Source organism: Halomonas campaniensis (assembly GCF_014193375.1).
Taxonomy (GTDB): domain Bacteria; phylum Pseudomonadota; class Gammaproteobacteria; order Pseudomonadales; family Halomonadaceae; genus Halomonas; species Halomonas campaniensis.
On record NZ_JACHZF010000001.1, the window covers coordinates 164230 to 221391 of the forward strand.

The window sequence follows — 57162 nt, forward strand, 5'->3', positions numbered from 1 at the left end:
CGACATCCTGCTGGCCGGCTCGCCCCAGGCCCAGCGCGCCACCAAGGCGCTGCTGGCCGAGGTGGCCCAGGAGCCCGACAGCAAGGCCACCCGCGAGCACACCTGCCGGGTGATCTCCGAGCTGCGCGTCAGCGCCGAGGGCCAGGAAGGCCTGGCCAGCTTCTTCGAGAAGCGCCGCCCCGCCTGGACAAACGACAGCGATAACCGTGTCGCCGACAACGGTGTCGCCGAAAACAATGCCGCGGAGCCCCGCTCATGACCTCTGAAGTGAAGAAATTCGATACCCTGCTGGTCGCCAACCGCGGCGAGATCGCCTGCCGGGTAATGCGCACCGCGCGCGCCATGGGCCTGCGCACCGTGGCCGTCTACTCCGACGCCGACGCCAATGCCCGCCACGTGCGCGAGGCCGACGAGGCCGTGCGCCTCGGCCCCGCCGCCGCCCGCGAGAGCTACCTCAAGGTCGAGGCGGTGATCGAGGCCGCACGCCGCACCGGCGCCGGCGCCATCCACCCCGGCTACGGCTTCCTCTCCGAGAACGGCCCCTTCGTGGAGGCCCTCGAGAAGGCCGGAATCACCTTCGTCGGCCCGCCCGCCTCGGCCATCGCCGCCATGGGCGACAAGTCCGCCGCCAAGGAGCGCATGTCCCACGCCGGCGTGCCCCTGGTGCCGGGCTACCACGGCGACGACCAGGATGACGCCCTGCTCAAGAGCGAGGCGGACAAGATCGGCTACCCTGTGCTGCTCAAGGCCAGCGCCGGTGGCGGCGGCAAGGGCATGCGCGTGGTGGAGTCCGCCGCGGGCTTCCAGGCCGCCCTGGACGGCTGCCGCCGCGAGTCCCAGGCCGCCTTCGGCGACCAGCGCATGCTGATCGAGAAGTACCTGACCCAGCCGCGCCACGTGGAGGTCCAGGTGTTCTGCGACAGCCACGGCAACGGCGTCTACCTCTTCGAGCGCGACTGCTCCGTGCAGCGCCGCCACCAGAAGGTACTCGAGGAGGCCCCGGCCCCGGGCATGAGCGCCGAACTGCGCCGCGAGATGGGCGAGGCCGCCGTGCGCGCCGCCCGCGAGATCGGCTACGTGGGCGCCGGCACCGTGGAGTTCCTGCTGGATGCGGACGGCTCCTTCTTCTTCATGGAGATGAACACCCGCCTGCAGGTGGAGCACCCGGTCACCGAGATGATCACCGGCCAGGACCTGGTCGAGTGGCAGCTGCGCGTGGCCATGGGCGAGCGGCTCCCGCTGGCCCAGGATGAGCTGACCATCACCGGCCACAGCTTCGAGGCGCGCCTCTACGCCGAGGACCCGGAGCAGGACTTCCTGCCCGCCACCGGCCGCCTGGACCGCTTCGCCCTGGACCTGGTGGGCGCCGGCCTGGACCCCAACAAGGTGCGCCTGGACAGCGGCGTGGAGAGCGGCGACGTCGTCTCCATGCACTACGACCCGATGCTCGCCAAGCTGATCGTCCACGGTGACGACCGCCACCAGGCACTGGCCACCCTCAACCGGGCCCTGGCCGCACTGGACGTGCAAGGGGTTGTCACCAACCGCGCCTTCCTGCAGCGCCTGGCCACCCACCCGGCCTTCAAGGGCTGCGAACTCGACACCCGCTTCATCGAGAAGAACGAAGCGACCCTGTTCGCTACCCAGGAGATCACCACCGAGGCCTACGCCGCCGCGGCGCTGATCGGCCTCAAGCAGCTGGCCCGCGAGTGCGAGAGCGACTCCCCCTGGGATCGCCACGACGGCTTCCGTCTCAATGCCCCGCACACCATCCGCCTGGCCCTGTGCGCCACCGGCCAGAACCTGACCAATGCCCAGGCGCCGGACGCCGAAGGCGTGGTGATCGTGGAAGGCACCCGGGAGACCGACGCCGACCCCTGGCACCTGACTATCGGCGACACCACCCTCACCGCCCGCCTGCAGCACCTGGAAGGCGACGCCGTGGCGGTGACCCTCGACGGCCACCGCCGCCGCCTGCAGGCCCGCCTGGGCGAGAACGGCGTGGTGGTGATGGCCGACCCGAGCGGCGAGACCCGCCTGTTCTGGCGCCGCATCGACGCCATCGACCATGGCCAGCACGAGGCGGAATCCACCCTCACCGCGCCCATGCACGGCACCGTGGTGGCGCTGCTGGTGGAGCCGGGCCAGAAGGTGGAGAAAGGCATGCCGCTGATGGTCATGGAAGCCATGAAGATGGAGCACACCATGTCCGCCCCCGCCGATGGCCACGTGGCGAACTTCCACTTCGCCGCCGGCGACACCGTGGGCCAGGGCGACGTGCTGCTCGAATTCGCCCCGGAGGAGTAAGCCAATGGCATTCCCGAAACAGGTTCGCCTGGTCGAGGTCGGCCCCCGCGACGGCCTGCAGAACGAGCCCGAGCCGATCAGCACCGCCACCAAGCTGGAGCTGATCGACCGCCTGGGCGCGGCCGGCCTCAGCTACATCGAGGCGGCCAGCTTCGTCTCGCCCAAGTGGGTGCCGCAGATGGCCGACCACCGCGAGGTGATGCAGAACCTCGCCCGGCTGGATGGCGTCACCTACGCGGCGCTGACCCCCAACCTCAAGGGGCTGGAAGCGGCCCTGGAGTGCGGCGTCGAGGAGGTGGCGGTGTTCGGCGCCGCCTCCGAGGCCTTCTCCCAGAAGAACATCAACTGCTCCGTGGCCGAGTCCCTGGCGCGCTTCGAACCGGTGCTGGAACGCGCCCAGGCCGCCGGCGTGCGGGTGCGCGGCTACGTCTCCACGGTGCTGGGCTGCCCCTACGAGGGCGAGATCGCCCCGGCCAAGGTGGCCGAAGTGTCCAAGGCGCTCTATGAGATGGGCTGCTACGAGGTGTCGCTGGGCGACACCATCGGCGTGGGCACCCCCCTCAAGGCCAAGCGCATGCTCGAGGCGGTGAGCCGCGAGGTGCCCATGGCCCAGCTCGCCGCCCACTTCCACGACACCTACGGCCAGGCGCTGGCCAACCTCTACGCGGTGCTGGAAGAAGGCATTGCGGTGGTAGACAGCTCCGTCGCCGGCCTCGGCGGCTGCCCCTACGCGAAAGGGGCATCGGGCAACGTGGCAAGCGAAGACGTGGTCTACCTGCTCAACGGCCTCGGCATCGAGACCGGCATCGACCTCGAGGCACTTGCCGCCACCGGCACCTGGATCACCCAGGCCATCGGCCGGCCGAACCGCTCCAAGGTGGGGGTGGCACTGGCCAGCCGCTAAAGACAGGCTCAGCGCCCTGCCATTGAAAACGACTTCTGTCCTTGCCTCTGGTATGTCGCTCATGCCGGGGGTTTTTTTATGGTGGATTCGCTAGCCACAACGAAAACCCCCGAGTCAGGTGAGTGACTCGGGGGGACTGCTGAAGGCGTCAGCGGAGGTCGATCCAGGCTGTGGCCTGATAGCTAGCCTGTTCGCTTTTATTGACTTGACCCAGCAATCTTCTTTTCTTTTTCACGAGACACGGAGTCAGATTGTTTTCCTACTCTCTTACCAGATTTTACCAATGCTTTCTGATGTCTTGAAGACAACATACTTCCAATTGCATTTGCTAGCAGAGGAGGCACTGCATTTCCTACCTGAGTATAGCGGGGACACTCTTGCTTCCTGAATTTTCCACCAGTAGTATATTTTCCGCGAAAAGAAAACCAGTCAGGGAAAGATTGCAGCCTTGCATTTTCTCTGACTGTAAGTATCCGTGGCTCACAATAATGCAGGATATCATCAGGAAGAGTTGTAACCGTTGGCGCCGGAAGACCAGGGTGCAAAACCGTAGTGCTGTGCTTCTTAGTCCCCAATCTCTCGCGCTCACTCTTTGACATTGGACGGCCAGGTCGACAAATCTCCTGAACTTTCCTAAAATACTCAACAGTTTCTTTCTTATGATTTGCCAGGCGACGACTATCCGGCGCTTCGCCATCCGACATTTTTCTCATGAGCTTTAAATACCCAACCTCAACCAAAGGAGCAGCATACTTAGCTTCTTTGAACCCTTTAGCATTAGAGTCGGTACTATCTAACAAGTCCCTCCCGGTAGTGCGCAAATCATTTATAGCCTCTTCGGAAGTAATTTTTCTACTACGAGGCAACTCATTTTTAGCCAAAAAACGCTCCTTCGTGCCAAGCAACTCCAACAGAAGATTATTATTACCACTCTCTCCTGTATCATTGCGCTCACAGAGAAATAAATATCGTATCCTATTTTGCGGAACGCCAAAGTCTGAACAGTTTATCAAGCCTCGAGAAACAGAATAACCTAAGCCCTCTAAACATTTCTCTACTGAATCCGCATGGGTAGGCGGCCTAGCCGCTTCAGTAAGAGATAACGGACCGTCTCCCGATGCGAAGCGCATGTTAAATCCAGCGACATTCTCGATAACAAGGTAGCGAGGCTGCAGTATTTCAATCAAACGCAAGTACTGTTCAGTCATCTGATTTCTTGGATCAGCTGGGTCACGTCGCCCAGCCGTAGAGAATCCTTGGCAAGGAGGACCGCCTACAAGCAGGTCAACGCTCCCTCTTAAACCAAACAACTTCTCATGATATTTATCTAATAAGTCTTCACAAGACATTGCATTTTTTGGCAACCATGCCGGCCATTCAAACTGATAGTTGACGCCGTCTACGAGGTTGTAACGGAAGGTTTCAAATGCCAAGGGGGTCTTTTCAATAGCAAAAATTCCTTGACAACCAGACTGTAGCAACCCGAGAGAAAGGCCGCCACATCCAGCGAAAACATCGACAAAACGAAGAGGTGAGGAAAGTTGTGCCATAATATAGAGATTATGCCCAAGCATCGTTCAGTAGGTCAAATTAGTTTGACATGAAAAATGGAAAAACTCCAGGTCACTTTATCTATTCACATCGACGTATTCGCCATAAAGGGAACCTTAGAAAATTGCAAGTACTTAAAAGCAGAAAAATCCCTGCACGAAGCACTATCAGGCGCCGACAAGGGTGACGTGTTCGACTATATCGAAACGCTCGGCAACTCGAAGCGTCGTCGCGGCATGAACGTTAGCTTGTCACCCGTAGAGTACGAACGGAATTAGACCCAGAGACTAACAGGAGCCTAGAAGATACGCAGCGAATTAAACAGCACCACCAAATTCTCGTGCAATTATCAACCAAATGCAGTGTAATAGTCCGCGACGTCCTTCCTTGAAGTAATTAGAGCCAATCTAGTTGTTGCACGAGTAGTAGCAACGTAAAGATCTTCTTTAGAAAAAGCAACATGCTCATCCGGAATTCCAACGTCAACAACGATTATCGCCCTCGCCTCGATACCCTTGAAGGATTTTATTGTCGAGAAGAAAACAGTTCCAGCCTTTCCTAGATCACTAATTTCAGTACTTAGACGAAGGCCATACCCTGATATCTGACCATTCATGGAAGAGTTTTCATACCTGTAAGGGCTAAGTATCACTACAGAGCCTTCGCCACTCCATTTCTGAGCGATTTCCCACGCGCGCATCGACTGGTTATTAACCAATTGAACCAAAGGAGCCACACCCAAAGGCATACCGGGCATAGACTCAATCCTCGAATTGAGATACAAGTTAGAAGCGTCATTTATTTTTACAGTATTTCGGCAATTGTGATGTAGGCTAAACACCACTTCGGCGCCTATCGGAGCAGTGTTGCCGGCATGAAAAATATCTTGTTTCCAATCTGAAAAAAAAGCCCACTCCCCCTCGCTTGAGCGAAGTTCGAGCAATGCGATAATCTGGCATTCAGACAGGTCCTGTCCTTCGTCAACGACTATGGAATCGTACTTTTCATACGTGTCCGCATAGTCCATAACCCTCCCAGGCAAAATCTCCCTATAAAACTCTTTTAAACCCGCTGCAGGAGGTGTTTCTGAACATATTGAAATAAAAAGCTTGTCTACATTCCAAATGAAATCAGCATAATCAGGGTTCAGCATGCGGAGTGAAGCCGCGAGCGCCCGGTTAAAGCAAATATAGACAGCCCTCTTACCTTGATCAATTAGCGATTTTAAACGCCAGATCGCCAAAACTGTCTTCCCTGAGCCAGCTGGTCCGACTACTGCCACACTTGGTAACTGAAATAACCCTTTTAAGCTCGCAAATTGCTGCCGAGTTAGCTGCTCGATTCTTTCTGAGTCATCAGCAACATCCTCTGCAAAATCTGCTTTATAGACACGAAATTTCCTATTCTTAAGATGATCTATAACTGACTCCACGACTTGCGTAACAAACTGTTCTCCTCGCCCATCTCCTCCACGTTTTTCAAGCGAATTTCGGAGACGAGACGCCAGTTGGTTCATATGCCGACGAGTGGCTATTGTTGACTCATCAAACATAGCAGGAAGTCTAGCTATCTCCCCCTGAGGATAAATAACAAGATATGAGTAACGACCAGGAAAGCGAGGCCATTGATAGGACTCATTTAGGACTTTAGTAAGGTCATGCATATTCCTGATAGCCTGCTCTGGCGGAGATTCTTTAAGCTCGACCCAAGTTCCATTGTTTTCCCTTCGGCTCCAAACTCCATTTTCACCCACTTTAAATTCTTTAGAGCCCTTGACTTCAACAACCACAAGGCCAGAACCAGAAACAAGAATAACGAAATCAGCTTCACCTTCTCTGACATAACCATTCTTGGAAAGAGTCCAATGCACACTAGGCATAACAACCCAATTATCAGGAAGCTGATTTTTGAATGCCTTCAGCACCTCGTTTTCCCAACGGTCTGCCGGCAAACTACCCACAACTTTAGGCATCTGAGTTATTCCTTTTCCTTAATTCTGACTGCAACAAAGGAGAAAAGCAAAGCTTCACTAGAAGAAACAAAGCCATCTCTAGTCCTCAGCCTTGGAGCCTTCATTCCATGTTTATATGAAACTCTGACTGAAATAAGCTTACCAGTTGGGCTGGCCGCCAACCACTCCTCGCCATCTCCAAGCTGATTAAGAGTGCAAGAGACTTTTCTTATCCAGATTTGATCGTCATGGGTTAAAATTTCACCTTCATTATATTTTTTAAGCTCATCTATTGTTACAACATCTTCTTTAGCTTTGTAAACTTCACTAGACACTCCAGAGGGCGCACTTTCATCAACTTCTTCAACAATAAATATATCGTCATTTAACAAATTAGCCCTTACCCAGACCATTCGTCTAGATAAGTTAAAAGAATCGACACGACGTATTTTTTTTAGACCTTTCTCAGCAGCCAGAACATGTGCATTTCCTAGAGCATTTCGCTCACTCGGGATTCCGCTCCATAAGGGATGAACAACTACATTCAAGACTCCGCTCTGAGTCCACCCATGGACAGTATCTTCGTGTACAACTGAATCAGCAGGAAAGCCATTGTGGACCCACGCATCAACAAGCTTACCAGCCCGTGAAAGCCAGTTACCATCCCTTCCGATCGGCAAAAGGCGACCATCGGCTACATTGTCCAAACCTGGCTTAAAGCCTTCGTCTAGCATCGAAGCCAATAGCTCAATGCCTAACTCCCAATCCAAAAGCCCATGGACCTGACGGTTTCGAAATCCTCGAAGCAGAAGATCCGGACTCCGCCATTCGTTCCCGGTTTCTAGGGATAGCTTGATTTCCTCACGTATCATCTTGCCCATCCGCGGAGTGGCGCCTTTTCCGAACAAGCAGCCTCTCAATAGCGAATCAAACTGTTCTCTTGCACTATCCACCAAGCCAGCGCCATTCGGATGAGCATCGGCTAAGTATAGCTCCCCACCACCTTTTACTTTATCCGTGACTGCATGGACAGACGCAATTTCAATGTCTAAAGAATCCACGTCAAGTTCTAGGGCAATGGCTCGCTGCAGGATAGTAGCTGCCGAATACCAAGCAGCCCGGCGTCGAGCAAGTCGTGCTTCATTTGTTCCTTCAAAATACGTTATTCCGTCGCCATCCAACATACGGATTGCAAGTATGTCTGTTGTTTTTGCCGATGTAAGTGCAACCCTAAACTCAGGATTATCTTCATCAGCGCACCAGATAGAATTAGCCTCAACATACATTTCATGAAGGCGTTTATTGTCGCGAAAGCCAAAATAATCACCGGAATTGGTATTGGTGCGAAAAACCGGGGCCTGCCTCTCTAACTTCACATGAGCATTGCAAGCCTTTTCATAACCCTCCGAACTGAGCATTGGGCTTGATATATCCGTAGAGCCAGACCGTCCTCTACTTTCACCTCCCCCCAATGCCGGTCGGGATATTTTCATATCCGTGGCGAACGCACGCGGCGCGACAGCCATGAATGGTCTTGCACCTAAAATGCCACAGTTCGGACACTCAACACCCTGTGGGGGTTCTAACAGCCAGTTAGGATTCCAAACACCTTTTTTACTCTTAAATCCGTGTAGTTCACCTATAGGAACAACTTCGATGTTTAACTGCCGGCAGGCTACACACCGAATATGTATATAGGCCGCTCCAATAGGTGCCCCTAACACTCTCCAGCCATAACCCCCGGGCTTGCTCAAAATGGGGGCTACTATATATTTGGGAATCAAGCGGCGCTTATCCCAAGTCCGCTCTGCTCCTGGAGCAAAGTCAGCGATCGCTTGGTCAGCCGGTCTATTTAGAGTCTTCGCTTCACTCGTTCTACCCTCAGGTAAATGGAAGTACAAATCCCGGACGCTTGTCGGCATACCGAACATAGGCAAAATCCCTGCCTCGGCTAAGCGATGAGCTAGGGTAGTTGCGACAAATCCAGTATCATCGACTGCCTTACGAATTTTCTCCGGCAGCGCATTCACAAACCCCACAAGGGCGTCCGTTGATACACCTGAACCGGCACTTACTAGGTGCGCGAGTTCACGAATTTTCTCTCGATGTTCGTCTATCCAGTACTCGACTGACGAGATAGTCTGTCCAGCTTCCGCTAAAGTTCCCATCTCTCCGTGTGTATCCGGATCTTGACTGGTAGCCGTCCAAGAAATACCAGCATCTCGACAGGCTCGACGCAAAATTTCCTTGGCAATGAGTCGCTCAGCCAATATGCGCTGGTCGTCGCCCATCGCAAGGCGTGGTTGTGGTGGAACACCACCAGTCATTTCTCTGGGATGCTCAAAATGGATACGATCATGTGTTTGACCGCGACAGAATGTAAAAGCTACAGAAAAAGCCTGACCTTTACGCCCCGCACGACCTACTCGCTGCTGATAGTTAAAACGCTCCGGAGGCATATTTGCTTGCATTATTGCTTGCAACGAACCTATATCAACACCAACCTCCATAGTGGTAGTAACAGACAAGAAATCAATAGAATCTACGTTTTCTAGTGCCCTGCGCCTCCCTATTTCTTCAACGGTCTCATCATCGAAGAAAATATCGCGGAAATGCCGTTGGCGCTGTGCCTGATCTTGGGTTTGACCGGTCAATTCCTCAGAATGGATTCGGAAGGTAGATGACGAATCTTTGGCTTCGTAAGCATAATAGTGCTTCTCTTCCTTTTGACTAGCCGTGGCTTTTCCATTCGGATGTATCTCTAGCTTATCGAGACAACGAGAACAAACACCTGCAGACGCTTGCCAATGAACTTGCCCGCAATTTCCACATTCCCAAGGATGGTGTTCAGGTTTCACGACCCGTACCCATAGCTTTTCTAGCTTTACCACAGCCCACAAGTCAGCACTTGGTGAGTGTCCTACTGATCTAAAGGCATCTGCAACACTATTTTTTAGGACTTCAAGGTTTATCGATTTATCACTGGCTACCTTTGCTAGGTAATTATAAACACGCTTTTTCTTAGCACCTTCTTTCGCCGCGCCAGTAGGCTGATTTAGTTGCCAACCATTAGGGGGTCTATCCCATGGCGTGGGGTCCAATTGGTTTTCTTCAGCAAGGATACGGAGAACACTATCACATACCTGACGGAATATTTCAGAGGACAATCCGGATGGTGGCTGCAAATTCGGAACAGGTGGAAATGCAAGATGTCCAATCCCTTGAGCTTCAAGGTCATAAAGAAGACGGCCAGTTAAAGCTCGCCAGGCACTTTTACGAAGCGACGTCCCAATTTTCTCGATGTCGTCAGGCCTTGCGTCATCACTTAATCTTGGAATCAGTTGACCATCGAGTGACTCGAAAATTGATGTCCAATCTCGATTGTCTGTAATGATTTTTTTATCAATGGATGCTCCACCAGGATTGACACCCATTTCGATAAAGTCCTTCCACAAAGGGCTGATAACTTTATTAGAATCAGGCTTAGCAAGAATATCATCAACCCGAACATACCCTTCCCTGTAGGCACGGACACGCTCTACTTGCTCAAGCTGCGCAGGGAGCGCACCTTCAGCATCATTATTCACAAAACTCGCCGCCTGAACAAAAAGTGTAAACTGCTGCAATCTTGCGTCATCGTCACCAAATGCTTTTTTGATCCTTTTTCGCAATTCCGGAATCTTGTGCAACTGATCGGACTCTATGAGAAGTAGTGCCTCTTTGATTGCGGCATCAAGTCCGCTTACAGCGCGATCTTTTAACTCTCTATTAAGGAATGTTCGTAGCAAGAGCTTCCATTGCTCTTCTTCCACTCCAACCGAAAGGTTAGCTGCTGCTTCTCTACTGTCTGAAAAAGCAACAAGCTTTCTAGATTTACCAGTCGGCAAGGTACTCATTACATGCTTTGAGAAAAGATGCGACATTCTTGCCAGACCGGTTACAAAGGAGCGGATCGGTGTACGGCGCCCATACCGCTCTGAATAATCGATCAGGCAAGATGGACAACGTTGGGGCATCGCAGAGTATAAATGGCTATCTTTTTCAGCCAATTTCGTTGGGTCAATCTGAAACCAATAACAAGCCAGTTTTCCTTTTTCAACATTACTCCCAAGTGAAACCAGACCGGTGATGGGGTTTATACTTGCAGGAACCCAGCGGGCAGGCATGTACGCTAATGGTTTACCAGGGCGATCTCTCGTTGAGCTTGTCTCAATTGTACCGTGCTGCCACTTCAGATTATCTTTCGAGATAACATTATCATCTGGACCGCGTAGCCAAAGTACACCTACATCCCTATAGCTCTGCGCATCAGTTCGAGTCTCGACTGTAGTCTCTGGCAGTCCCTCAATTTGAGTCTCGAGAGACGTTAATTCGAACTCTCTTTCTATCCCTAATCCGTTATTAAGTGAAATTTTGTTGCCACAAAGCAGCTGGGTTCCGCAGCATTCACAATATAAAACCTCTAGAACACGCTGCCCCTTTATTGAGAGCTTCCGCTCAGGCAGGAGATCTCCAACTCGTCGATTTCCGTCTTCCTCTCGCAAACCAATCGTAGCCCACAAGCCATCGATGTTCTTTGCCATCCAATGGAAGCGGAGACTGGGTATAGCTAGCTTTTTGGCTTTCGCATAGTCAGAGCCAATTGCGCAAAAAAGCCCTCTAGTAGCTGTTATTCGCTCTTCTGGTGACAAGCTATAAAACCAGTAGTTGGAAATTTCATCCAACGGCTTTGCTCTTATCTTCCCATTGGAATCGAACGCAGCCAGAATACACTTGTTGGTGCGCTCTTGATCACATTTTAACTGATCTACAGCAGCCTCCAGTGCAGATTGATCGTCGCAATCCAGCGCTTGCGCCTTACCAACCTTGAAGCAGGCTTCCGCTAAATTTTGATCAAACTCAGGGATTTCACCTTTCAATGAGTATTTGGGTTCACCTGATTCTATATGGAATCGTTCTTTTGCTTCGTTAGGAGTATAACCAAAAAAGCCACCTAAGTATTCATATGTTAGATCATCGCTGCCATCCAAAGATGCACTGGAGGCAAGAATACGAAGTTGGGTACTGTCCGGGCTAATTCCGAGTCTATCTATCAGAAGACGTATCAAATAAGCAACCTCCGTACCTGCAGAGCTTCGGTGGAGATGCAGTTCATCAATGATTAGCTGGAAAATATTATTTTCACGATCTTCACTAAGCCACTGTCGCGTCGACTCGAAGATATCAGAGTCAGACCGATCACCGAGAATATTAGGATCGGGGTGCCTCATCAGCATGATAGATAACATGCTCAGGTTTGTAACCAGTATGTCAGGCGGTGCTGCTTGCATTTCCCACCGATGGAACATCTCCGCAGCGTCTGGCGACATGCGCCTTATAAAGCTAGTTTCTTCAACTGCATCGGAAAACTCGTTCTCAGCAGCCTTTATAGCCTCTTGATTGCCGGTCGACTCTGCGTCAGCTAGCTCTTTGCGGCACCGCTCAAGCTTACTACGCATCAAGATATGGTCGTTAATAGCCGACTTCAAATCTGCAGTGAGCGCTGACCTTTTGCTGGTATTTGCTTTGCCATCGGCCTTAAACGGATGTCCGGCAACTGGAGTTGATCCATTATAACGGCCGAACCGAATCCTGTTTCCGGCGAGGTAACGATCCAGAGCTTCAAGAGCCTCGTCTGAGTCGAGCGCGAGACGAAGGCGTGATACTTGGTCTTCTACTAGCGCATTCATCGGATATAGTACGAGCGCTCGAACTGCAGCTGGACGACATTCGCCCCGTAGTTCTTTTCTGGTTGAATCCCACCGAGGGGGATTTTTTGTAGTCCACTCTTCTGGAGTCCTCGTAGGTTTGGTCCATTGGCTAGAGGAGCAGGTACCCTCTCTAATAATGTTCGCTAGCGCTGGCAGCAGAAAAGATTCAGTCTTTCCAGACCCTGTCCCAGTTACGACAACGCAATGTTTACCTTTCAGTGACTCCCGAAGCATCGTTTGCTGATGCTTATAAAGCGGGTACTCGCCATTAAAAAGGCCCGCTCCAATAATCGCCTTGAAGGCTTCTCTACCCGTTGGAGTAAATCCAGGAAGATCATCGTCAGAGAGGTCAGCTAATGGGCTTCCCGACTTATAGGACTGCGTTGGTTCAATATAAGGCCTTTGAAAAAGCACTCCCGGCTGATCTAACAAACTATTTCTGTCGTCCTCGAAGGTAGGGGAGTTCGTCCCGAAAGCCGAGGTTATATATCGTTTTATTCCATTCCGCAAAGCTTCGTGGGCACCTATTGGGTCTTTCATCACATTCCCTCTTGATTATATCTAGCACAGCTCAGATTACGTCGAGAACCGCCCCGAGTTTATCAGCAATGACTCTGGCGACATCTTCCGGGATATACCTGTATGCAAGCCACTTCCCATCAGCCATATCTGTGTAGAAGCTGCTTGCTGGAAACTCAGGAAAGCCATCCTTCTTTCGGACAAGCAGGAGCCTGCTTTTCGAGCTTTCGGTAATATATTTTTCGAGAGCTATGACATCTGGTGAGTCACCACTGCATAAGACGAGAGCGCGCTCAAGAACTGTTGGTAAACTGATGCGAGCCGGAAGCCAAATTGTTCTTCTAGCTAGTTCATAGGTTATGGGCAAAGGGTGAACACCATCCATTCCAGGATAACGGCTTATGTATTTAGCAAATGCGTCGAGAGCCAACCAGACACCCCAGCGGGAGTCACTTACAAACGCGTACTTACCTTGGTCTGCAAGTACGTACAGATTGCCCACACCAATATCAAGGTCCCGAACCCTCCAAAGCTCGCATACATCACCTCGAGGGGTCGCAGTAAAACGTCCCGTCGACGCATTTAATCGCATTGCCCCCTCACGCGCACCACCAATAGACTCCATTGTATTTCTGAACGTCTCGTCCCGGAATAATTCTAGGGAGGCTGACCAGTTAGCAACCGAAATGCAAGGCTTCTCTGAAAACTGGAAGCCAATCTGGCTGCAGGCCCCACGAGCTTTCGATCTTTCTCTGATCACTAATCGCCAAGGCTCGAATACGCCATTACTTCTGTTACGTTGATGTGCTCTCCAAGCTTCTTCCTCACCAGCGATGACTTTCCAATGGTCGATGCGTAGTGTTCCTGCCACACCCCAAACCGGTTGACCAGAAAAAGTTAAAGGCAGTGAGTACAAAGTCGGTTTTATAGCGTGTATCCTCGCGATGTGGCCCTTGTAGGTTGTGGATACGCCTACACAACCTCTACGCCTGAGCTCTAATAAAATAAGAATCGGCTCGCCCAACTCCCCAGCTGAAACCAAAAGCCGCTGCAATAAGTCCCTAGCCACCCCGAAATCTAAGCTGCCTGATTGTGCGAGCGCATCAAGGAACATCTCATGTACGCCTACCTTTACATTCTCGCAGTCTAAACCGAGCCCCAACTCTTCATTGGTAATAGTGCAGAAGCTTATTACGCTGGGTGGTTCTTTCGAATTGTCGCGTGCAATGCCTAGGTTTACACCTGACAACCCTTCATAAGAGTGGATCGGTCTTCCAATTCGGTCTAGACTAAAGGGCTTACCAGTATCAACTACATCCCCACCCAGATCGGCAACCCGTAACTTTGCCTGTCCCAGATTTGACCCGTCAGCAGAAATTGCCTTGAGCTCGTAAGCCGCACTTCTTGAATGAGGAAGCATGAGCTTAAACCGCCTCAGAGGCCGCCAATCGACATGGCCATCCGCCTTTGCCGAGAGTGGTGAAGACTGCTCTTCTATTTCAATTCCCCCAGCGCAATCAACGCGCGCGTCCTGCGGCGCATCTAACTCTATGAATGGCAGGTCGTAAGGCAAGTACATCCGACTGTAACCACGCCGAATCGATTTCCCACCGACAAAACGTATAGCGCGTGGTCGTGGACGGGCGCCCTGCTCTCCATCGGGAAGTATGCGTTGTTCTTCAGATAACGAGGCGCAATCAATTAGACGAATAATAAGCCAATCTTCTGGAATACCCAATGCCGAAACTACTTCAGACTCGGGCTTTTCTCGCTCAATGTACCCCTTGAGTGCTTGAACACTCCGGGGCGGTGCCATCAAAAAAGCTGGCCCGCTCGCTGGCAGGTCCCCCTCTCTCAGTTCAATTTCACCCGTTATGTTATCTATTGCCGGAGTTAGAACCCAAAGCAGCCGCCTGTTAAGCGTAAGCTTTAGCATCGTTGGCTCAGAATCTTCACTAACAAAGCATCGAGCATCAAAATCAACTGCAGTATCTGAGGCTCGATTGGCGATATCCCAGAAACCCACTTCTTGACTATGAGCCGGAGCAGTGTTTGCTCCTTCCGTTCCGGAAAATTGCCCGCCCCAGATCAAACCATCCTTTTCCACTTCGAACTTACCGTCATCTTGAATCGCCGGAATTCGCCAACTAGGTGAAAGTTGCAAAGGAAAATCTCGAACAACATAGAGAGATATTCCCATGTAAATCTCGCCTTCATTCCTGTCTTCTTTCGACGATTCCATACCTGTAGCGCCGCCACCCATTACAGGTATTGTTCCGTCCCAATCAGAATAGGCATTTAAAATTGCAGCACGGATCGGCTGTTCAAACTCATCTATCTCAAGCGCTCTCTGGAACCCAGCAGTAAATATCGCACCACTCGCCCGGGCTTCATTCAAAATTCGCGTCAAAGATTCTCCTGACAACTCTTGACCAGGCCTAACTTGCGCCTGAGCGAATACTTTTTTCAGGTTTTCCATGTCGCTCGGCTTAAGAATGCTCTGGGATCTTGGTACTCCTATCAACCGATAGCCACCTAAAATTCGCCGCTTGAAAATCCCGAACCGGCCATTATTCTCTCTTGTCCATTCTTCTAGGTCATCCCAAACTTCTTCAATCTGCCCCATTTCATGCGAATTAAATTGGTGTTGTAACTTTAAATCTTTTGCCAAACTATCGTAGTATGAAGTCGCATTTTCGGCATCATTTCTTACTAGTGCGGCCAGATAAGGCAAGTATCCTGGAGCACGAACCCCGCGGTATTTTATATCGAAATAACCCGGATCCTTATAGATTCGAGAAGGCTTCCTCCTTTGTTTCTTCAGCTTGAGGATACTACCGGTAAAGCTTTCCCTAGATAAAAACCAGTCTGGCCCTTTGCGCACAGCTTCTAAGAATCCAGTATCTCCACCAATATCCTGACCCACTTGGTCCAGAAAGTCTTTATCAACACGGAGAAAGACTTCTTCTCCTTCGGATGCTTCAGAAAAGAAGCTCCTCAACAATCGAAGATTCCACTCGCTAAACTTATCATCCAAAGGTTTATTCTTATCTCCAGCCATTTTTTCTAGTAGATAATTGAGCGGACTGGACGTATCGTTAGCACTTTCTAGCAATTCTTCCCATGAAGTGTTCACTAAGTATAATTGACCTTCACTTGCAATAATTGCAAGTACATTTCCTGCCACAGCATAATTACCGAGACCATTAATGAATATTTTTGGGTCACCCGCCGTATTATCGCTTCGATATAGGATGGACTCGGTTTGTGTGAAACCATCAGGCTTGACAAGCCAAGTTGTAATAGTAATAGCGCTGCGCGCTCCTTTAACGTCTGCCGTATAGTCATGCAACCCCACACTTCGCATGTAATCAATAAAATTATTATCTACACATACCTTATTTCCTTCCAAAACTGAAGTCTGATAGAAAAACTCTAAATCTCGAACTGAAAATGAGCTATTGATGTTTTCTATGCTTCTACCTGACATAGCAAGACCCTCCCTCCATTGGACTATCTTTCAAACGCTAACATTTATACTGCAGCCTTTTTATCAGGTATTGATTCTGCACTTGACTCTAGAACCATTTTGCGTGGCACACGTCTATTCACCAATACTACTGGCCAATGCACAGGACGGTCGTTGTAATAGGTGGTACTGGACCGTGGTGGCCAAAGTTCTACGGTTATTCTATTAATCCAGAGATTCACCTTTACCAACTCCCACCGCTAGGATTTATTCCGCACGCGGTCTGCATGAGAACAAATCCCCCTAGATACCAGAGCCCGATAATTCCAATGAACCCGCATACAACAGCATTGGGAAGCGAGAGCCTGTTTCGATGGAATAGGAAGCTCAGCGAGACAACGAAGATGGCGAGCGGCAACCCAAGTATTATAAGAACGGAACCGGAAAGACCATACAAGACATTGGGATTGATGGTTCCAACGACAAGGAGTTGGAGAACAATAAGCGCGAGCCCCATGGACAGCACCGTCGCCGAGATTGACCCATGCACATTCTTATGAATAAGGGGCACGACACCGATGGCAACAAGCAGAAAACCAAGTCCAGTGGCCAGTAAAAGCAAGGTAAAGGGGCTCAAGAGAGGCATGAATGCATGGAAGCCGCCGACGTTGAATCGCTGATAAAACGAGCTCCTGCATGCGGCGATGCGGACTGAGAGGCGGACTTCCGGCACGCTACCGCCCCTACCCTGCAAGACATGATGGCTCCCTGCCACCCCTGCGGTAGTCCCTGCGCTGCGTGTGGTGGCATATCGCCTGGTCGTCTAAGCGACCTTAACCAATCAGCGTATGCGACGACGCCGATGGATGCCACACCCGATTGGTCGCAGAGGTGGCAAGGCCCCCGAGCCAGGTGAGTGACTCGGGGGCCTTGCTTGGGGCAACGCTCAGCGGCGGCAAGCAGCGCAGTGAACCGTCTGCCGTTGTCAGGCCGAGGGCTTCTCGCCACGAACCGCCGCTTCGATCACGGCGATGTCGATCTTCTTCATCGTCATCATGGCATCGAAGGCCCGCTGGGCGGCGGCGCGGTCGGGGCTGGTGTAGGCCCTGGTGAGCGCGATGGGGGTAATCTGCCAGGAGAGGCCCCACTTGTCCTTGCACCAGCCGCACTCGCTTTCCTGGCCGCCGTTGCCGACGATCGCCTTCCAGTAGCGGTCGGTCTCGGCCTGGTCCTCGGTGGCCACCTGGAACGAGAACCCCTCGTTGTGCTGGATGCCCGGCCCACCGTTAAGCCCCAGGCAGGGAATGCCCATCACGGTAAACTCCACGGTCAAGACGTCACCCTGCTTGCCCGCCGGGTAGTCTCCCGGTGCGCGATGGACCGCACCGACGGAGGAATCGGGAAAGGTCTTGGCGTAGAACCTCGCCGCCTCCTCGCCATCCCGCTCGTACCACAGGCAAATCGTGTTCTTGGCAATCGTTGTCATAGGCGCCTCCCTCATGGCTTCAGGTCGAGTACCGCCCGGTCGCTTTCCTCCAAGGAAAGGGCACGGCCACGTGACCGACGCCGATTCGCCCTTGTGCGCTACCGGGACATCTCACCCGGTAGTCGCGTGAAGAAGGGCCAGATCGACAACCGGCGAGAGTTTTTCCATGGTGGCCGATCCGAAGGGACTTCGACGGCCTGCGCTATGACGCCGGGGTCGCCAGTGCGGCCTCCACCGTCTGTTCGGCGTGGATGGCGGTGGTGTCGAAGAGGGGAACGTCCGTGTCGTCAGCCTGGATCAGCAGCCCGATCTCCGTGCAGCCGAGGATGACGCCCTGGGCGCCCTGCCCGGCCAGCGAGGCCACGATCTCAAGGTAAGCGGCTTTGGAATCCGCCCGGATCTCGCCGCGGCAGAGCTCGTCGTAGATGACGGCGTGCACCCGCTCGCGCTGTTTGGCATCGGGAATCAGCACCCGGATGCCCTGCGCCTCCAGGCGCTCGCGGTAGAAGGCCTGCTCCATGGTGAAGCGGGTGCCGAGCAGCCCCACCCGGGTCACGCCCTGCCGGTGCAGCGCCTTGGCGGTGGCATCGGCGATGTGCAGCAGGGGAATCTCGACGGCCTGCTCGAGCTGTGGGGCGACCCTGTGCATGGTGTTGGTGCACAGCACCAGGAAGTCGGCGCCGGCCGCCGCCAGGGAGCGGGCCGCTGCGCCGAGGATCTGCGCCGTGGCCGCCCAGTCGCCGCGGCGCTGCAGCGCCTCGATCTCGGCGAAATCCACGCTGTAGAGCACCAGCCGGGCGGAGTGCAGCCCGCCCAGCCGCGCCTTCACCCCCTGGTTGATAAGCCGGTAGTAGGTCTGGGTCGATTCCCAGCTCATGCCGCCGATCAGCCCTATCGTCTTCATCTTCCCTCCTCTTACCCCAGGATAAAGATTACGCAGGCGGCGGTGAGCGCCCCCATCACGCCGTTGAAGACCCGCCAGGCGCGCGGCGTGTCGAGCCAGCGGCCGATGGCCATGCCGAAACCCGCCCAGAGCGCGATGCAGGGCAGCGCCACCAGCTCGGCGAAGCCGGCCAGAAGCAGGGCGTTGACCAGGGTATTGCCATCGCCGGGCAGAAAGCCCGCCATCAGCGCCAGCCCCATCACCCAGGCCTTGGGGTTGGCGAACTGGAAGGCCGCCGCCTGCCAGAAGCTTAGCGGGCGCCCCTCGCCGCGCCGCCGCAGGTCCGGCGGCGGCGCCGTGGCGATGCGCCAGGCCAGGTAGAGCAGGTAGCCGCTGCCCACCACCCGCAGGATCGTCTGCACCAGCGGGTAGCGCTCGAAGAGCAGGCCCAGCCCCAGGGCAATGCCGGCGAAGAGCAGGAAGCAGCCCCCCAGGATGCCCAGCATGTGCGGCAGGGTCCGCAGGAAGCCGAAGTTGGCTCCGGAGGCGGTGAGCATCACGTTGTTGGGGCCCGGGGTGATGGTCATGGAGATCATGTAGAGGGCCGCCGGCCCCAGGAACGCCACCGCTTCCAGCATATTGCACCCATACAATTTAGGGGTTATTGTCGATCCAGCCCGTGAATTTTCAGCTTAACGGGCGCAATTCTGGCGTCAAAGGTTTTATTGTCACCATGACAATCTGGACACCCCGGCTCACCGAGACGGGCCCCCGCTACCGCGCCATCGCCGAGGCGATCGCCCGGGCCATCCAGGCCGGCGAGCTGCCCCCGGGCGAGAAGCTCCCGCCTCAGCGCCACCTGGCGGATGCCCTGGGCGTCACCGTGGGCACGGTGTCGCGCGCCTATGCCGAGGCCGAGCGTCAGGGCTGGGTCTTGGCCCGGGTGGGCAGCGGCACCTATGTGCGCGGCGCCCAGCAGGCCACCGCCTCCCCCTTCCTGGCCTCCGTCTCGGCGGAGGACGAGGGCCTGGTCGACCTCAGCCTCAGCCTGCCGCCGCCCCATGCGCTGCGCGCCTCGCTGCTGGGCCAGGCGCTCGCCGGGATCGCCGAGGATCGCGCGGCGCTGGAGCGTGCCGTGGCCTATCAGCCGGAGCGCGGCCTGGCGGGGCACCGCGAGCGCCTCGCCGCCTGGATGACCCGCCTGGGCATGCCGGTCTCGCCGGAGGCGCTGGTGATCACCCAGGGTGGCCAGCACGGCATCGACTTGACGCTGCGGGCGCTGACGCGACCCGGCGAGCGGATCGCCGCCGATGCACTCACCTACCCCGGGCTGATCGGCGCCGCCCGCCAGGCGCACCTCAAGACGCTGGCCGTGCCCGTGGACGACGCGGGCATGGACATGGAGGCCCTGGCGCGGCTGTGTGCCCAGCAGCCGCCGCGGCTGGTCTATGTCACGCCGGACCAGAACAACCCCTCCGGCGCCGTGCTGAGCGAGGCGCGGCGCGAGCGCCTGGCGGCGCTGGCCCGTCAGCACGAGTTCTGGATCCTGGAGGATGGGGTGCAGTACCTGCCGGAGGCCGAGCGCGGCACCCCGCTCTACCAGCTGGCCCCGGAACGCACCCTGTTCGCCTTCAGCACCGCCAAGGTGCTGGCGGGCGGGCTGCGCATCGGCGCCCTGCGGGTGCCCGAGGCGCTACAGGAGCCGCTGGGCGCGGCGGTGCGCGCCCAGAGCTGGATGGTCCCGCCCTTGATGGTGGAGGCCGTCTGCCGCTGCGTGGAGAGCGCCGATGCCGAGCGCCTGCTGACCTGGCAGATCGAGGAACAGGCCGAGCGCCAACGCCTGGCCCGCCGGTGGCTTGCGGAGTACGCCCCGACCGGGCGGCCCCACGGCAACAACCTCTGGCTGACGCTGCCGGAAGGGCTGCGCGCCGCCGAGCTGCTCGCCGCCCTGGAGGAGCGCGGCGTGCGCCTGACCGGCCCGGAACCCTTCTGCGTGGGCAGCGAACCGGCGCCCCAGGCGGTGCGGCTCTGCCTGGGCGGGGCGCGCTCGCGGGAGGCGCTGGCCCAGGCATTGAAGGCAGTGAAGGAGACCCTGCAGGCGCCCCCGCCGCTCCCCTGGCGCACGCTCTGACCGCCGCCGGATGCCCCCGGCGCGAGCCCGATCATGGCTTCGCCACAACGCCAGGCCCCCGAGCCGGGTGAGTGACTCGGGGGCCTGGTGAGGTTACGTTCAGTGGGAGTGCCCGCCAGGGGCCGCGTCGGCATCGCCGCCTTCACGCGCCCGGGCGCAATGTGCGTTCGTCCACCAGGAGCCGCCATGATCGCCGTCATCTTCGAAGTCGTACCCCACCCCGACCAGCGCGACCACTATCTCGACATCGCCGCCGGCCTGCGCCCGCTGCTGGAGGAGATCGATGGCTTCATCTCCATCGAGCGCTTCGAGAGCCTGGCCCAGCCGGGCAAGCTGCTCTCGCTCTCCTTCTGGCGCGACGAGGCGGCCATCGCCGAATGGCGCCGGGTGGAACGCCACCGCGTCGCCCAGACCAAGGGCCGCGAGACGGTCTTCGCCGACTACCGCCTGCGCGTGGCCGGGGTAATCCGCGACTACGGCATGCACGACCGCGAGCAGGCCCCCGCCGACAGCCGCGAGCGTCACGAGTCTTGAGCCGCCTGGTCAGACCGACTCGGCCTCGCCGGCAGGCGTCCCCCTGTCGGCGGCGAGGCCCGTCAGCCCGGGAGCCGTGGCGTCAAGTAGTCGAGCAGCGCCTGGAGGCTATGCAGCCCCGCGTAGTCGCTCTCGGGGATGCTCACCCCAAGGCGCTGGTGCAGCGCGGTGAGCAGGTTGAGGGCGTCCATGGAGTCGAGGTCGTACTCGTCGCGCAGCCGGGCCCTGTCGTCGATGGTGGCGGTATCGATGTCAGGGGCGATGGCCGAGAGCTCATCGAGCACGATGTCACGCAGTTGGTCTCTGTTCACAGCGCCTCCGGGTGTTGCAGTTGGGCATCGATCTCGTTGAGGAACAGGGCCCCCAGGTGGCCATCGCAGACCCGATGGTCGGCGGCCAGGCTGACATCCACCGTCGGGCGAATCGCCAGCATCTCGTCCACCGCCAGCGGCCGCCGCCGCGGGGCGCCGAAGCCGATCATCGCCACCTGGGGCGGGTGGATGACCCCGTAGACGGTGTCCACGCCGTGCTCGCCCAGTGCCGTCACGGTGGCCGTGGCGCCGCCGACCTCGGAGGCCCGCAGGCCGCCGCGGCGGGCGCGCTGCACCAGGTCCGTGAGGCGGCTCATCAGCACGGGCAGATCCAGCACGGCGGCATTCGCAATCGCCGGGGCGATCAGGCCGCCACCCCGCAGGTGGATGGCCATGCCCAGGTCGACGCGCTCGGCCGGCTGGAAGCCCTCCTCCCCGTAGTGGCCATTGAGGTCCGGGTAGCGGTCCAGGGCCCGGGCGGTCGCCTTCATGAACAGTGCGGCCATCAGCAGGCGTTCCTCGGGCGGGCGGTCGCGGTTGTAGTCGGCGAGCCAGGCATCGGCGGCGTGCAGGTCGAGGGTGGTAGCCAGGTAATAGTGGGGGATCTCGCGCTTGGCGCGGCTCATGGTGGCGGCGATGGCGCGGCGCATCTCGTCAGGGTCGAAGCCGCCCCGGGGCGCGGAACGGGGCGCCCTCCCGGCGGCCTCGTCGAGGTCGCGCAGCACGATGGCACCGCCGGGCCCGCTGCCGCTCAGGGATTCCAGCGCCACGCCGAGCTCCCGCGCCCGGCGGCGCACCGCTGGCGAGGCCGCCCTCCGGCCGCCTTCGGAAGTGGGCACGGGGCCTGGCGGAGGCGTCGGCACCGGGGCGGGTGACGGCTCCGGGGGCGCCGCCGGGGCTGCCGTCTCGGCGGAAGGTGGCAGAGCTGCTGCCGCGGCGGCGGGCGTCGCTGAGGCACCGGGAAGCTCTGCGACCACCCGCTTGCCGCTGCCGATGCGGGCCAGGGGCGTGCCCACCGGCACCCGGGTAGCCGGCGCCACGTAGCACTCCTCCACCACGCCGCTCTCGAACACCTCCACGTCGATCACCCCCTTGGCGGTCTCCACCAGGGCGATGACCTGACCCTTCTCCACCCGATCGCCGGGCGCCACCAGCCACTCGACCAGGGTGCCCGCCTCCATGTCGGCCCCCAGTGAGGGCATCAGGAAATCGCTCACGGCTCGGCTCCCATGGCCCGGCGAGCCGCGGCCAGGATGTCCGCCACCTGGGGCAGCGCGGCGTTCTCGAGATGGCGCGCGTAGGGAATGGGGATCTCATCGCTGCAGACCCGCTCGATGGGCGCATCCAGCGCCCAGAAGGCCTGCTCGGCGAGGATGGCGGCGATCTCGCCGGCCAGGCTGCCGGTCTTCCAGCCCTCGTCGACGATCACCGCGCGATGGGTGCGGCCGACCGAGTCGAGCAGCGTCGCCGTGTCCAGGGGGCGCAGCACGCGCAGGTCCACCACCTCGGCCTCGATGCCCTCCGCGGCCAGGGCCTCGGCCGCCTCCAGGGTCTTGGGCAGGCTGCCACCATAGGTGATCAGGCTGAGGTCGCGCCCCGGGCGGCGGATGGCGGCGCGCGCGATGTCCACGCCCTCCGGGCAGGGGGCGAGCTCGCCCTCGCGGTTGTAGAGCAGCACGTGCTCGAAGATCAGCACCGGGTTGGGGTCCTGCAGCGCCGCCCAGAGCATGTAGCGAGCATCCTCCAGGGTGCCGGGGGCCAGCACCTTGAGCCCCGGCACGTGGGCGTACCAGTTCTCCAGGCTATGGGAGTGCTGGGCGGCCACCTGGCGGCCGGCGCCGGTGGCCATGCGGATCACCAGGGGCACGGCGAACTCGCCGCCGGACATGTGCAGCAGGGTCGCCGCGGTGTTCACGATCTGGTCCATGGCCAGCAGGCTGAAGTTGACCGTCATTATCTCGACGATGGGACGCGCCCCGCCCAGCGCCGCGCCGATGCCGGCGCCGGTGAATCCATTCTCGGCAAGCGGCGTGTCGCGGATACGCTCCGGCCCGAAGCGCTCGAGCAGGCCGTGGCTGACCGCATAGCAGCCGCCGTAGTGGCCGATGTCCTCGCCCATCATGAAGACGCGCTCGTCGTGCTCCAGGGCCTCGATCAGGCCGAGACGGAAGGCCTCGCGAAAGCTCAGCGTCACCGGCTCGGGCTCGGCGGCGGGCGGTGCCATCGGCGCCTCGCTCGCCTCACGCAGGACATGCGCGAAGCGGCTGGCCTCGGGCTCCCACTCGGCGGCCTCGGCGAAGGCCACGGCCCCTTCCACCTCCGCGGCGATCTCGGCCTCCAGCGCCTCCCGTTCGCCCGCGTGGAGAATCCCCGACTGCTCCATCCACTGCGACAGGCGCAGGATCGGGTCGCGGGCCTTCCACTCCTCCACCTCGGCCTTGTCGCGATAGAGCTCCGGGTCGAACATCGAATGGGCACGGAAGCGGTAGGTGAGGCACTCCAGGAAGCGCGGCCCCTCGCCTGAGCGCAGCGCCGCCAGCAGCCGTGCGCTGGCCGCCTCCACCCGGGCGATATCCATGCCGTCGACGCTCTCGGCGGGCACCCCCAGCGCCTCGGCCTTGCGATGGAGCTCGGTCTGGGCGTGGGCGTAGCGCAGCGCCGTGCCCATGGCGTAGAGGTTGTTCTCGCAGACGAAGAGCACCGGCAGCTGCCACAGGGCCGCCAGGTTGAGGCTCTCGTGGAAGCTGCCCTCGGCGGCGGCGCCGTCGCCGAAGAAGCAGACGGTGACACGGTTTCGCCCGGCGAGCCTGTCCGCCAGGGCCAGGCCCACGGCCAGCGGCAGACCGCCGCCGACGATGGCGTTGCCGCCGAAGAAGCGCGCGCTGGCGTCGAAGAGGTGCATGGAACCGCCCCGGCCCATGCTGCAGCCGGCCTGCTTGCCGTACATCTCGGCCATCACCCGCTCCATGGGAATGCGGTTGAGCAGCGCGTGGCCATGCTCCCGGTAGGTGGAGACCACGGCGTCGTCGGGGGCGAGCCCGTGCATCACCCCGGTGCCCACGGCCTCCTCGCCGATGTAGACGTGCAGGAAGCCGCGGATCTTCTCCTGGGTGTAGAGCTCCACGCAGCGCTCCTCGAAGCGGCGGATGCGCAGCATCTGGCGCAGCAGGTCGAGCAGGTGCGCCCGGGAGAGGCGCGGCTTGTCGGTCGATGGCGTGCTCATTCCCAGCCTCCTTCCAGCGTCGAGGTGTCGCCTTCCGGCAACCCCAGTTCCCGGGCGCGCAGGAGGCGGCGCATGATCTTGCCGCTGCGGGTGCTGGGCAGGCGCTCACGGAACTCCACCTGGCGGGGTGCCACGGCCGGCCCGAGGCGCTGGCGCGCCAGCCCGAGGATCTCCCTGCGCAGCGCCTCGTCGGGCGCATGGCCCGGCTTGAGCGACACGAAGGCCTTGACCGTCTCGCCGGCGATCTCGTCGGGAATGCCGATCACCCCCGCCTCGGCCACCGCCGGATGCTCCATCAGCACGCTCTCCACCTCGAAGGGGCCGATCAGGTGCCCGGCGGACTTGATCACGTCGTCGGCGCGGCCGATGAACCAGAAATAGCCCTCGGCGTCGCGGCGGGCCAGGTCGCCGGTGAGGTACCAGGTCCCGGCGAAGCACTGGCGGTAGCGCGCCTCCTCGTGGAGGTAGCCGCGAAACATCGAGGGCCAGGGGGCCTTGAGCACCAGCTCGCCGGTCTCGTCCGGGTCCTCGATCAGTTCGATGCCGCTGCCGGTGTGCCGCGCCACGCCCGCCTCGATTCCCGGCACGGGCCGCCCCATGGAGCCGGGCTTGATGGGCATGCTGGCGAAATTGGCGATCATGATCCCGCCGGTCTCGGTCTGCCACCAGTTGTCGTGGAACGGCAGCCCCAGGGTCTCCCGCCCCCAGTGGACGGCTTCCGGATTGAGCGGCTCGCCCACGCTGGCCAGGAAGCGCAGGCTCGAGAGGTCGTGCCGGCGTGCCAGCTCCGGCCCGACCTTCATCAGCATGCGGATGGCGGTGGGCGCGGTGTACCACACCGCCACCTGCTGGTCCTGGAGGATGCGGTACCAGCGCTCGGCGTCGAACTCCTCCTCGTCCACCACCAGGGTCACGCCGTTGGTGAACGGCGCGATGATGCCGTAGGAGGTACCGGTGACCCAGCCGGGGTCGGCGGTGCACCAGTAGATGTCCCCCGGGTGCAGGTCCAGGGCGTAGTGGCCGGTGATGTGATGGGCCACCACCGCCTCGTGGACATGGATGGCGCCCTTGGGGCGCCCCGTGGTGCCGCTGGTGAAGTGCAAGAGCGCCGAGTCCTCCGCGGCCATGGGGCGGGTCGGGTAGTCCGGCGACTGCGCCGCGAGGGCCGGCTCCACCGCCAGGGTGCCCGGCGGGGCCTCCTCCACCTCGCCGATCAGCAGCACCTGCTTCACCGAGGGCATCCGGTGGAGCCAGCCGGCCAGCTTGCGACGGTAGAGGCGCTCGGTGGTGACGATGGCCACGGGCGCGCCGATCTCCACCCGCGAGCGGATCGGCTCCGGCCCGAAGGCGGAGAATAGCGGCGTGAAGACGCCGCCGTGCTTCAGCGTGCCCAGGGCGGCGGCGTAGAGGTCGGGGGTGCGATGGGCCAGGCAGTAGACGCCGTCGCCGGGCTCGAGCCCCAGCGATGCCAGCAGGTTGGCGAAGCGGTTGGCCCGCTCGGTGAGCTCGCGGTAGCTGATGTCGACGGCAGCGCCCTCGCGGGGCAGGAAGCGGATCGCCGCCTGCTCGGCGGTGGGGGTTTCGAGATGGCGGTCCAGGGCCGCGTGGGCGATGTTGATGCCGCCGCCAGGCATGGCGGGAAGCCAGGTCCGGGCGTCGCGCCAGCTGAACGAGGCGCGCGCGGCGGCGTAATCGGGCAGGGTCGGGCTCGGGCGCATCGGTCACCTCCTCGGATCGCCGCCTCTGGGACCAGCACGGCGCTTCTCAGGAAAGCGTAGTGCGCTTTTCCGGCGCGTCACCATGAGGTAGGTCATGGGGGCACGCCGGATGAGCCGCGCCCGCAACGCAAGGCCCCCGAACCAGTCGCCTGGTTCGGGGGCCTTGTCATGTCGGGCGATGCCCGGGGGGCGGCACGACGCCGCCGTCGCTCAGGCCGGGGCGCGCATGCCGGCCCGGGCGGCGCGTGCCGCGTGCAGCTTCCGGTAGCTCTCGATCAGTCGCTGGTGCTTCTCCAGCCCCTCCAGGGCCATGCTGGTGGGAGTCAGGCCGTGGAAGCGCACCGTGCCCTGCACCGAGCCGATCACCGCCTCGAGAGTCGCCTCGCCGAACATGCGGCCGAGGTTGTAGCGGAAATCGTCGAGTTCCAGCTCGTCGTCCAGCACGATCTCCAGCACCGCCTGAACCGCGCGGTAGAAGAGGTTGCGCTCCACGGTGTTGTCGTTGAACTGCAGGAACATCTCGACCCGCTCCAGGGCCTCCTCGTGCTGGGCAAGCGCCAGGTTGATCAGCAGCTTCAGCTCGAGGATGGTCAGCTGGCCCCACACGGTGTTCTCGTCGAACTCGATGCCGATCAGGGTGATGATGTCCATCTGCTCGTCGAGCTGGCTCTCCTCCAGGCGCTCCAGCAGGCCGGCCAGGGCCTCGTCGTCCAGGCGGTGCAGGTCGAGGATCGCCTCCCGGTAGTCCAGCGCCATGTTGGTGTTGTCCCACACCAGGTCCTCCACCGGGTAGACCTCGGAGTAGCCCGGCACCAGGATGCGGCACACCGGCGCGCCCAGGTCCTCATGGATGGCCATGTAGGCCTCCAGCCCCATCTCCTCGAGGATGCCGAACAGCGCCGCGGCCTCCTCGGCGGTGCTGTTGGAACCGCTGCCGGAGAAGTCCCACTCGCTGAACGCGACGTCCGCCCGGCTGCTGAAGAAGCGCCAGGAGACCAGCCCCGAGGAGTCGATGAAGTGCTCGACGAAGTTGTTGGGCTCGGCTACCGCCTGGGAGTTGAAGGTGGGCGGCGGGAAGTCGTTCAGGCCCTCGAAGCTGCGCCCCTGCAGCAGCTCGGTGAGGGAGCGCTCCAGCGCCACGTGGAAGCTCGGGTGGGCGCCGAAGGAGGCGAACACGCCGCCGGTCCGGGGGTTCATGAGGGTGACGCACATCACCGGGAACTGGCCGCCGAGCGAGGCATCCTTGACCAGCACCGGGAAGCCCTGGGCCTCCAGCGCCTCGATGCCCTCGACGATCTCGGGGTAGCGCGCAAGCACCTCGGCCGGCACGTCGGGCAGCGCGATCTCTTCCTCGAGGATCTGGCGCTTCACGGCCCGCTCGAAGATCTCCGAGAGGCACTGCACCTGGGCCTCGGCCAGGGTGTTGCCGGCGCTCATGCCGTTGCTGAGGTAGAGGTTCTCGATCAGGTTCGACGGGAAGTAGACCGTCTCGCCGTCGGACTGGCGCACGAAGGGCAGCGAGACGATGCCGCGGTCGACCCGGCCGGAGTTGGTGTCGATCAGGTGCGAGCCGCACAGCTCGCCGTCCGGGTCATAGATGGCCCGACAGTGGTCGTCGAGGATCTCCACTGGGAGCTCGTCGCCCGGCCCCGGCGGGAACCACTTCTCGTCGGGGTAGTGGACGAACTCGCTGGCCGCGATCGCTTCGCCGAAGAACTGGTCGTTGTAGAAGAAGTTGCAGCTCAGGCGCTCGATGAACTCGCCCAGCGCCGAGCACAGCGCGCTCTCCTTGGTGGCGCCCTTGCCGTTGGTGAAGCACATCGGCGAGGCGGCGTCGCGGATATGCAGCGACCAGACGTGGGGCACGATGTTGCGCCAGGAGGCGATCTCGATCTTCATGCCGAGCTCGGCCAGCATCGCCGACATGTTGGCGATGGTCTGCTCCAGCGGCAGGTCCTTGCCCTCGATCCAGGTGCCCTGCTCGGCGCCCTCCGCCCCCTTGGGCACGCCCATCAGCAGCGCCTGGGCGTCCTCGTCGATGTTCTCCACCACCTCGACATCGAACTCGGGGCCTTCCTGCACCACCTTCTTCACGGTGCAGCGGTCGATGGAGCGCAGGATGCCCTGGCGGTCCTTCTCGGAGATGTCCTCGGGCAGCTCCACCTGGATCTTGAAGATCTGCTTGTAGCGGTTCTCCGGGTCGACGATGTTGTTCTGCGACAGCCGGATGTTCTCGGTGGGGATGTCCCGGGCGTTGCAGTAGACCTTGACGAAGTAGGCCGCGCACATCGCCGACGACGCCAGGAAGTAGTCGAAGGGGCCCGGCGCCGAGCCGTCACCCTTGTAGCGGATGGGCTGGTCGGAGATGACCGTGAAGTCGTCGAACTTGGCCTCCAGGCGGAGGTTGTCGAGATAGTTGACCTTGATTTCCATGGGGCACCGGGGGAGTTGGCGTGGCAGCGGGGGCGGAAAACCCGCCATTATCCAGCTTTTCCCGCCGGGCGTCATGGCAGGGTTACAAAATGGTACCGGCCGCGCCCCTTCCGGCTATCTTGCCTACCCTGAGGGTACGGATGACAAGCCCGCTCACTGGAGGCACGACCGTGATCATCAAGGGACTCGCACTCAGTCTTATCCTCATCGGTTCCGTCGGATTGGCCAGCGCCGATTATGCCGACGGCATGCGCTACTACGAGCGGCAGGAGTACCGCCAGGCCCTGCAGGAGTTCGGCGCAGCGGCCAGACGCGGCGATGCTGATGCCCAGTACATGCTGGGCCGCCTGCATGAGGCCGGCAGCGGGACCGCGCAGGATTTCGTGGAGGCCCACAAGTGGTACAACCTGGCCGCGGCCCGCGGCCACCGCCATGCCGCCGAGGCACGCGATTCACTGGCCCAGCGCATGACGGCCGGACAGGTCGCCGAGGCGCAGCAGGCCGCACGCGGCTGGCGACCGGAAGAGGACGCTTCCTCACAGGCAACCGAGCGAGCGCGGCCCGATATCGAGACCCTGTCGGATCGTCAGGGCATTGCCGAGATACAGCGCGAGCTTAATCGGCTCGGCTATGACGCCGGCCCGGTGGATGGCGCCATGGGACGCCGCACCCGCAGCGCGATACGCGAGTATCAGGCCGACAGGGATATGGCCCAGGACGGACTCGCAACGGCCGACCTGTTGCGACGCCTGCGCGAGACGGAGAGACAGGCAGCGGCGGCATCCGCGGAACCGCCACCCGCCGCCGAGTCCCGGGTCGCCCTGCAGGACGACTTCAGCGACGGTGATTACCGTCGCAATCCGCCCTGGACGGTGCTCAGCGGCGACTTCGCGGTGGATGAGAACGGCTTGCGGAGCATCGTGGAGACGAGGCGGACGACCGCTCGCGAATCACGCGGGCTCAGCGCCGAGCGACCGGAGGAGATCGGCCTGGCGATGCTCTCGCTGATCCTCGAGCAGACGGGCACTATCCGGCAAGGCGAAGAGGTGTCGATCCCCGTGGAACCGGCACGCATCTTCGTCAATGCCCCCGTCGCCAACGCCTTCAGGATGGAGCTTGCCGTCGCTTCCCGGCAGCGGACCGGCAGCCTGGAACTCGGGGTCTTCCAGGGTAACCGACCCAGCGGCACCGGCTATCGCCTGGTCTACACGCCCGGCTCGCGCCCGGGGCTCAGCCTGGTCCGGCTGGTTTCCGGCAGCGCCGAGGTGGTCGCCCGCCACGAAGGCAGCCTCGACCTCGAGGACGGCCGGTTCCACCGCATCGTCTGGACCCGTGACGAGGACGGACAGATGCAGGTTCGCGTGGATGACCAGCGGCTGCTGAGCGTGCGTGACAATGGCCTGCGCGACCCCTTCCAGGGCTTCGTGCTGGCCAACCAGGGGGGCGACTACACGCTGCGCCGGATCAGGCTGGAGGAATAGGCGCCGTGTGGCGTACAGCCCGATGGGATAACGACGGCGACAATCACCGGATACCAGGCAACAATGACTAAGCGCTTCATCGGCGACTTCCTTAGGAAGCTAGGGGTGGAGTGCCATGCAGGAAGGGAAGGAGGGCTCGCTGGCACATCATGCCTCCCCCTGCTCCATCACGCGCTCCACCGGCCGGCGCAGCGAGCGGGGCATGGCCGGGCCCCGGCCGAAGCGCACCACCAGGTCGGGGCGGCCTTCGGCCAGCCCCAGCGCCCGGGCGAACGCGGGGCGCACGCTCGCCTCCTCCACCGGCTGGTTGACGAAGGCGTTGCGGATACCCAGCGCCGTGGCCTGCAGGGCGAAGCGCTGGTAGCAGCGGCCGGCCTCCACCCAGTGCGCCCGGTCATCCTTCGCCGAGACGAACACCGCCAGCCCGGCTGAGCTGCGCACCTGGTGGGCCACCCTGGCATTCTCCGCCTTCGGCCGCAGCATGGCGCGCATCAGCAGCTTGCCGAGCCAGCGCGACGCCTGGGGGTTGCCGGTGGCCCGGCCGCTCAGGCCATCGCCCTGCTCCACGGCCTCGGCGTCGTTGAAGCGGATCCACGCCGCCAGCTCCCGACGGAAGGCGGGGGTCTGCAGCTGCCGGGCATTGGCCTCGAGGATGAACCCCAGCGCCCGTTCGATGGCGTCGCGTTCGGTGAGCAGCACCAGCGAGACACCCTTCCCGCTGCCAGCCGCCTGCAGCAGCGCCAGCTCGCCGGCGGCAAGCGGCGTGCCGTCATAGTCGCCGCGGGTGCACTGGCGCGCGACGATGGCCTCGAACAGCGGCGACGCCTCGGCCTCGCCGGGCGTGAGGGCCACCCGGATCTCGCCGTCGCCCTCGGGCCGGAATTCCGCCTCGGCGGCGAGGCCCATCGCCCGGGCGGCCAGGCAGAGGTTCTCGGTGGCGCAGCCCAGCGAGACATAGAGGTGATGGTCGTCCGGGTCGACCACCGGCGTGCGCCGTGTCAGGTCGGGCAGGATGCAGATGGCGCCCGCCTCCACCCGGAACCGCCAGCACTGGGTATTGTGCCCCGAGGGGGCGAGCGTCGCGTAGCGGATCAGCGCCCGCATCCGCTCGGCCTCGCCCTGCGGCGCCGCCGCTTCCGGCGCCCAGGTGTGCTTCACTGCCTCGTCGTAGTTCATGGCGCCCTCGCGATGGCTAGCCGTTGCCGTCACTGAGTATCGCCCAGGATGCGGCCGGCGCCAGCCGGGAAGACAGCACGCCCCATGACCGGCATGCTGGACAGGGACACGTCGAGGAGACGTCATGAGGCAATGGCAACGGACCTTCCGAATCATCGCCGCTGCCGGCGTCGCGGCCGTGATTGGCATGGCGGTCGCCGATGGTCACGCCCGCGAACGGCAGACTATCGTGACGGCACAGGTCGAACGCGACACGAGGGCAGACGAGATGCGACAGGGAGCGCCCATGACCTATTTGATCGACTTTCGGGACCCGAACGAGGCCAGCCGCTGGCGCGCCATCAACGACGGCGTGATGGGCGGCGTCTCCCGAGGCGGCCTGACCGTGGAGGATGGTATCGGCATCTTCAGCGGCGAGACGTCGCTGGCCAACAACGGCGGCTTCGCCTCGGTGCGCCGCGACCCCGAGGCCTTCGACCTCGGCCTCGAGGCGGGCATTACGCTCCATGTGCGCGGCGATGGGCGCGCCTACCAGCTGCGTCTCTACACCGACCAGTTGCCACAGGGCGCCGCCTACCGGTCAAGCTTCCAGCCGTCCGCCGGCGAGTGGCAGCGCGTCGAGTTCTCCTGGCACGACTTCGAGGCGGTATTTCGCGGCCGACTGCTGGAGGGCATGCCGCCTATCGGCCCTGCGGCCATCGAACAGGTGGGCCTGATGATCGTCGACCGCCAGGCGGGGCCCTTCCGGCTGGAGGTGGCGTGGCTCGCGACGCCGTGAGGCACGCCTGACTAGAGCTCGACGCTCAAGGAAGACATGACGCGGGCATAGCCTCCGGCCATCAGGCGGGAGATCTTCCCGTCGGCAAGCTCGAGCTCGACCCTGATGACGCTGGGTGACGGGGGCTGCATCAGCCAGCCCTGCTCGATCAGCATCTCCCGCTCCGCCACCCCGAGACGGTCGTGGAGATAACAGGCCAGGGGGCCCGCCGCCATGCCGGTCGCCGCCTCCTCCGCTATGCCGAACCGGGGAGCGAACATGCGTGCCCCGGCATGGCGGCCCTTCACCCGGGTATCCGTCGAGAAGACGTAGTAGCCGATGAGGTCCAGCTCATCGCTGATCGACTCGACCAGGGGAAGGCGTGGGCTCAGTTCGGCGACCGCCCTCTCGTCGGGCAGGGGAACGAGAAGGAAGGCGTTGCCCGTGTTCACCACGCAGGGCGCGCCGACGCCCAGCGACTCGCCATTCCCCAGGCCCAGGGATGCCAGGATCCTGCCGCCCAGCTCGGACGCCATCTCGATGGAGGTGAAGGTCGGGGCGCGCTGCTCCATGAAGGCCATGCCATCCGCGACGAGGATATCCCGGTTGCCATCCACCGTTTCCTTGGAATGGCGGCCATCGTCGATGATCCCGAGCTGTCGCAACAGGGAGAACGTGGCGACCGTCGCGTGACCGCAATGGGCGATCTGCCGGGTTGGCGTGAAGAATTCGAGCCTGATGGTTGCCGTATCCGACGCCGAGACGAAGGCGGTCTCGGACAGGCCAACCTGCCGAGCCACCTTGAGCTTCTGTGCGGCGGTCAGCGCATTGGCATCGACCACGACACCGGCCGGATTGCCGCCCTGGCTGCCGTCGATGAAGGCGTTGACTATCTGGACATCGATGTTCATGCACTCTCCGAGAGAGAAATAGGGGTTCGTCAGCGGTTACAACATCACATCGCCCGCATATGCGGGCCTACCCACAGCACCATCATGACCATCCACACCAGGAAGAGGACCACCAGCCCGGCCAGCACCAGCGCCAACAGGCGCGCCAGGCCGAACGCTCCCTTCTGCCGAGGCCCCCGCAACAGAACCACCCCGGCTCCCACCAGCAGCGCCACCATCACCATCAGCCCGATGCTTGTTGTCATGCCACAGCCTCGTTGCCACTCCATGGATCGGAGGCAGTAAGGATCAGCTCGCGCATGTTCTTCCCCCTGGCTCGGCGCCCCCCCCCCGGGGGAACACCGAGGCCCTGTTTCCCTTCAGCGTAATCCGCCGGCGGCTCCTCGCCAGTCGGGAGGACGACGCAAGGGGGGAAGCCCTACCTGACGGTGGTCAGCGCGGGGCGGCCTGCACAGGGGGAATGGCCTCGGGGTGTTCAGCGGTAGCCATGACCGATCACCCTGCCACCCCGAAGAGCGCCCCTACGCCGGCGGTCAGCGCCATTGCCAAGGCGCCCCAGAAGGTGACGCGGGAGGCGGCTGCGATCCGAGGGGCACCGCCGGCCTGGGCTGACAGGGAACCCAGCAACGCTAGAAACACCAGGGAACTGCCCGAGACCGCCCACATGAGCATGGAACCCGGAAACAGCACGACGACCAACAACGGCAGCACTGCGCCGAGGGAGAAGGTGCCGGCAGAAGCCAGAGCGGCCTGGACGGGACGCGCCGTAAGAGTTTCGGAGATGCCCAGCTCATCCCGTGCGTGGGCGCCCAGGGCATCATGCTGCATCAATTGGCTAGCCACGGTGCTCGCCAATGCCGGGTCCAGCCCGCGCTGGACGTAGATCGCCGTCAGCTCCGCCCGTTCCTGTTCGGGGCTGGATGCCAGCTCATCACGCTCCCTCGCAAGGTCGGCGCGCTCGGTATCGGACTGAGAGCTGACCGACACGTACTCGCCAGCGGCCATCGACATGGCGCCGGCCACGAGGCCGGCCACGCCCGCCACCAGGATGCCCCGGACATCGGCCCCGGCAGCGGCAACGCCCAGCACCAGGCTGGCAGTGGAGACGATGCCGTCATTGGCGCCAAGCACGGCCGCGCGCAGCCAGCCTACCCGGTGCGTTCTGTGTGTCTCGAGGTGTCTCATGGGAAGCATCCCCTTGGCAGCTGACGAAGAGAGTGACAGGAAGACACACCGCTCGCCAGGCCTGTTGCAGTTGGTCTTGGCGTGGGGCACCGGAGGGAAGGAGGCCGAAGAGGAGCTTCTGAATGAACCGTCGTGAAAGCCCTCCCAGCCCTGATTCTGGGTATCGCCGCCATCGTAGCGGCGTCATCAACCAGACACTGACGGTGCGCAGCACGGTGATCGAGCGCATCCGCGACACCGCCCAGCCATTGGGTGAGCTGCCGCCGACAGGACCGCCGGGGCGTTTCGGCTAGAGGTGGCGTGGCTCGGTGTGCCCTGACGGGTCTGGGGAGACATCCCCGGTTCCACTGCACAGCTGCATCGCCGTCCGGTAGCGTTCTTCCGCCACCCGGAGGTCCTCGGTTTCCAGCAGTCCCTCGCGGGCCCCTCGAACGATCATATCGGCATGCAGCAGCAGGGCCGCTCGATCCTCGGGACGATGCGTGAATCGAGCGACCACCGCTATCGTTTCCAGCAGGCGTATCGTCACCGCAGCATTGGAGCGAGCCTGCTGCCTGATCTGGTTGAACGCCACACCGGTGACCTCGGGAAACGTCGCCGCCAGGGCAATCACCCTCAGCCGCCCCTGACTGTCATGCCGATAGGGCGACGGCTTCTGGCGGATCGCCAACCGACTCAATGCTGACGCCAGGTGGTCGATGCAGGTGATGGCCGTGAAGGGGTCGTTGACCCCGGTCGACAGGGCCCGCAGGGCGATCTCCACGAGCTGGGTCACTGCAAACTCGATGTCCTGGCCCGAGGCGCGCTGGTTCCCCAGGGCGAAAGCGGCGTTGGCCCGTGCCACGGGAATGTCCGCCACCCGCTCGCCGGGCCAGACCCGCATCAGCGGACAACCGGCGACGACGTAGTGGCCGGGGATTCGCTCCAGCCGGATCACCACATCCTGCTGCACTGCCAGGGCCAGCAGGGCCTCGGTGTCGATGAACTGGAGATAGCCGTCCGCATTCGCGGGAATCGAGCGCGACTGCCGCTCAAAGGCGTCGAGGAATTCCGCCTCGGGTGGCGCCCTCGACTCCTCGGGCGCTCCCTGTCCGATATGTTCCGGAAACAGGCGGCCGGTCGCGGCAATCAGCTCCTTGCTGACGCGCGCCACGATCTCGTTGGCCTGCATCGATACGGACACGTGATGGATGAAGTAGATCAACACGCCCACGCTAGCGACGGCAAGGAAGACACCGAGGGCCACCGACACGTTAGGCACGAAGGCCACTTCTTCCTCTCGCCGGATGGTCAGCAGGACCAGCAGGCAGTAAAGAAAGGTGGCGACGAAGGTGCCCAGCACGACCTGGGTCGTGGTGTCGCGCAGGAAGTTGCGCAGCAGGCGGGGGCCCAGCTGTGAGGTGACCAGCGACAGGGCCACCAGCGTCATGGAGAACACCACCCCGGCAATGGTGATCATGGAGCCGGCGATGACCCCAAGCACGGCACTGGCCCCCTCCGCGCCGCCGGTGAACGTCCAGTCCCAGGCATGCCACAGCCAGTTCGTTACCGCCCTGTCCAGGGCGACGCTGCAGAAGGCCAGCAACACCGCGACGATGGCCATGAGGGTGGGGATGAACCAGAGGCTGGAACGGGTACGATCCCAATACCTGAAGATGAGTGTTTTCATGATGACGTCTCAGGTCGTCAGCTGCTCGACATGGCCGGATGCAGGCGTCAGGTAGCAGTACTGGCAAGGGCCCCTTCGCCAGGGGGAGGCCCATCCATGATAGTCCCGTTTCCCCCCGTCGTGGCGAGGTCCCGAGGCACCTTCCGGCCGGATCGATACCGGAGTCTCGGGCAGAAAGTCTCGTGCCATCTTCTGAGTATCATCCTCCTTATCCCCAATGAAATGACTTGCCTCACTCTGACTATCTTATGCCGCTAATGCGTGGAGTATCAGGGACTTTCGATCGACGCGTGCCGCCCCGCTGCGAAGAGGGCGAAGGCGCACGATGAGGGTGAAGTCACAGGGACGGCGACCTTCTCATGGTCTACTGTCAATGAAGGACCTGGCCCCTGGCTTCGAACAATCAGGGATCACGGTCCGATGCGTAATGGCCGTTTTCGAATGGGGACGAGGGGCATCAGTGTGGACGATGCATGCTGGTATGCCGGCACAAGGTCCGGACTGCTTCGAGACTCGTCGCTGGGAGACATGACATGTCAATCGGAACAATTCTTCTGATCGTTGTAATTCTGCTCCTGATCGGTGTGATACCTGCCTGGCCACACAGCCGGGGGTGGGGATATGGCCCCAGCGGGGGTCTAGGCCTGGTGCTGATCATCCTGCTCGTCCTGTTGTTGATGGGAAAGATCTAGCCCCTCAGCCACCGCGAGAGGGGCACGAGTGAGCTGAAGTCAGCGGGGCCTTTCCATCACCCCCGAGCGGAAACAAGCCGTGGAAAACCACGGCTTTTCTCCGCAGGGAAGGCCCTGCAAGAGCGGCACTCGCTGATCAATGCCACGTGCAAGGGCACGGGGATATCGCTGAAGCCACATCAGGGCGACCGCCGCTATCATCGCTGACGGTCCGCGTCTGCCGCGGCACGATGTGCCAGCGGGTCGGCATGGACCTTCACGAAGGAGGGACGGGCCGCCTCGATCGAATCGAGTGCGGCAAGCCGCCAGGTCACCACCTCGTTGCGGCCTGGGGAGCGTCAGGCATCAGCCTGGCACTGCGCTCGAAGAGGGCCTTACGCCCCGCTTTAGACTTAGGTCTAAGGTTGTTAGAATGCCATCGCTCTAGTCGGCGCCATGCCTCATCGGCGCCTACACCCTTCGCAACTAGGGCATCCCCATGTCTTCCCAGACCTCCCCCTCCTCCGCCGGGGCCTCGGCACTGTCACGCCTCGGCGACCCCATCGTGCTGCTGCTCACGGTCGGCTTCATCGTCGCCTTCGTCGGCCTGTCGCTCTTCGACATCGACCTGGTCGCCGACAGCATCAGCGCCGGCTTCGCCTGGACGGCGGCCACGCTGGGCACCTACTTCCAGCTCCTGCTGCTGCTGACCTTCCTGGTCGCCATCGGCGTGGCCATCTCGCCGGCGGCCGGCGCCCGGGTCGGCAACCTGGAGAGCCCGCAGATCGGCACCTTCAAGTGGCTGTCGATGATCATGTGCACCCTGCTGGCCGGGGGCGGCGTCTTCTTCGCCGCGGGCGAGCCGGTCTATCACTTCGTGGTGACCCCGCCGGCCTTCGACACCGAGGCGGGCACCGCCGAGGCCGTGGCCGGTGCGCTGGCCCAGTCGTTCATGCACTGGGGCTTTCTGGCCTGGGCGGTGCTGGGCTCGCTCTCCGCCATCGTGCTGGCCCATGCCCACTACGTGAAGGGGCAGCCCTTGCAGCCGCGCACCCTGCTCTATCCGGTGTTCGGCGAGCGCGTCATGAAGGGCGTGCTGGGCAGCGTGGTGGACGCCTGCTGCGTGATCGCGGTGGTCGCCGGCACCGTCGGCCCCATCGGCTTCCTCGCCACCCAGGTGAGCTTCGGCCTGCACGAGCTGTTCGGCGTCGGCCAGGGCTACGGCACCCAGCTCGGCATCCTGGTGCTGCTGGCGGGGGTCTACGTCACCTCGGCGATGACCGGCATCCACAAGGGTATCCAGGTCCTGTCGCGCTTCAACGTCTTCCTGGCGCTGGCCATCGCCGCGGTGATCCTGCTCGCCGGCCCCACCCTGTTCCTGGTCAACGCCTTCAGCCAGGGCTTCGGCGAATACCTGTCGTCGTTCTTCACCATGGCCACCATGAGCGCCGAGACCGCCCCGGCCTGGTGGATGCAGTGGTGGACGGTGTTCTTCTTCGCCTGGTTCATCGGCTACGCGCCGCTGATGGCGATCTTCGTGGCACGCATCTCGCGGGGCCGCACCATCCGCGAGATGATCCTGGCCGTGGCGGTGATGGCCCCGGTGGCCACCGCCATCTGGTTCACCCTGCTGGGCGGCTCCGGCATCCACTACCAGCTGACCGGCGCGATCGACCTCAGTGATGCGCTGAACAACTTCCAGTTCGACGTGGCGACACTGACCGTGGCCCAGGCGCTGCCGGGCGGGCCCGTGATGGCGCTGGCGATCCTGCTGCTGACCAGCATCTTCGTGGCCACCACCGGCGATTCCATGAGCTACGCCATCGCCGTGGTGTGCACCGGTCACGACGCACCCAACCGCCTGGTGCGTGCCTTCTGGGGCATCGCCATGGCGCTGATGGCGGGCATCCTGCTCTACATGGGCGCGGGACAGATCGGCGCGCTGCAGCAGTTCATCGTGATCACCGCGATCCCGGTCTCGCTGATCCTGCTGCCCACGCTGTGGAGCGGCCCTCGCGCCGCCTACGCCCTGGCGCGAGAGCAGGGCATCATCGCCCCGGCCGAGAGCGCAGTGCAGAAATGACGCCGATGGCCGCCTACTCGCGGCTCATTGCCCAGGGTCCATCACCCCCGCGTAGCGCACGCCGCTGAGCATCGCCATTTCGCGCTTCCAGGTGGCCAGGTCGTCGGGATTGAGGCCGGCCAGGCTGTCGTGGCCGCAGGCGCGGGCCATCACCTGCATCAGCGACGTCGAGGCGCGCAGGAAGCGCTCGAGCTGGGCGGCGGACTTCTCGACGTCGAGGCGCTGGCGCAGGTCGCCGCGCTGGGTGGCGATCCCCGCCGGACAGTTGTTGGTGTGGCAGATGCGCGCCGCCACGCAGCCGATGGACTGCATGGCGCTGTTGGCGATGGCCACGCCGTCGGCGCCCAGCGCCATGGCCTTGACGAAGTCGATGGGCAGGCGCAGGCCGCCGGTGACGATCAGGGTCACCCGGCCGCTGGCGCCCTGGGCGTCCAGGTAGCGCCGTGCCCGGGCCAGGGCGGGAATGGTGGGCACGCTGATATGGTCGCGGAACATGGTGGGGGCCGCGCCGGTGCCGCCGCCGCGGCCGTCGAGGATCAGGTAGTCGGCGCCGGCGTCCAGGGCGAACTGGATGTCGCGCTCGATATGGTTGGCGCTGAGCTTGAAGCCCACGGGAATGCCGCCGGTGACCTCGCGCACGCGATCGGCGAAGTGGCGGAAGTCCGCCACGCTGTGCAGGTCCTCGAAGGTGGCCGGCGAGACGGCGGGCTGGCCCTCCTCGAGGCCGCGCACCTCGGCGATCTTGCCGGTCACCTTGTTGCCCGGCAGGTGGCCCCCGGTGCCGGTCTTGGCCCCCTGGCCGCCCTTGAAGTGGAAGGCCTGTACCTTCTCGAGCAGGCGCTCTTCAAAGCCGAACCGGGCGCTGGCCAGCTCGTAGAAGTAGCGGGAGTTCTCGGCCTGCTCCTCGGGCAGCATGCCGCCCTCGCCGGAGCAGATCCCGGTGCCGGCGCGCTCGGCGCCGCGGGCGAGCGCCACCTTGGCCTCCTCGGAGAGCGCGCCGAAGCTCATGTCGGAGACCAGCAGCGGCATCTCCAGGGTCAGCGGCTTCTTCGCCTCCGGGCCCACCACCAGGCGGGTGGCCACCTCGGCATCGTCGAGCAGCGGCTGGGTGGCCAGCTGTGCCACCATCAGCTGCAGGTCGTCCCAGGCCGGCAGGCTGTGGCGCGGCACGCCCATGGCGGCGACGGGACCGTGGTGGCCCACGCCGTTGAGCCCCTCCCGGGCCAGCTGGTGGATGAACTCGACGGTGGGCTCCTCCTCGGTGGCCTCGGCCTTCGGGGCCCGGTCCTTGCCGCCCTCGTCCTCGGGCGCCGGCGCCTCCTGGCCCACCTGGTCGCTGGCAAACTGCTTGTGGGTGCCGTCGCAGTAGGGGGCGTCACCGGTCTGCTTGCACTGGCAGAGGTAGGCCTCGCCGTCCTTGTCGGCGGTGAACATCTGCGGCGTGAAGCCGGTGCCCTTGTGCGAGCCGTCGCAGAAGGGCTGGTCCCTGGAGCGGCCGCAGCGGCAGAAGGCGTACTCCTTGCCCTGCTCCAGGGTGACCTTCTTGGGCTTGTTGTCGGCGATGACCGGCTGGCTCATGGCAGGCTCCTGAATCCGTGGGAAGGTGGCATCGAGGTCAGTCTGGAAGAGGGAGGCAGCCCCCGCCAGTGGCGACGCGGGCGCTGGGTAAACGCAGCGCGCCGGCCTCGCCATCCCGGGCCCGCCTCGGCCCCGCCCCGCGGCTCACTCAAGCCGCAGCCGCATGCCGCGAAAGCGCCGGCGGTAGTGGCTGGGGGTCAGGCCGACGCGGCGGCGGAACAGGGCGCGGAAGAAGCTGGGGTCGGCGTAGCCGACCTGCTCGGCCACCTCGTCGATGGGCGCCTCGCCGCTCTCCAGCATCTGCTTGGCCTCCTCCAGGCGCAGGGTGTGCACGTACTCCATGGGCGTCATGCCGGTGGCCTGCCGGAAGCGGCGCTTGAAGGAGCGGTCGGTCAGGCCGCTCTGCTCCACCATGCCGGCCACCGGGGAGTGGGTGTCGTAGTGCTGCGCCACCCACACCTGGCAGCGGGCGATCACCGCATCCTCCGCCTGGCGCGCGCTGGCCAGGGCGGCATAGGGCTGCTGCCCCTCGCCGTGCCAGTCGATCAGGTAGACCCGCGCCAGGTGCATCGCCTCGTCGACCCCCACCAGGCGCGCCACCAGGAACAGCGCCAGGTCCATCCAGGTGGTGCCGCCGCCGGCCATGATCAGCCGCTCCCCCTCCCCGCTCACCACCAGCGCGCGGTGGGCATGTACCTCCACGCCGGGGTAGCGTCGCGCCAGCACGTCGCAGTAGGCCCAGTGGGTGGTGGCGGCCTGCCCCTCGAGTAGCCCCGCCTCGGCCAGCAGCAACGCGCCGGTGCAGGCCGCGGCGACCATCACGTCACGGGCGCGGGCCGCGCGCAGCCAGGCGACCTCGGCCGCATAGCGCCCGGCCAGGGGCTCCTCGGGGGCCACCAGCAGGTCGGGGATGCAGATGGCCAGGGGCTCGGGGATCGCGTCCAGGGCGGCATCGGGCTGGATCCAGGCACCGTTGGCGGTGCGAAAGCCCCGCCCGTCCCGGGAGACGATGCAGGGGTGCAGCAGCGAGGGGCAGTGGCGGCCGTGCACCAGCAGCTCCCAGTCGCGGCCGGCGGCGCCGAACAGGTCGAACATGCCGTAGAGGGTGGAGGCGGTGGTCTCGGGCACCGCCAGCAGCGCGATGGTGGCGGCGGGTTCGCTCATGGCAGGAAACCCCCGGTTGCGGCGCGAAGCGCCTGCGTGTCGGCGATGCCGCGGCCCTAAGCTGGTCGCGTCACTCCCCACAACGACAAGAGGACCCGATCATGTGTGACATCGCCATAGCCCATGCCCACAAGGCTAGCACCGACGACTTCGAGTCGCGCCTGGTTTCGGCACTCAACGAGGGCGGGGTGCTGCTGCTCACCTCCCTCGGCCATCGCACCGGCCTGTTCGAGGCCCTGGCCGGCGCCGGGCCGGTTACCCCGCAGGCGCTGGCCAATCGGACCGGCCTTCACGAGCGCTACGTGCGCGAGTGGCTCGGCGGCATGGTGGCCGGGCGGGTCATCGAGACCGACCCGGCGGCCGGCACCTACTGGCTACCGGCCGAGCACGCCGAGCTGCTCACCGATGCCGGCCCCGCCAACCTGGCGGTCTATGCCCAGTTCATCTCGATGCTGGGCGGCGTCGAGGACGACGTGGTGCGCTGCTTCCGCGAGGGCGGCGGCGTCCCCTACTCGCGCTATCCGCGCTTCCAGGAGGTGATGGCCAGCGACAGCGGCCAGACCGTGCTGCCGGCGCTGTTCGACGCCATCCTGCCCCTGGCCCCGGAGCTCCCCGAGCGGCTCGAGGCCGGCATCCGCGTGCTGGACTGTGCCTGCGGGCGCGGCCGGGCGCTGCTGGCCATGGCCGAGCGCTACCCGGCGAGCCGCTTCGTCGGCTACGACCTCTCGGCGGAGGCGATCGACTGGGGGCGTGAACAGGCCGCGGCGGCGGGGCTCGACAACCTCGGCTTCGAGGTCCGCGACCTGAGCGACTTCGACGCCACCGCCGAGCCCGGCGCCTTCGAGCTGGTCACCACCTTCGACGGCATCCACGACCAGGGCCAGCCGCGCCGGCTGCTCAAGGGCATCCACCGCAGCCTGACGCCGGATGGCATCTACCTGGTGCAGGACATCCACGCCTCGAGCCACCACCACCTGGACCGGGAGCACCCGCTGGGCGCGATGCTCTACGCGGTCTCGGTGAGCCACTGCATGACGGTGTCGCTGGCCCAGGGCGGCGAGGGGCTCGGCACCATGTGGGGCCGCGAGCGGGCGCTCTCCTACCTGGAGGAGGCGGGCTTCCGCGACATCCGGGTGCAGCAGCTCGAGCACGACATCCAGAACGACTACTTCGTCTGCCGGCCCTGAGCCTGCCCTCCCCTCGTGCATCATCCCGCCAGGACCGGGCGAGGTCCCCTCGCCCGGTCCTGGCGGCTCGACTAGAATGGGGGGGTTCCGTCTCAGAGACCCGTCATGCAGGCCACCCTCGAGCAGCGCGCCCTCAAGCTCTCCATCGTCGTGACCCTCATCGTCTCGAGCCTGGGGGTCACCTTCGGCCTGCTGTCCGGGTCCCAGTCGATCCTCTTCGACGGCGTCTTCTCCACCATCGATGCGGCCATGTCGGGCCTGGCGCTGCTGGTGGCCCGACTCGCCGTGCGCGAGGCCAGCGAGCGCTTCCAGCACGGCTACTGGCACCTGGAGCCGCTGGTCGCCGCCCTCAACGGCAGCATCCTGATGCTGCTCTGCTTCTACGCCTTCCTCAACGCCGTGCAGGGGCTGATGGAGGGCGGGCGCGTGCTCGATTTCGACCTCGCCATCGTCTACGCGGGGGTGGTGGCCATCGTCTGCTTCGCCATGGTGGCCTACCAGAAGCGCATCAACCGGCGGGCCGACTCCGAGTTCGTGCGCATCGACATGCAGGGCTGGCTGATGGCCGCGCTGATCACCACCGCGCTGCTGGCCGCCTTCGCGATCGCCCTGGGACTGGAGGGCACGGCCCATGCCCACCTCATCCCCTACGTGGATTCGCTGCTGCTGATGCTGCTCACGCTCTGCTTCATGCCGGTGCCGATCGGCATCGTCAGGCGCGCCATGAAGGAGGTGTTCCTGATCGCCCCCAGCGCGGTCGACCGGGAGGTGCATGCCGCCATGGTACCGGTAATGGCCCGCGAGGGGCTGCTCAACTACTACAGCCACGTGGCCAAGGCCGGCCGCGGCCACTTCATCGAGATCCACATCGTCACCACGCCCGAGTTCGGGCAGGGCCAGGGCATCGCCGTGCTCGATGAGATCCGCGAAGAGATCAGCGCCGGGCTCTCCATCCCGCCGGCACGGCGCTGGTTCACCGTGGCCTTTACCGCCGACGAGCGCTGGGCGTAGGCCCGGCTCACCCCTCCCGGGAGACCCACTCTCCCGAGCGCTGCTCGGCGCGCCCCTCCCCCTCCAGCTTGAGCAGGTGGGCCAGCGCCGAGCGGGCCGCTACCCCGAGCCGCGCCTCCGGCACGTCATCGTAGGCATGGCGGGTCAGCGCCTCGAGGCTAGCCGGCCCGTGGCGGGCCAGGGCCCGGCGCACCTTGTGCTCCCGGGCCAGGCGGTGGGTGATCAGGAAGTCCAGGGCGGCGTGGGCCTCGCCGATCAGGAAGCCGTGGCCCGGCGCGATGACGTCGAAGGATACCTCCCCCAGGGCATGCAGCGACGCCAGGTAGGCGGCCATGTCGCCATCCGGCGGATTGATCACCACCGTGGAGCCCTGCATCACCTGGTCGCCCGAGAACAGCAGCCGCGCCGGCTCCAGCAGGTAGCAGAGGTGGTTGGAGGCGTGCCCCGGGGTGTGCAGCACCCGCAGCGGCCCCGCGGGCGTCTCGAGGCGATCACCGTGACGGGGCCGGAGGTCGGGCGCGAAGGTGGCGTCCTGGCTGGCCCCGGCCGGCGGCGGCAGCCCCACCAGCCGGGCACCGGTGCGCGCCTTGAGCCAGGCGGCCCCCGGCGAGTGGTCGATATGGGTGTGGGTCACCAGCACCCGGGAGAGCCGCCCGCCGGCCAGCGCCAGCAGCCGCTCCAGGTGGTCGGGATTTTCCGGGCCCGGGTCGATCACCAGGTGATCCCGGCCATCACCCAGCAGGTAGCTGTTGGTGCCGGGGCCGGTCATCACCCCCGGGTTGGGGGCAGTCACCCGGGTCACCCCCGGCGCCAGCTCGACCGCCCGCCCCGGGACGATCTCCGCGCTGGCGGTGCCCCGGCGGTGCGGGTCCAGGCGGCACACTTCGGCGTAGGCCGGCGAATCCGGCTCCACCTGCCAGGCGCCGCCCGCCTTGCGCGCCGGCCAGGGTCGGCTGGGGCGCGGCGTCGGCGGGTTGGCATGGGCATGGCGCAGCAGCGCCTCGCCGGTGGTGAAGTCGGCCAGCAGCCGCAGGGTGCGCAGGGTGGGATAGCCCAGCGAGAGCCGGCCATGGCGATGGGCCTCCAGGGCCTCGGCGGGGGTCAGCCAGGCGTGGGCGATGGTCTCGCTGCCGTCGTGGCTGGCCTGCTGCCCCGGCGGCGCCAGGGCCACGAAGAAACGCGTATCGAAGCGCCGAGGGGCGCCCCGGGGGGTGACCCAGCGCCCCAGGTAGGCCAGCCGGTCCAGCGGCAGCGCCAGGCCGTGGCGCTCGCACAGCTCGCGGAAGCCGACCTCCTCGCGCCGCAGCGCCTCGCGCCCCTCGGTCAGGATCGGGTGCCCACCCGGCAGCGGCTGCCCCTGGCCGTCCACGGCCAGCAGCAGGCCCGCCTCTTCCAGGCACTCGCGCAGGGCGGCGATCATGTAGTCGACCCCGCCCTCGTCGAGGCTCAGGGTCTGGCTGATGGCGGCATCATCGCGGCCGCAGGCGCAGGCTCGCACATCGGGGTCCCGGGGGTCCACGGCGCCGCCGGGAAAGACGAAGTAGCCGGGCAGGAAGGCAGCCCGCCAGGTGCGCTGCAGCAGCAGGACCTCGAGACCCCGGTCGCTGTCGCGGACCAGGGCGAGAGTCGCGGCAGGACGGATCGCGGTCATGAGCGGGCCGGGGCCGGGTTGGCCGGCGGGAAGTCGGGGGGCTGGATCATCACGAGGGTCCTTGTGGTGATGAGGGTCGCCCCCAGCAATACCATGCCGGCCGCCCCCGGCCAATCGGCCCATGGCAGGGGGCGTCGCCGCCCCCTACTCGTCCACCACCACCTCGAAGCCGCCGTAGATCAGCCGCTTGCCGTCAAAGGGCATGGGATTGACGTCCGGCTGCAGGCGCGGGTCCACCATGACCTTCGCCATCGCCTGGTCGCGCACCTCGCGGGATGGCCAGACCAGCCAGGAGAAGATCACCGTCTCGTCCGGCCGGCACTGCACGGCCAGCGGAAAGGAGGTGAGCTTGCCTTCGGGCACGTCATCCCCCCAGCACTCCACCATGCGCAGCGCCCCATGCTCCTTGAACACCACCGCGGCGTCTCGGGCATGCTGGATGTATGCCTCGCGGTTGGCGGTGGGCACCGCGGCAACGAAGCCATCGATATAGTTCATGGGATCTCTCCTCCGGTCGGGGGCCGCGACGGGGCCGCCTCGGGCGCCGGGTCACGGGGTGGAAGCTCGCGGATCGGCCGCACCTCGACGGTGCCGAAGCGCGCCGGCGGAATTCGGCCGGCGAGACGCAGCGCCTCGTTGAGGTCGCGGGCCTCGAGCAGGTAGAAGCCGGCCAGCTGCTCCTTGGTCTCGGCGAAGGGGCCATCGGTGACCAGCGGCTCGCCGTCGCGCAGCCGCACGCTGACCGCGCTCTCCACCGGCTGCAGGGCCTGGCCGCCGAGGAAATGGCCCTGCTCGGTGAGCCGCTCCACCCCGGCCACGCACTCCTGGTTGAGGTCGTGCCACTCCTGGTCGGTCATGGCGGCGATCAGGCTCTCCTGGTAGTAGACCAGCGCGGCGTACTTCATGGTGCACCTCCCGTCTCCTGCCCCGGGCAGCGGCCGGTCCGGCAGGCGATCATCCAGGGCACCCCGAAGCGGTCGGTGCACATGCCGAAGCGCCGCGCCCAGAAGGTCTCGGCGAGGGGCATGGTTACCTCCCCGCCCTCGGCGAGCCGCCGGAACACCTCGGCGGCCTGGGCCTCGTCCTCGTATTCCAGATGCACCCGGGCGCCCTGGGGAGCCCGGTAGCACTCCCCCTGCATGTCCGCCCCCATCAGCCGGCGGCCGCGCAGGTTGAGCGAGGCGTGGATGATGCGGTCGTGCCAGTCCGCCGGGACCTCCTCCGCGGCCGGCGTCTCGCCGTAGGGGATCAGCGCCTCCAGATGCCCGCCGGTGAGGTCGGCGTAGAAGCCCATCGCCTCCCGGCAGGTGCCGGGAAAGGTCAGGTGCAGGTTGAGTTCGTCGGGCAGCCGCGCATGGCGGCGATGCTGCTCGAGGCCGGCGCTCGGCGCGACATCCTCGAAGGTGTAGTAGCGGCGCAGCTCGAGGGTCACGCTGCCCCCGCTGTCCTCGGGGGGCCACTGCCGTGCCCAGCGGATCGCCTCCTCCAGGGAGTCGACCTCGAGCACGCTGTAGCCGGCCAGCAGCTCCTCGCTGGGCGTGAAGGGGCCGGCGACCACCCGGGACTCGCCGTCACGAAAGACCAGGCGGCAGCCCTCCCGGCTCGGTCTCAGCCCATCGCCGGAGACCATCACCCCGGCCCTGAGCATCCGTTCGTTGTAGTCGGCCATGGCGGCCATCACGCGCGGGTCGGGCTGCGGGTCCGATTCGGTCCGGGCATCGGCCTTGCGCATCAGCATGTAACGCATTCCATCTTCCTCCGTTTGGCTTACCCCTTCGAGTCGTGCCGGCTCGACGGAAATCGACAGCCGCCAGGCGTTTTTTGCATCCGCGCCGCGTCAGCGCTCAAGCTCGGCCAGGCGGCGTTCGAGGTAGCGCCGCTCGGCGCCCTGGCCACACAGCGCGAGGGCTCGCCGGTAGGCGAGGCGCGCCTCGTCTCGCCGGCCGGCGCGGCGCAGCAGGTCGGCCCGGGCGGCATGGAAGAGGTGATAGTCGGCCAGGGCGGCGTCATTCCCCAGCGTCGCCAGCTGGCGCAGGCCCGCCTCCGGGGTATCGCGCATGGCCACCGCCACGGCGTGGTTGAGGGCCACCACCGGCGAGGGCTGGCGGCGCTGGAGCGCCGCGTAGAGCCGGACGATGCGCGACCAGTCGGTGGCCTCCGCCCGGGGCGCCTCGGCGTGCACCGCGGCGATGGAGGCCTGCAGGGTGTAGGGGCCGGTGGGGGTGAGTTCCAGCGCCCGGGCCAGGCAGGCCAGGCCCTGGTCGATGCGCTCCCGGTCCCAGCGCCGCCGATCCTGGGCCTCCAGGGGGATCAGTTCGCCATCGTCGCCCTGGCGGGCGGCCCGGCGGGCATCGTGCAGCAGCATCAGCGCCAGCAGGCCGAAGGCCTCGCCCCGGGGCAGCAGCTCGACCAGCGCGCGGGCGGTGCGTATCGCCTCCTCGGCCAGGCTGACGTCGAGCAGCGCCTCACCGTCGCTGCGCGAGTAGCCCTCGTTGAACACCAGGTAGAGCACCCGCAGCACGCCGGCCAGGCGCTCCGGCAGGGCGGCGGACTGGGGCACCTCGTAGGGCAGGCCCAGCTCGCGCAGGCGGCGCTTGGCCCGCACGATGCGCTGGGCCAGGGTGGCGGGCCTGGCCAGCAGGGCAGCCGCCACCTGCTCGGTGGTCAGGCCGCACATCTCGCGCAGGGTGAGCGCCACCCGGTCCGCCATGGCCAGCGCCGGGTGGCAGCAGGTGAAGAGCAGGCGCAGCATGTCGTCCTGGATCGTCACGGCATCGAGGGACTCGAGGGTATCGAGCCCGAGCGGCAGGGCCTCGTCCTCCAGGGGGGCCTGCTGACGGGCGTGGCGGCGGGCCACCTGGTGCCGCCGGATCTGGTCGATGCCGCGGCGCTGGCCGACGCGGACCAGCCAGGCGACCGGGTGCTCGGGCACGCCCTCCCCGGGCCACTGCTGCATCGCACTGGCGAAGGCCTCCTGCATCGCCTCCTCGGCGAGATCGAAGTCACCGGTCAGCCGGATCAGGGTGGCCAGCACCCTGGGAGAGTGCTGCCGGTAGAGCCGCCCGATCTCGTGGTCCATGTCCATGGGGAATCACTGCCGCCTGAGCACCCCTACAGGATAGTCGGCGAGGGAAGCGCTTCCTGCCACAGGCCGGGGCGATGAGCGGCTATAGTGACGACATCACCCTTCCGCCTCAGGGGGCCCCATGCTCAGGTTCCGCAACGACCCCACCCTGCCCGCCCCGCTCTTCCCGGGCAGCCACATGGTGATCGACGACGACTACGTCTTCCTGTCGGGGCTCACCGCCGTGGACATCCAGGGCGGCGAGACGGTCATCGGCAACACCGCGGAGGAGACCCGCCTGGTGATGCGTCGCATCCAGCGCATGCTGGTTTCCGCCGGCTGCGACATGACCGATGTGGTGCGGGTCGACGTGCATATCACCGACCTCGACGAGATTCGCAAGATGGATGCGGCCTACGCCGAGTTCTTCGATGCCTGCCGCTACCCGGCACGCACCTGCACCCAGTCGCCGCGCATCTACGGCGGTGCCCGGGTCGAGATCACCGTGATGGCGCGACGCCCCGCCGAGAGCCGGGACGCCACGCCGGCCTCGGAGGCGGATCCGGAGCGCTCCTGAGCCTGGGCCCGCCCCTCACTGCAGGGCATGGGGGACCATGGGGTCCGGCCAGCCCGCCGGACCCACCATCACCAGCAGCCCCAGCAGGATCAGCGCCGCCCCGACCGGGCGCACCAGGCGAGCGCCGTGGCGCCCGACCTTCTCGTAGAGCATCAGCGCCGCGAGCGGCGCCATCCAGGCCAGGTTGGCGATCCCCACCACGAACATCACCAGCATCAGCGCCCAGCAGCAGCCGAGGCAGAAGGCCCCGTGGCGCAGCCCCAGGTCGAAGCCGCCGGCCACGCCCCGCCGATAATGGTTGAGCAGGAAGGCGCGGGGCGCCCGGCACTTGTCCAGGCAGCGCGCCTTGAGGGCCGAGAACTGGAAGGCGCCGGCGAGTACCAGCACGCCACCGGCCAGCCACTCGGGCCGCGGGTGAAGCCAGGGCCAGTGGGCCCCGAGCCCCTCCAGCAGCGCCATGGCGAGCAGCGCCGCCAGGCCGAAGGCGGTCCACACCACCAGGTAGCCGGAAAGGAAGCTGGCCCGGGCCAGGCGCGGATGGGGCTGCCCCACCGCCACCTGGCGATAGAGCCCGACCATGGGCAGCGTCGTGGGCAGCATCATCGCCGCGATGTGCACCTGCCAGGCCACCAGGAAGAGCGCCAGGCTGGCCCACAGCGCCATGCCGTCCGCCACCAGCCGATGGTGGTGCACCCACTGCACCTGGCCGGTCAGCTCGGCGGCGATGGCCAGCAACCAGGCCGCCAGGATGACCCCGGCGAGCAGCGGTGCGCGCCCCCAGGCGGGGCGCGCGGCGGTGACGGCGCTCACGGCCGATGCTCCATCATCCAGCGGGTCTGGATGGTGTTGTGCCCGTCGAAGGACCACTCCATGCCGTGCTGCGGCAGGGTCACCCGATAGCGCCGCGACTTGCCGAGATAGGCCGGCGCCCCCTTCACCGTGGTGAAGGCGCTGTCGTGCAGCGTCGCGGCGGTGCCGTCCGGCGAGACTCGGATGGGGGCGAAGGACGCCTCGAGCATCCCCTCGGCCTCCAGCCGCCCCTCGGCCTCGCGGGCCTCGTGGATGATCGGCACGCGCTCGACGGCGACCAGTTCGCCGACCAGGCTTGCCAGGTCGGCCAGCGGCCCGCCGAGCTTGCCACCGAAGGCATCCAGCAGGGCCTCGACCTGCTCATCCTCGGCGCGACTGTCGATCAGCAGCACCGAGCGCCAGCCGCCGGCCAGGGCGTTGCCCGGGATATGGGCGACGTTCACCAGGGTCAGGCCGGAGACATCGACGCCCCGAGCCGCCCCCCTCTCCAGGTGGAAGGCGATCAGCCCGAAGCACTCGCCCCCGTCCGGATCCTCCCCGATGAAGCAGGGGCAGGAGACCGCACAGGAGCAGATCTCCAGCATGGTGCCGTCCAGGTGGTAGCCCGCCGTGGGTGTTGCGGTTGTCGTTGTCGTGTTCATGTTGCACCTCCACCAGCGCAGGATTGGGTTGCCCGCGTGGCGAGATGTCGTGAGCGATCACGGCACCGGCCACGCCGGGGCACTCTCGCTCCACAGGCCGCCTCAGTGCGGCCAGCTCCCTGGCAACCCGGGGTCGCTTCGTCACGAAGCGCGGGTCGCCGCCGAGAAGTAGAAGTCCAGCATCCGATCGAGGGGTGCCGGATCCCGTGACAGGCGGCTGCGCAGGGCAGCGCCTTCCCAGCAGTTGAGCAGCAGGTTGGCCAATGCCCGGGGGTCGGCGTCGCGGGGCAGTTCGCCCTGCTGCTGCGCCTCCTCCAGGCAGGTGGCGAGCCGACGGGTCACCTCGCCGAAGCAGGACTCGATCCTGGCCGCGAAGGTGTCACTCACGCCGGAGAGCTCCTGCCCCAGGCCGCCCAGCATGCAGCCCAGGTAGCCATCCTGGCGGTACTTCTCCCGGGTCAGCTCGAAGAAGCGGCGCGCCCGCTCCAGCGGGGTCAGCGACAGGTCCCCCAGCGAGGCATCGAGCCCCCGATGCACCTCCTCCATGTAGCGGTCGATGACCTGCAGGGCGAAGTCCTCCTTGCTGGCGAAGGAGTGATAGAAGGACCCCTTCGGGGTGTGGGTCTGCTTGAGCAGTGCCTGGATGCCCAGGTCGTGGTAGCCGTGCCGCAGCAGCAGGGCAAGCCCCGCCTCGAGCAGGCGATCCCGCGTGGTCGTCGTCATTCGCCCTCCACTAGACCGACCGGTCTACTCTCAAGATAGGACGCGACCGGGCGCTGTCAAGGCGTCCGTCATGCCCGCGGAAAGCGGTTGCCGCCGACCTCCTGGGAGGCGGGCGGCAGGCCCCCGGGGCGTGCCGGGCTCATGGCTCCCTGTCGGTGATGTCTTCCACCCTGGCCGGGCGGGTCACGGTGCGGGCGGCGGGTCGCGCGCCCCTGGCCACGTCGTGGTGGCTGAGGACCACCACCTCCCTGGGCCACCACTCCGGGTGGTGGTCGCGGATGTAGGCGACCAGCTTCTCGCGGATACGGGCCTCCGCCTCCCAGGCGCAGATGGGTTCCGAGCCCATCAGGTAGAAGGAGACCTCCAGGGAGGTCTCGGTCTGGCCGGTCACGAAACAGGCCAGCTGGTCATGCTCGATGACCCCCTCGTCTTCCCGGGCGAAGGCCTGGAACCGCTCTCGCAGGCAGCCGATGTCGGCGCTCAGGTGCAGGTGGAGCACCAGCCTGCGGTACTGCTTGGCCTCCTTGGCCGAGAGGTTCTGGAAGGGCTGGGAGACGAAGTACCTGACCGGCACGATCACACGCCGCTCGTCCCAGGTGCGCAGCCGGATGAAGGTATAGAAGATGCCCTCCACGTAGCACCACTCGTCCTCGAACACCACGAGATCGCCGATCCGCACGGGCTTGGCCAGCGACACCTGGAAGGAGGAGAGGATATTGCCCAGGACCGCCTGGCCGGCGATGCCCACCAGCACCGTCAGGACACTGGCCGAGGCCAGCAGCGACAGGCCCAGGGTCCCGAAGAGCTCGATCTGGGCCAGGATATAGACCGTCACGGCGATCACCGTCACCAGGATGATGCCGCGCCGCAGGGCATACAGCGACGTGAGCAGCTTGCGCTCGTCGCGGTGCTTGGAGTCGTCGATCTCGCCCACCAGGCGCCGGGTCATCCGCAGCAGGAAGGTGTCCACCAGGCGCAGGGCCACCAGCCCCAGGCCCCAGGCCAGGATGACGATCAGCAGCACGCGGAAGCTGGCCGTGGCCGCCCCCGAGAAGGAGACCACATAGTCCAGCAGGATCTGGGCCATCAGCGACATGGCGATGAAGGCCAGCGGGACCCGGACGTTGGCGGTGAAGCTGCGGGGCATGCCTCCCGGCAGCCAGCGCGACACCACGCCCACCATGACGAAGACGCCCCAGCCCAGCAGCCCGATCACCACCAGGAAGAGCGGGATGGCGACCCACTCCCAGAGCTTGAGCATGCCGTAGGTCGTGTTGAAGCGATCCGGGATATGCTGCTCCAGCCAGGAGGGACCGTACTCCTCGTAGAGCAGGCCCACCGCCGAGATGGATTCCGGGGTGATCAGCCAGACCGCCTCGTCTTCCCCGACCCGGTAGCGACCCAGCCGGATGTCGTAGGTCTCCCCCCTGGCGTCCAGGGACACCAGGGGGAGATTGCGCCGCGGCTGGCCCGCCCGAGGGTGCTGTCCGGTGGCATCCTCGACCAGCGCATCCCGTCGGGCAGGCAGGTTGGAGACGTTGAGCCACTCGCCACGCCGAAGCACCTCGCTCAGCTGCCTGGCCAGCTCGCCTCCCCGCTCGGCCTGCTCCTCGGGGGTCAGGTCCGAGAGGTTGAGCAGGTGCGCCGCCTTCGCGAACTCGCCCTCCTCCGTCAGGGCCATGAAGCTGCGTACCGCCTCGCGCGGCGTCACCCGCCGGACCTCGTCGGGAGCCTGACCGAGCCCGGCGTTCAGTTCATCCGTGGTAAACCAGAACCGCCCGTCGTCCTCCTCGATCTGCGCGAGGCTCAGGGGGGAGGCCAGTGCCAGTGCCAGCAGGATCCATGCGGCGAGTGTCTTCATGTCTCTGGGCAGCCATCGAAGGGGCCCCGCGCAGCCGGGCCATGGGGGGAAAGGGGTTGCCCCGGCATGCCGCCATCGGCAGCATGTCGGTGTCGACTCCTATCCAAGTACACCTCACGGCGGGATGCAACGCCCGCGACGGGCGCACGGGACGGGCCGCCGCCCCTGCCGAGCACCCACTCTCCCCGCCTTCACCCCTGACCAGGAGCCCGGATGTCAGCCACCCCGCAGGGACGCGACCCCCACGGTGAAGCGCGCCCTCCGCGCGACCTCGAGACACTGCTGGCGATCCTCGAGGCGATCGAGGCGCCCTCGGGAAGGGTTCGCTTCGAGGAGATCCTGGAGGCGATCGGCCGGCGCTCCTTCGGCCCGCTGCTGCTGCTGGCCGGCGTGGTCACCCTGATGCCGGTGATCAGCGGGATCCCCGGGGTACCCCTGCTGATGGCCTGCTTCACGCTGCTGGTGAGCGTCCAGCTGCTGATGGGGCGCCGTACCTTCTGGCTCCCGGGCTGGCTGCGCCGTCGCTGGGTCTCGCGCACGGCACTGCACAAGGGGCTCGGCTACCTGCATCGCCCGGCCAGGGGGGTGGACCGCCTGCTCCATCAGCGGCTGGCCTTCCTGACCGGCCGAAGGGGGACCCAGGCCAGCGCCCTGGCCTGCCTGCTGGTGGCGGTGAGCATGCCGCCCATGGAGCTGGTGCCCTTCTCCGCCAACGTCGCGGGGCTGACGCTGACGCTGTTCGGGCTGGGGCTGATGGCGCGGGACGGGCTGCTGACGCTATTCGCCTTCCTGCTGGCGGGCGCGAGCCTGGCGGTAGTGGGCATCGCCCTGATCTAGGTGCTCGGCGCTAGGTGCCCGTGGCGGCGCCGGTGCGCTGACGCCGGGGGCCGGCCAGGCAGGCCGCCAGCAGGATCAGGCCCGCCACGGTGGCGATCATCCCGGCGGCACTCACCGAGACATCGAAGCCGAAGCCGAGCCAGCCGAGCCCATGGCCGGCCAGCAGGTAGCCCAGCACCGCCGAGACCACCGCGAAGAGCTGGCTCCAGGCGATCTGTCGGCCGAGCCGGTTGGTCATCAGCCGCGCCGCAGCGGCGGGGCAGATGAACATGGCGATGACGATGATCGACCCCACCGCCTCGAAGGCGGCGATGGCGGCGATGGCGACCAGGGTCACCAACAGCAGGTCGACCAGGGCCGGATGCGCCCTCACGCTGGCGGCGAAGTCGGGATCGAAGCTGCCGAGCACCAGGTGACGGCGGAAGACCACCAGGAAGGCCACCACCAGCAGGCCCACCCAGGCGGCGCGCCCCAGCTGGGGGGGCAGGTCGGCCAGGGCCACCGGGTCGACGAGCGCCGCGGGCCCGGTGCCGTCGAACCAGATCAGGCTCTCCAGGTTGCCGTAGAGGGCATGTTCCACGTCCAGGTGCACCCCGCTGGCGCCGTGCCACTCCAGCAGCAGCACCCCCAGGGCGAACAGGCTGGTGAACACCACGCCCATGGCGGCGCTGGCCTCCACCCGCCCGAGCCGGCGGATCAGCTCGATCATCACCACCGTGACCAGCGCCGAGACCCCGGCGCCGAGCATCATCGCCGTGGAGGCGAGCGTGCCGGTGAGTACGAAGCTGACCACGATGCCGGGCAGCGCCACGTGGCTGATGGCGTCGCCGATCAGGCTCTGGCGGCGCAGCACCAGGAAGTTGCCGAGCAGCGCACAGGTCATCGAGATGATCACCGCCACGGTCAGGGGCACCAGGCTGAACATCATGAAATCGCTCATGGACGCATCTCCCGGAGGCCCATCAGCTGCGCCTCCAGTGCCATGATCGCGTCCGCCGAGAGCACCTGGGCGATGGGCGTGAGCCCGGCATGCTCGCGATGCAGGGCATCGTCGGGGTAGCGTTCACGGTAGAGCGCCCAGAGCCGCTCCTCGTGCTCGGCATCACGCGCCGCGGCCTGGCCCGGCGGCGTGGCCACCCCGTCGCGGCGGATGTAGCCGCGGCGACGCAGCAGCGACAGCGTCAGGCCGTCGAAGATCGGTTCGTCGCGCCCCAGGGCCAGCAGCCCCTGGCGCAGGTGGACGCGCTGCCGGAAGCGCCGGTAGGCGAGCAGCGAGGCCAGCACGCCACGGCGCGGCGAGAACAGGAAGGAGGCCAGGAACAGCCCAAAGGCGCAGAGCACGATCAGCGGCCCGGTGGGCAGCCCCTCGCTGACGCTGGAGAGGGTCACCCCGAGATAGCCCGACAGCGCCCCGAGCAGCGCCGCCAGGGCGACCATGGCCATGGGCTGGTCGGTCCAGAAGCGGGCCGCCACCGGCGGGATGATCGTCAGGGCCACGATCAGGATCAGCCCGGTGACCTTCATCCCCACCACCACCACCGCCATCAGCAGCATCAGCAGCAGCAGGTCGACCCGCCAGGTGTTCACCCCCTGGGTACGGGCGAAGTCGGCGTCGAAGCAGACCATCAGGAAGTCGCGGCGCATGACCAGCACCGCGGCCAGCAGCCCCAGGGCACAGGCCGCGATCAGCTGGGCCTCCGAGGCCAGCATCCCGGCCGTGGCCCCCACCAGGTAGCCGGTCAGGCCCGACTGGCCGGTCACCCGCATGGACTGGATGACGGTGATCAGCACCACCCCGAAGGCGAAGAAGGTGGAGAGCACCGCGCCGATGGCGGCGTCCTCGCCGAGCCGGGTGCGGGCGCTGATCGCCTGCACGGCCCAGAGGCCCAGCGCCGCGCTGGCGGCGGCCCCGAGCAGCAGCGCCGGCAGCAGGCGGCCGTCCCCGGTGACCAGGCCCACGAGGATGAAGGCCAGCGCCAGACCGGGCAGGGTCGAGTGGCTGATCGCATCGCTGACCAGCGCCCGCTTGCGCAGCAGCACGAAGGTTCCAACCATGCCGGCGGCGGCGGCCAGCAGCATCGAGCCGAGGGTCACCACGCTGGTGTTGTAGCCGAGGCTGAAGGTCAGGGCATGCCACCAGGTCTCCATCAGCGCCCCCCGACCTCGGCGGCGGAGCCGACCAGCCGGGCCAGCTGCACCGGGCTCAGGCGACCGCCGTAGGTCGCCTGCAGGTGGCGCTCGACGAACACCTCCGCCACCGGGCCCGCGGCGATGCGACGGACGTTGAGCAGCAGCACGTGGTCGAAGTAGTCGCGCACCGTGGAGAGGTCATGGTGCACGCAGAGCAGCGTGCGTCCCTCGTCGCGCAGAGACTTGAGCACCTCGACGATGGCGGTCTCGGTGGCCGCATCCACCCCGGCGAAGGGTTCGTCGAGGATGGTCAGGTCGGCCTCCTGGACCAGCGCCCGGGCCAGGAACACCCGCTGCTGCTGGCCGCCGGAGAGCTGGCCGATCTGTCGGTCGGCGAAGGCCTCCATGCCGACCCGCCCCAGGCTCTCCATGGCCCGGCGCCGGTGGTCCCGCCCGCTGAACTGCCACCAGCGCAGGTCGCGGAAGAGCCCCATGGCCACCACGTCGATCACCCGGGCCGGAAAGTCCCAGTCGACGCTGTTGCGCTGGGGCACGAAGGCCACGTGCCGCGACATCTGCTCGATCGGCCGGCCGAAGACGCGCACCTCGCCGGTGAGCCGGCGGGTGATGCCCAGCGCCGCCTTGAGCAGGCTCGACTTGCCCGCCCCGTTGGGGCCGACGATGGCAGTCATGCTGCCGGGCGGCACCACGAAGTCCACGGAGTGCACCACCGGGCGGTGGTCGTAGCTGACGGTCAGCCCCTGGATGGCGAACGGGCTGGCGATGACCTCCCTGGCGAGGCGCGGATCGGGCATCAGGGCTGCT

At 64.4% G+C, this 57162-nt stretch carries 47 protein-coding genes (2 of these 47 cut by a window edge); 15 read left to right on the top strand and 32 right to left on the bottom strand.

What is annotated here, in order from left to right:
• The 3 genes in view from BDK63_RS00770 to BDK63_RS00780 are tightly spaced (at most 4 nt apart) and all read left to right on the top strand, a layout consistent with a single transcriptional unit that may run on beyond the window.
• On the top strand, positions 1-259 hold the 3' portion of the coding sequence (locus BDK63_RS00770; protein WP_183329399.1) for an enoyl-CoA hydratase-related protein. The gene continues 605 nt to the left of window position 1, outside the view; only the last 259 of its 864 coding nucleotides appear in the window; its start codon lies beyond the left edge, outside the window; it ends in the stop codon at positions 257-259.
• Positions 256-2307, top strand: a complete 2052-nt coding sequence (locus BDK63_RS00775) for an acetyl/propionyl/methylcrotonyl-CoA carboxylase subunit alpha (protein ID WP_183329400.1) — start codon at positions 256-258, stop codon at positions 2305-2307. The genes BDK63_RS00770 and BDK63_RS00775 overlap by 4 nt, the downstream gene beginning before the upstream one ends.
• Before the next feature lie 4 nt (positions 2308-2311).
• A complete protein-coding gene (locus BDK63_RS00780) occupies positions 2312-3211 on the top strand; it encodes a hydroxymethylglutaryl-CoA lyase (RefSeq protein ID WP_183329401.1) in 900 nt (299 codons plus the stop codon).
• Between the two features lie 197 nt (positions 3212-3408).
• Here the strand turns inward: BDK63_RS00780 and BDK63_RS00785 are convergent, their stop codons facing one another.
• The gene (locus BDK63_RS00785; protein ID WP_183329402.1) at positions 3409-4761 is read right to left on the bottom strand and encodes a DNA cytosine methyltransferase; all 1353 of its coding nucleotides are present in this window, start codon (positions 4759-4761) and stop codon (positions 3409-3411) included.
• A gap of 57 nt (positions 4762-4818) precedes the next feature.
• Between BDK63_RS00785 and BDK63_RS00790 the strand changes: the two genes are divergently transcribed.
• Positions 4819-5040: a hypothetical protein gene (locus BDK63_RS00790; protein WP_183329403.1), complete on the top strand. Its 222-nt coding sequence runs from the start codon at positions 4819-4821 to the stop codon at positions 5038-5040.
• 71 nt (positions 5041-5111) lie between these two features.
• On the opposite strand, the gene BDK63_RS00795 is transcribed toward BDK63_RS00790, so the two are convergent.
• The 6 genes from BDK63_RS00795 to BDK63_RS00820 form a co-directional block, all read right to left on the bottom strand.
• The gene (locus BDK63_RS00795) at positions 5112-6734 is read right to left on the bottom strand and encodes a nuclease-related domain-containing DEAD/DEAH box helicase (RefSeq protein ID WP_183329404.1); all 1623 of its coding nucleotides are present in this window, start codon (positions 6732-6734) and stop codon (positions 5112-5114) included.
• 5 nt (positions 6735-6739) lie between these two features.
• Positions 6740-13003, bottom strand: coding sequence for a DEAD/DEAH box helicase (locus BDK63_RS00800; RefSeq protein WP_183329405.1), 6264 nt, complete (start codon positions 13001-13003; stop codon positions 6740-6742).
• 31 nt (positions 13004-13034) lie between these two features.
• Positions 13035-16472, bottom strand: coding sequence for a hypothetical protein (locus tag BDK63_RS00805; RefSeq protein ID WP_183329406.1), 3438 nt, complete (start codon positions 16470-16472; stop codon positions 13035-13037).
• 964 nt (positions 16473-17436) lie between these two features.
• On the bottom strand, positions 17437-17937 hold the full coding sequence (locus BDK63_RS00810) for a VOC family protein (protein ID WP_183329407.1): 501 nt from the start codon (positions 17935-17937) through the stop codon (positions 17437-17439).
• A gap of 202 nt (positions 17938-18139) precedes the next feature.
• Positions 18140-18841, bottom strand: coding sequence for an aspartate/glutamate racemase family protein (locus BDK63_RS00815; RefSeq protein WP_183329408.1), 702 nt, complete (start codon positions 18839-18841; stop codon positions 18140-18142).
• Between the two features lie 11 nt (positions 18842-18852).
• Positions 18853-19458, bottom strand: coding sequence for a LysE family translocator (locus tag BDK63_RS00820; RefSeq protein ID WP_183329409.1), 606 nt, complete (start codon positions 19456-19458; stop codon positions 18853-18855).
• A 95-nt stretch (positions 19459-19553) separates the two neighbouring features.
• Between BDK63_RS00820 and BDK63_RS00825 the strand changes: the two genes are divergently transcribed.
• Both BDK63_RS00825 and BDK63_RS00830 read left to right on the top strand, forming a co-directional pair.
• Positions 19554-20951, top strand: coding sequence for an aminotransferase-like domain-containing protein (locus tag BDK63_RS00825; RefSeq protein ID WP_183329410.1), 1398 nt, complete (start codon positions 19554-19556; stop codon positions 20949-20951).
• A 186-nt stretch (positions 20952-21137) separates the two neighbouring features.
• Positions 21138-21485, top strand: a complete 348-nt coding sequence (locus tag BDK63_RS00830; RefSeq protein ID WP_183329411.1) for an antibiotic biosynthesis monooxygenase family protein — start codon at positions 21138-21140, stop codon at positions 21483-21485.
• A gap of 62 nt (positions 21486-21547) precedes the next feature.
• On the opposite strand, the gene BDK63_RS00835 is transcribed toward BDK63_RS00830, so the two are convergent.
• From BDK63_RS00835 to BDK63_RS00855, 5 genes are all read right to left on the bottom strand, one after another.
• Positions 21548-21796, bottom strand: a complete 249-nt coding sequence (locus BDK63_RS00835; RefSeq protein ID WP_183329412.1) for a phosphopantetheine-binding protein — start codon at positions 21794-21796, stop codon at positions 21548-21550.
• On the bottom strand, positions 21793-23013 hold the full coding sequence (locus BDK63_RS00840; RefSeq protein WP_183329413.1) for a 2-oxo acid dehydrogenase subunit E2: 1221 nt from the start codon (positions 23011-23013) through the stop codon (positions 21793-21795). The genes BDK63_RS00835 and BDK63_RS00840 overlap by 4 nt, the downstream gene beginning before the upstream one ends.
• Entirely contained in the window at positions 23010-25019 is a 2010-nt protein-coding gene (gene pdhA / locus BDK63_RS18470; protein WP_183329414.1) for a pyruvate dehydrogenase (acetyl-transferring) E1 component subunit alpha, read from the bottom strand. The genes BDK63_RS00840 and pdhA overlap by 4 nt, the downstream gene beginning before the upstream one ends.
• Positions 25016-26737 carry an acetate--CoA ligase gene (gene acsA / locus BDK63_RS00850; RefSeq protein ID WP_183329415.1) on the bottom strand — a complete coding sequence of 574 codons (1722 nt, stop codon included), beginning with the start codon at positions 26735-26737 and terminating at the stop codon, positions 25016-25018. The genes pdhA and acsA overlap by 4 nt, the downstream gene beginning before the upstream one ends.
• Before the next feature lie 210 nt (positions 26738-26947).
• A complete protein-coding gene (locus BDK63_RS00855) occupies positions 26948-29170 on the bottom strand; it encodes an OsmC domain/YcaO domain-containing protein (RefSeq protein WP_183329416.1) in 2223 nt (740 codons plus the stop codon).
• A gap of 170 nt (positions 29171-29340) precedes the next feature.
• Here BDK63_RS00855 and BDK63_RS00860 point away from each other — a divergent pair, with 170 nt between their 5' ends.
• A complete protein-coding gene (locus tag BDK63_RS00860) occupies positions 29341-30651 on the top strand; it encodes a peptidoglycan-binding protein (protein WP_183329417.1) in 1311 nt (436 codons plus the stop codon).
• 147 nt (positions 30652-30798) lie between these two features.
• Here BDK63_RS00860 and BDK63_RS00865 read toward each other — a convergent pair whose 3' ends face one another.
• Positions 30799-31827 carry an Acg family FMN-binding oxidoreductase gene (locus BDK63_RS00865; RefSeq protein WP_183329418.1) on the bottom strand — a complete coding sequence of 343 codons (1029 nt, stop codon included), beginning with the start codon at positions 31825-31827 and terminating at the stop codon, positions 30799-30801.
• A gap of 286 nt (positions 31828-32113) precedes the next feature.
• Here BDK63_RS00865 and BDK63_RS00870 point away from each other — a divergent pair, with 286 nt between their 5' ends.
• Positions 32114-32605 (top strand): CIA30 family protein, encoded by a 492-nt coding sequence (locus BDK63_RS00870; RefSeq protein ID WP_183329419.1) that lies wholly within the window; start codon positions 32114-32116, stop codon positions 32603-32605.
• 11 nt (positions 32606-32616) lie between these two features.
• Here BDK63_RS00870 and BDK63_RS00875 read toward each other — a convergent pair whose 3' ends face one another.
• The 3 genes from BDK63_RS00875 to BDK63_RS00885 all read right to left on the bottom strand — a co-directional run bounded on the left by BDK63_RS00875 (position 32617) and on the right by BDK63_RS00885 (position 34680).
• A complete protein-coding gene (locus tag BDK63_RS00875) occupies positions 32617-33495 on the bottom strand; it encodes a PhzF family phenazine biosynthesis protein (protein ID WP_183329420.1) in 879 nt (292 codons plus the stop codon).
• Positions 33496-33539: 44 nt separating this feature from the next.
• Positions 33540-33740, bottom strand: a complete 201-nt coding sequence (locus BDK63_RS00880) for a hypothetical protein (protein ID WP_183329421.1) — start codon at positions 33738-33740, stop codon at positions 33540-33542.
• Positions 33741-33990: 250 nt separating this feature from the next.
• The gene (locus tag BDK63_RS00885) at positions 33991-34680 is read right to left on the bottom strand and encodes a VIT1/CCC1 transporter family protein (RefSeq protein WP_183329422.1); all 690 of its coding nucleotides are present in this window, start codon (positions 34678-34680) and stop codon (positions 33991-33993) included.
• 122 nt (positions 34681-34802) lie between these two features.
• On the opposite strand from BDK63_RS00885, the gene BDK63_RS00890 reads away from it, so the two are divergent.
• Positions 34803-34973, top strand: coding sequence for a hypothetical protein (locus tag BDK63_RS00890; protein ID WP_183329423.1), 171 nt, complete (start codon positions 34803-34805; stop codon positions 34971-34973).
• Here BDK63_RS00890 and BDK63_RS00895 read toward each other — a convergent pair.
• On the bottom strand, positions 34970-36349 hold the full coding sequence (locus BDK63_RS00895) for a DUF2254 domain-containing protein (protein ID WP_183329424.1): 1380 nt from the start codon (positions 36347-36349) through the stop codon (positions 34970-34972). The two genes, BDK63_RS00890 and BDK63_RS00895, sit on opposite strands and share 4 nt — an antisense overlap.
• A 533-nt stretch (positions 36350-36882) precedes the next feature.
• Between BDK63_RS00895 and BDK63_RS00900 the strand changes: the two genes are divergently transcribed.
• Both BDK63_RS00900 and BDK63_RS00905 read left to right on the top strand, forming a co-directional pair.
• Positions 36883-37041, top strand: a complete 159-nt coding sequence (locus BDK63_RS00900) for a DUF3309 family protein (protein ID WP_183329425.1) — start codon at positions 36883-36885, stop codon at positions 37039-37041.
• A gap of 478 nt (positions 37042-37519) precedes the next feature.
• On the top strand, positions 37520-39103 hold the full coding sequence (locus BDK63_RS00905; RefSeq protein ID WP_183329426.1) for a BCCT family transporter: 1584 nt from the start codon (positions 37520-37522) through the stop codon (positions 39101-39103).
• 24 nt (positions 39104-39127) lie between these two features.
• Here the strand turns inward: BDK63_RS00905 and BDK63_RS00910 are convergent, their stop codons facing one another.
• Together BDK63_RS00910 and BDK63_RS00915 are read right to left on the bottom strand one after the other, a co-directional pair.
• Entirely contained in the window at positions 39128-40681 is a 1554-nt protein-coding gene (locus BDK63_RS00910) for a glutamate synthase-related protein (protein ID WP_183329427.1), read from the bottom strand.
• A gap of 144 nt (positions 40682-40825) precedes the next feature.
• Positions 40826-41845 carry a GlxA family transcriptional regulator gene (locus tag BDK63_RS00915; protein ID WP_183329428.1) on the bottom strand — a complete coding sequence of 340 codons (1020 nt, stop codon included), beginning with the start codon at positions 41843-41845 and terminating at the stop codon, positions 40826-40828.
• Between the two features lie 101 nt (positions 41846-41946).
• Here BDK63_RS00915 and BDK63_RS00920 point away from each other — a divergent pair, with 101 nt between their 5' ends.
• Together BDK63_RS00920 and BDK63_RS00925 are read left to right on the top strand one after the other, a co-directional pair.
• Positions 41947-43032 carry a class I SAM-dependent methyltransferase gene (locus BDK63_RS00920; RefSeq protein ID WP_183329429.1) on the top strand — a complete coding sequence of 362 codons (1086 nt, stop codon included), beginning with the start codon at positions 41947-41949 and terminating at the stop codon, positions 43030-43032.
• A gap of 105 nt (positions 43033-43137) precedes the next feature.
• Positions 43138-44043: a cation diffusion facilitator family transporter gene (locus BDK63_RS00925; RefSeq protein ID WP_183329430.1), complete on the top strand. Its 906-nt coding sequence runs from the start codon at positions 43138-43140 to the stop codon at positions 44041-44043.
• Between the two features lie 7 nt (positions 44044-44050).
• Here the strand turns inward: BDK63_RS00925 and BDK63_RS18475 are convergent, their stop codons facing one another.
• The 5 genes from BDK63_RS18475 to BDK63_RS00950 all read right to left on the bottom strand — a co-directional run bounded on the left by BDK63_RS18475 (position 44051) and on the right by BDK63_RS00950 (position 48779).
• Positions 44051-45694 (bottom strand): MBL fold metallo-hydrolase, encoded by a 1644-nt coding sequence (locus BDK63_RS18475; protein ID WP_183329431.1) that lies wholly within the window; start codon positions 45692-45694, stop codon positions 44051-44053.
• Between the two features lie 144 nt (positions 45695-45838).
• The gene (locus BDK63_RS00935; RefSeq protein ID WP_183329432.1) at positions 45839-46192 is read right to left on the bottom strand and encodes a DUF1428 domain-containing protein; all 354 of its coding nucleotides are present in this window, start codon (positions 46190-46192) and stop codon (positions 45839-45841) included.
• Positions 46189-46599 carry a YciI family protein gene (locus tag BDK63_RS00940; RefSeq protein ID WP_183329433.1) on the bottom strand — a complete coding sequence of 137 codons (411 nt, stop codon included), beginning with the start codon at positions 46597-46599 and terminating at the stop codon, positions 46189-46191. Before BDK63_RS00940 ends, BDK63_RS00935 begins: the two co-directional genes overlap by 4 nt.
• A complete protein-coding gene (locus tag BDK63_RS00945; RefSeq protein ID WP_183329434.1) occupies positions 46596-47441 on the bottom strand; it encodes a YciI family protein in 846 nt (281 codons plus the stop codon). Before BDK63_RS00945 ends, BDK63_RS00940 begins: the two co-directional genes overlap by 4 nt.
• Positions 47442-47531: 90 nt before the next feature.
• Positions 47532-48779 (bottom strand): RNA polymerase sigma factor, encoded by a 1248-nt coding sequence (locus BDK63_RS00950; protein WP_183329435.1) that lies wholly within the window; start codon positions 48777-48779, stop codon positions 47532-47534.
• A 121-nt stretch (positions 48780-48900) separates the two neighbouring features.
• Here BDK63_RS00950 and BDK63_RS00955 point away from each other — a divergent pair, with 121 nt between their 5' ends.
• The gene (locus tag BDK63_RS00955; RefSeq protein ID WP_183329436.1) at positions 48901-49335 is read left to right on the top strand and encodes a RidA family protein; all 435 of its coding nucleotides are present in this window, start codon (positions 48901-48903) and stop codon (positions 49333-49335) included.
• Positions 49336-49350: 15 nt separating this feature from the next.
• On the opposite strand, the gene BDK63_RS00960 is transcribed toward BDK63_RS00955, so the two are convergent.
• The 4 genes from BDK63_RS00960 to BDK63_RS00975 all read right to left on the bottom strand — a co-directional run bounded on the left by BDK63_RS00960 (position 49351) and on the right by BDK63_RS00975 (position 53370).
• Positions 49351-50145, bottom strand: coding sequence for a copper chaperone (locus BDK63_RS00960; protein ID WP_221202429.1), 795 nt, complete (start codon positions 50143-50145; stop codon positions 49351-49353).
• A complete protein-coding gene (locus BDK63_RS00965; RefSeq protein ID WP_183329437.1) occupies positions 50142-50786 on the bottom strand; it encodes a DUF1326 domain-containing protein in 645 nt (214 codons plus the stop codon). The genes BDK63_RS00960 and BDK63_RS00965 overlap by 4 nt, the downstream gene beginning before the upstream one ends.
• A 141-nt stretch (positions 50787-50927) precedes the next feature.
• Entirely contained in the window at positions 50928-51509 is a 582-nt protein-coding gene (locus BDK63_RS00970) for a TetR/AcrR family transcriptional regulator (RefSeq protein WP_183329438.1), read from the bottom strand.
• A 139-nt stretch (positions 51510-51648) separates the two neighbouring features.
• Positions 51649-53370, bottom strand: coding sequence for a mechanosensitive ion channel family protein (locus BDK63_RS00975; protein ID WP_183329439.1), 1722 nt, complete (start codon positions 53368-53370; stop codon positions 51649-51651).
• Positions 53371-53583: 213 nt separating this feature from the next.
• Between BDK63_RS00975 and BDK63_RS00980 the strand changes: the two genes are divergently transcribed.
• Positions 53584-54207 carry an exopolysaccharide biosynthesis protein gene (locus BDK63_RS00980; RefSeq protein WP_183329440.1) on the top strand — a complete coding sequence of 208 codons (624 nt, stop codon included), beginning with the start codon at positions 53584-53586 and terminating at the stop codon, positions 54205-54207.
• A gap of 10 nt (positions 54208-54217) precedes the next feature.
• Here BDK63_RS00980 and BDK63_RS00985 read toward each other — a convergent pair whose 3' ends face one another.
• The 4 genes in view from BDK63_RS00985 to BDK63_RS01000 are tightly spaced (each overlapping or abutting the next) and all read right to left on the bottom strand, a layout consistent with a single transcriptional unit that may run on beyond the window.
• Complete coding sequence (locus BDK63_RS00985) at positions 54218-55147, bottom strand: metal ABC transporter permease (RefSeq protein WP_183329441.1); 930 nt, start codon at positions 55145-55147, stop codon at positions 54218-54220.
• Complete coding sequence (locus tag BDK63_RS00990) at positions 55144-56355, bottom strand: metal ABC transporter permease (RefSeq protein WP_183329442.1); 1212 nt, start codon at positions 56353-56355, stop codon at positions 55144-55146. Before BDK63_RS00990 ends, BDK63_RS00985 begins: the two co-directional genes overlap by 4 nt.
• Positions 56355-57152: a metal ABC transporter ATP-binding protein gene (locus tag BDK63_RS00995; RefSeq protein WP_183329443.1), complete on the bottom strand. Its 798-nt coding sequence runs from the start codon at positions 57150-57152 to the stop codon at positions 56355-56357. Before BDK63_RS00995 ends, BDK63_RS00990 begins: the two co-directional genes overlap by 1 nt.
• Positions 57152-57162, bottom strand: the 3' portion of a protein-coding gene (locus BDK63_RS01000) for a metal ABC transporter solute-binding protein, Zn/Mn family (protein WP_221202432.1). 982 nt of this gene lie beyond the right edge of the window; 11 of the gene's 993 nt are visible here — the last part of the coding sequence; its start codon lies beyond the right edge, outside the window; the stop codon is at positions 57152-57154. Before BDK63_RS01000 ends, BDK63_RS00995 begins: the two co-directional genes overlap by 1 nt.

What these genes read in the sequence shown, in the direction of transcription:
- BDK63_RS00775 (WP_183329400.1), top strand. Translation starts at nt 256, where the DNA reads ATGACCTCTGAAGTGAAGAAATTCGATACCCTGCTGGTCGCCAACCGC.
- BDK63_RS00780 (WP_183329401.1), top strand. Translation starts at nt 2,312, where the DNA reads ATGGCATTCCCGAAACAGGTTCGCCTGGTCGAGGTCGGCCCCCGCGAC.
- BDK63_RS00785 (WP_183329402.1), bottom strand. Translation starts at nt 4,761, where the DNA reads ATGGCACAACTTTCCTCACCTCTTCGTTTTGTCGATGTTTTCGCTGGA.
- BDK63_RS00790 (WP_183329403.1), top strand. Translation starts at nt 4,819, where the DNA reads ATGGAAAAACTCCAGGTCACTTTATCTATTCACATCGACGTATTCGCC.
- BDK63_RS00795 (WP_183329404.1), bottom strand. Translation starts at nt 6,734, where the DNA reads ATGCCTAAAGTTGTGGGTAGTTTGCCGGCAGACCGTTGGGAAAACGAG.
- BDK63_RS00800 (WP_183329405.1), bottom strand. Translation starts at nt 13,003, where the DNA reads ATGAAAGACCCAATAGGTGCCCACGAAGCTTTGCGGAATGGAATAAAA.
- BDK63_RS00805 (WP_183329406.1), bottom strand. Translation starts at nt 16,472, where the DNA reads ATGTCAGGTAGAAGCATAGAAAACATCAATAGCTCATTTTCAGTTCGA.
- BDK63_RS00810 (WP_183329407.1), bottom strand. Translation starts at nt 17,937, where the DNA reads ATGACAACGATTGCCAAGAACACGATTTGCCTGTGGTACGAGCGGGAT.
- BDK63_RS00815 (WP_183329408.1), bottom strand. Translation starts at nt 18,841, where the DNA reads ATGAAGACGATAGGGCTGATCGGCGGCATGAGCTGGGAATCGACCCAG.
- BDK63_RS00820 (WP_183329409.1), bottom strand. Translation starts at nt 19,458, where the DNA reads ATGCTGGAAGCGGTGGCGTTCCTGGGGCCGGCGGCCCTCTACATGATC.
- BDK63_RS00825 (WP_183329410.1), top strand. Translation starts at nt 19,554, where the DNA reads ATGACAATCTGGACACCCCGGCTCACCGAGACGGGCCCCCGCTACCGC.
- BDK63_RS00830 (WP_183329411.1), top strand. Translation starts at nt 21,138, where the DNA reads ATGATCGCCGTCATCTTCGAAGTCGTACCCCACCCCGACCAGCGCGAC.
- pdhA (WP_183329414.1), bottom strand. Translation starts at nt 25,019, where the DNA reads ATGAGCACGCCATCGACCGACAAGCCGCGCCTCTCCCGGGCGCACCTG.
- acsA (WP_183329415.1), bottom strand. Translation starts at nt 26,737, where the DNA reads ATGCGCCCGAGCCCGACCCTGCCCGATTACGCCGCCGCGCGCGCCTCG.
- BDK63_RS00855 (WP_183329416.1), bottom strand. Translation starts at nt 29,170, where the DNA reads ATGGAAATCAAGGTCAACTATCTCGACAACCTCCGCCTGGAGGCCAAG.
- BDK63_RS00865 (WP_183329418.1), bottom strand. Translation starts at nt 31,827, where the DNA reads ATGAACTACGACGAGGCAGTGAAGCACACCTGGGCGCCGGAAGCGGCG.
- BDK63_RS00870 (WP_183329419.1), top strand. Translation starts at nt 32,114, where the DNA reads ATGACCTATTTGATCGACTTTCGGGACCCGAACGAGGCCAGCCGCTGG.
- BDK63_RS00875 (WP_183329420.1), bottom strand. Translation starts at nt 33,495, where the DNA reads ATGAACATCGATGTCCAGATAGTCAACGCCTTCATCGACGGCAGCCAG.
- BDK63_RS00880 (WP_183329421.1), bottom strand. Translation starts at nt 33,740, where the DNA reads ATGACAACAAGCATCGGGCTGATGGTGATGGTGGCGCTGCTGGTGGGA.
- BDK63_RS00885 (WP_183329422.1), bottom strand. Translation starts at nt 34,680, where the DNA reads ATGAGACACCTCGAGACACACAGAACGCACCGGGTAGGCTGGCTGCGC.
- BDK63_RS00890 (WP_183329423.1), top strand. Translation starts at nt 34,803, where the DNA reads ATGAACCGTCGTGAAAGCCCTCCCAGCCCTGATTCTGGGTATCGCCGC.
- BDK63_RS00895 (WP_183329424.1), bottom strand. Translation starts at nt 36,349, where the DNA reads ATGAAAACACTCATCTTCAGGTATTGGGATCGTACCCGTTCCAGCCTC.
- BDK63_RS00900 (WP_183329425.1), top strand. Translation starts at nt 36,883, where the DNA reads ATGTCAATCGGAACAATTCTTCTGATCGTTGTAATTCTGCTCCTGATC.
- BDK63_RS00905 (WP_183329426.1), top strand. Translation starts at nt 37,520, where the DNA reads ATGTCTTCCCAGACCTCCCCCTCCTCCGCCGGGGCCTCGGCACTGTCA.
- BDK63_RS00910 (WP_183329427.1), bottom strand. Translation starts at nt 40,681, where the DNA reads ATGAGCCAGCCGGTCATCGCCGACAACAAGCCCAAGAAGGTCACCCTG.
- BDK63_RS00915 (WP_183329428.1), bottom strand. Translation starts at nt 41,845, where the DNA reads ATGAGCGAACCCGCCGCCACCATCGCGCTGCTGGCGGTGCCCGAGACC.
- BDK63_RS00920 (WP_183329429.1), top strand. Translation starts at nt 41,947, where the DNA reads ATGTGTGACATCGCCATAGCCCATGCCCACAAGGCTAGCACCGACGAC.
- BDK63_RS00925 (WP_183329430.1), top strand. Translation starts at nt 43,138, where the DNA reads ATGCAGGCCACCCTCGAGCAGCGCGCCCTCAAGCTCTCCATCGTCGTG.
- BDK63_RS18475 (WP_183329431.1), bottom strand. Translation starts at nt 45,694, where the DNA reads ATGACCGCGATCCGTCCTGCCGCGACTCTCGCCCTGGTCCGCGACAGC.
- BDK63_RS00935 (WP_183329432.1), bottom strand. Translation starts at nt 46,192, where the DNA reads ATGAACTATATCGATGGCTTCGTTGCCGCGGTGCCCACCGCCAACCGC.
- BDK63_RS00940 (WP_183329433.1), bottom strand. Translation starts at nt 46,599, where the DNA reads ATGAAGTACGCCGCGCTGGTCTACTACCAGGAGAGCCTGATCGCCGCC.
- BDK63_RS00945 (WP_183329434.1), bottom strand. Translation starts at nt 47,441, where the DNA reads ATGCGTTACATGCTGATGCGCAAGGCCGATGCCCGGACCGAATCGGAC.
- BDK63_RS00950 (WP_183329435.1), bottom strand. Translation starts at nt 48,779, where the DNA reads ATGGACATGGACCACGAGATCGGGCGGCTCTACCGGCAGCACTCTCCC.
- BDK63_RS00955 (WP_183329436.1), top strand. Translation starts at nt 48,901, where the DNA reads ATGCTCAGGTTCCGCAACGACCCCACCCTGCCCGCCCCGCTCTTCCCG.
- BDK63_RS00965 (WP_183329437.1), bottom strand. Translation starts at nt 50,786, where the DNA reads ATGAACACGACAACGACAACCGCAACACCCACGGCGGGCTACCACCTG.
- BDK63_RS00970 (WP_183329438.1), bottom strand. Translation starts at nt 51,509, where the DNA reads ATGACGACGACCACGCGGGATCGCCTGCTCGAGGCGGGGCTTGCCCTG.
- BDK63_RS00975 (WP_183329439.1), bottom strand. Translation starts at nt 53,370, where the DNA reads ATGAAGACACTCGCCGCATGGATCCTGCTGGCACTGGCACTGGCCTCC.
- BDK63_RS00980 (WP_183329440.1), top strand. Translation starts at nt 53,584, where the DNA reads ATGTCAGCCACCCCGCAGGGACGCGACCCCCACGGTGAAGCGCGCCCT.
- BDK63_RS00985 (WP_183329441.1), bottom strand. Translation starts at nt 55,147, where the DNA reads ATGAGCGATTTCATGATGTTCAGCCTGGTGCCCCTGACCGTGGCGGTG.
- BDK63_RS00990 (WP_183329442.1), bottom strand. Translation starts at nt 56,355, where the DNA reads ATGGAGACCTGGTGGCATGCCCTGACCTTCAGCCTCGGCTACAACACC.
- BDK63_RS00995 (WP_183329443.1), bottom strand. Translation starts at nt 57,152, where the DNA reads ATGCCCGATCCGCGCCTCGCCAGGGAGGTCATCGCCAGCCCGTTCGCC.